We start from the raw sequence: 57,657 nt of genomic DNA, 5'->3' as shown, positions 1-57,657 counted from the left end.
CGCTTGTTGCTGTGTTTTAAGAATTGCAAATAGGTTGCTTCGAATTTCTGAAAAAAGTCATCGATCATGCAGAAGAAATATGTAAAATCGAACATGGTGGCTGAAGGTGTAGGAGGTGTGGTAACTCCCTAATGGTTTTCAGCCACCTTTTTTTCAAGTTAATTTCTTATCCGCGATTCAGGTTATTTAATTATTCAATTAAAGAAAATTTGACATATTTTGAATCATTGTTATTGAAATAATTATTTCAAAATATGAGTCTGAAACATTAAATAATATTGAATAGGAGTCATTTTACTTAATCATCCTTATTGCTGTATCTGAGATAGAAAAATATATAGAAATATTCTACCTTTATACATTAGATCTCTTTCATAAATCAAAAAACGACCAGCTTTTTGATTTATGAAAGAGATCTATTATTTCAGAAATTATGCTAGTTTAAAGTGAGAACTAAAACGTATCTAGCTTTTAGAAATAAAGGTGCTTTCATAATGAATAAAAAAGTCATTATTCTGTTTGCACCGGCACTGATGCAAGCACTGATTTTTGGTTATGCGGCGAGTTATGATGTCAATCAGGTCAATTATGCGGTACTGGATCAAAGTAAAGGGCAGGCTTCTACAGCATTGCTGTCTAAGCTTGATGGTTCCGGTATTTTTATCCGTACAGCCACCTTGGAAAATAATCAGCAAATTGAGCAGGTGGTGAGTGACCGAACGGCCTTGGCTGTAATTTCCATTCCGCAAGATTTTGAAACTAAACTGAATCAGGGACAAAGCTCTGCCATTCAGCTGATTCTGGATGGGCGTAATTCTTCCACCGCTGCGGCTGCGGGGGCTTATATCAATGCGGTCGTAAATCAATTTAATCAGCAACAATTGGGTTCTATCTCACCGGTTAATATTGAAACCAGAACCTGGTATAACCCGAATCAGCAGTCACGCTGGGGACTGATGCCTTCACTGATTGCCGCTTTAAGCATGATTCAAACCTTGTTGCTTTCGGCTTTATCGGTCGCGCGTGAACGTGAACAGGGCACCTTTGACCAGCTGCTTGTCATGCCTTATACGCCGTTACATATTATGATTGGCAAGGCTTTACCGCCGATTTTTGTCGGCATGATGCAATCCACCATTATTTTGCTGATTATATTGTTCTGGTTCCCGATTCCCATGAATGGTTCATTGGGATTATTGTATTTTGGCTTGGCGGTTTTCAATATTGCCGTGGTCGGAATTGGCTTGTCCATATCGGCGCTTTCAGTGAATATGCAGCAAGCCATGCTGTTTACCTTCTTGCTGATTATGCCGCTGATATTGTTATCGGGTTTGCTTACTCCCGTACAAAACATGCCGCAATTTTTACAGATAGCGACCTATGTAAATCCTTTACGCTTCGGTATTGATCTGGTGCAACGCGTATATTTGGAAGGGGCACAATTTAGTCAGGTGAAAAGGGATTTTGTGCCCATGCTGATGATAGGCGGCGTGAGCTTACCTTTAGCGGCATGGTTGTTTAGAAACCGTCTATAAAAGACAAATAAATTATCCGTGCATCAGCATTTCTCATAAATCGGTGACAAACACAGACAAAAGTTATCAATCAGGCAAAATCACTCTATAATACCGTCCATCTTTCTAGGGTCAGTCGTTTGCTAAGCTTTACGCATGACACTAGTCACACTATTTCTTAAGTCAATTTCTTATCCCTGATTCGGCTTATATTTTATTTTTTTGATTGTTATGTGTTGCACTGACACATAAGAATATTTAGGTGCCAGCATGGAAATTAAGGTCAATTATCTTGACAACCTTCGACAAGAAGCCAAGTTCGATGATTTCACGGTAATCGCCGATCAACCCATTCGCTATAAAGGCGACGGTTCAGCGCCGGGTCCATTCGACTATTTTCTCGCGTCCTCTGCATTATGTGCTGCTTACTTTGTAAAGGTGTACTGTGCGGCACGTGATATCCCGACCGATAATATCCGTTTGTCACAAAACAATATTGTAGACCCAGAAAACCGTTACAAGCAGATTTTTAAAATTCAGGTTGAGCTGCCGGCTGATATTTCCGAAAAAGACCGCCAAGGCATTTTGCGTTCAATTGATCGCTGCACGGTCAAGAAAGTGATCCAGACCGGTCCGGAATTTGTGATCGAAGAAGTGGAAAGCATTGATGCCGATGCACAAGCCTTGCTGATGCCCAGTTTGGCGACAAAAAGCAGTACCTATATTCCGGGTAAAGACCTGCCATTAGAAGAAACCATTGCCAATATGTCCGGCATTATGGCGAACTTGGGCATGAAGATTGAAATCGCTTCATGGCGCAACATCGTACCGAATGTATGGTCTTTGCATATTCGTGATGCGCAATCTCCAATGTGTTTTACCAATGGTAAAGGTGCGACCAAAGAAAGTGCTTTGGCTTCGGCCTTGGGTGAATTCATTGAGCGCTTAAACTGTAACTTCTTTTATAACGACCAGTTCTGGGGTGAAGACATTGCCAATGCAGAATTTGTGCATTTCCCGGATGAAAAATGGTTCAAGCCAGGTCCGAACGGGGAACTGCCAAAAGAAATCCTGGATGAATACACCTTAGATATTTATAACCCTGAAGATGAACTGCTCGGCACACATTTGTATGATACCAACTCAGGCAATACTGAGCGCGGAATCTGTTCACTGCCATTTGTGCGTCAGTCTGATGGTGAAACGGTTTATTTCCCATCCAACCTGATTGAAAACCTGTATCTTTCCAATGGTATGAGTGCAGGTAACACCTTGGCTGAAGCGCAAGTCCAGTGTTTGTCTGAAATTTTTGAACGCGCGGTGAAACGTGAAATTCTGGAAGGTGAAATTGCCCTGCCGGATGTACCTGAACATGTACTGGCAAAATATCCGGGCATTGTGGCAGGCATTCAAGGTCTGGAGGAACAAGGCTTCCCGGTACTGGTTAAAGATGCCTCTTTAGGTGGCAAGTATCCGGTGATGTGTGTGACCTTAATGAACCCGCGTACCGGTGGTGTATTTGCCTCTTTCGGTGCGCATCCTAAACTGGAAGTAGCTTTAGAGCGCAGCCTGACTGAATTGCTGCAAGGCCGCAGTTTTGAAGGCCTGAATGATTTGCCCAAACCAACCTTCAGCAGTAACGCGGTAACCGAGCCGAATAACTTTGTCGAGCACTTTATCGATTCTAGCGGTGTCGTGTCATGGCGTTTCTTTAGTGCCAAGTCTGATTACGAGTTTGTGGAGTGGGACTTCACGAATGAAGGCAAAAACAGTAATGCCGAAGAAGCGGCAATGTTGTTCGGCATTCTCGAAGAGATGGGCAAAGAAGTGTATATGGCGGTGTATGAGCATTTAGGTGCGACAGCCTGCCGTATTTTGGTACCTGATTATTCGGAAATTTATCTGGTTGAAGATTTAATCTGGGATAATACCAACAAAGCCTTATTGTTCCGCGAAGATATTCTGAACTTGCACCGTTTAGATGAAGACCAGCTGGCGGCTTTGGTTGAACGCCTGGAAGAAGTTGAAGTGGATGATTACACCGACATCACCACTTTGATCGGGATCGAGTTTGACGACAACACTGTTTGGGGTCAGCTCACCATACTAGAGTTAAAACTGCTGATTTATATTGCCTTACAAGAGTTTGAAGAAGCCAAAGAGCTGGTGGAAACCTTCCTTCAGTACAACACCAATACCGTTGAGCGTGGCTTGTTCTATCAGTGCATGAATGTGGTTCTAGAAGTAGAACTAGATGATGACATGGACTTGAACGATTATGAAGCCAATTTCCGCCGTATGTTTGGTGATGAACGTATGGATGCGGTGATCGGTTCTCTGGAAGGCAGTATCCGTTTCTATGGTTTAACTGAAACCAGCATGCAACTTGAAGGTTTAGACCGTCATTTACGTCTGATTGACAGCTACAAAAAACTGCATAGCGCACGTGGTAAAACGCTATCGAAGTAAACTTATTAAGGAAGACTCAGGTTTTCCTCTAATGTAGATCCAAGAACGGCTTATTCATGATGATTAAGCCGTTTTTTTTTAAATTCGTGGTTTAAAATGAGAGGATTGAATAACGTTTATTCTTGAATTTTAAAATCTTATAAAGCTCGTAAAGATGTCATTTCATCTTCAATTAAAGCAATCACACTGTCCAGCGTTTGTGGTGTCGCGCCTGGATATATGGCAATGATACTGATCTGAGGCGGTGCGACAGAGGGATAATATGCAATTGGTAATTGAGGAATGTTCATTTGCCTGAAAGGTGGCTGAATTAATTTTAAATAAAGCTTGGCCTGCTTTAACTTCAGAGCTTTGAGTAAATAATACTTTTTTTCAATAATCCCGCCCACTTAAGGACGAATTTCTGCAATTTTATAGGCTTGAACACGCGCCGGCAGGCTTTCACTGAAATTCACGCTTTGCGGCTGTACTTTGAAAATACTCACTTGCGCCGCAGTACTTTCCGCTGTTTGCTGCTGTGTTTTTTAGACTTATGACAAGCCGCTAAACCCATACAGATATACAGTAACAAGAGCAAAGGGGAAAACACTCGTTTATCCATGGGAAAAGCACCTACAATTATTATTCTGTTTGTTTAAATGTGGCTTTTAAATTATGCAGATTGTCTGGAGACAGCAAGAAGCATAGTAATTTTAATAGTATGCTTTGGTTTGGGAGGGAAAAATATTATGTATCCGTTTTTTCTCTCAACTAAAATAAAACCATCCTTGTGACTGAAGATGACTATGAGAATATTGGTGACATCTTTGAACAATCATTAAAACGAGACTTTAATAATATAAAAACCTACTATTGGTTAAATTCTAATAATCATAAATTTATGATAAAAAAGAATATTTCAAAATTGCTATTTTTTTAATAAAATTACATATTACTAAAACACTAAATACTTCTACATCTTTTTAATTGAATATGCAGTTAAAAATCCTATTGGAGATGTCCATTTGCGTGCTGCCCGCTATAAAATTTTGATTGTTTTTCTGCTGATACTGGCAGCGGGTTTTGCACTTTTCCGCTGGTGGAGAGGTCCAGAACTACCGAGCTATACCTTAAACGCTATGCCGTTGGTACAAAATGTGGTGGCGACAGGACGTGTTGCTACCGTTTCGCGTGCCGATGTCGGCAGTGAAATTACTGGTGTGGTGTTAGAGCGACGCGTTCAGGAAGGGGATCAAGTTAAGCCGGGTGACCTGTTGTTAGTACTGAAATCAGATGAATTGGCTGCCCAGGTCCGTCAGGCAGAAGTTGCGTTGACCGAATTAGCCACAAGCCGACGTCCGCAGGCAGCAGCAGAATTAGCCTCCGCCAAAGCCCAGCTTGAACAGGCCAGCCGTGAAGCCAGCCGTAGACGTAATGCCGAGGCAGGCATCCTTTCGGCTGAAGAAATTGAAAAGGCGGTAGAAGCTGAAAGGGTTGCACGTAATAACTTTGAAACAGCACGTTTAAAAGCAGCCGCACTGGCATCGGGTCAGGTTGAAGAGGCTTCATTACGCGAGAAGCTCGCCGTGGCACGTGCCCAACTGGACAAGACAAAAATCCGTGCAACGGCGGCAGGCACTGTGCTGACCCGGAATGTTGAACCGGGCGATCTGGTGCAGCCCGGCCAAGGCTTATTTACCATTGCACTCGATGGTAATACCGAAATTCGTGTCCCCCTGGATGAACGCAATTTATCACGGCTGGCTTTACAGCAAAAAGCCACGGTGATTGCCGATGCCTATCCTGACCAAACTTTCCCAGCATGGATTAATTTTATTGCTCCAAGTGTCGATCCTCAACGCGGTACAGTAGAACTTAAGCTCACAGTAAATCCAGTACCTGATTTTCTACGTCAGGATATGACCGTATCGGTGAATATAGAAACGGGTAGACGCGATCAGGCTTTAGTCATTCCAAATGATGCCTTAACTGGACTAAAAGGAGATAAAGCCACGGTACTACTGGTACGCAATGGCAAAGTCCAACGCCAGCAGGTGACTTTGGGGATGCGCGGACTGGATCGCACAGAAGTCACTTCTGGCTTAAAGGAAGGGGATCAGGTGCTGGCTAATCCAGACGCTTCTTTGGAAGATGGCACGCGGGTGCGTTTAAAGCCACAAAATAGCTTAACTAAAAATCCTGCGAACCAAAGCAGTACCAAAAACGAAATACCGGTGAAATTCGATTGAAAAACTTTTTCGGACGGCTATGGACCGAATGGACAATTGCGGTCAGCTTCTTACGTGAAGGCTGGGCACAATCCATCATGATTACTGTTGGTGTTGCAGTAGGCGTGGCTGTAATTGTGTTTGTTACTGCCTTGATTCAAGGCCTGCAATCCAATCTGGTCGACCGGACTTTAGGTACGCAGGCGCATATTCGCTTATTGTCCCCGGATGAAGTCAATCAGGTGGCACCGACGAAAGAAGGGGTGACCCAGCTTCTATTGGAAGATAAACGTGCCCAGCGACTCCGTTCGATTAATAACTGGCAGCAAATCATGACCACACTGGATCAGTTGCCCATATTGACAGCAGTTTCTCCGACGGTTTCCGGACCGGCATTGGTACAGCGTGGTGAAGCCATAGAATCTGTCGCGCTGGTCGGTATTGATCTAGAACGTTATCAGCAGATTATTCCTTTAAAGGAATACTTGCAAAGTGGTCAGCTGCGAGTAGGTGCGGATGATGTGATGATTGGCAGTGAACTGGCCAAGGACCTCGGTGTTCAGGTCGGTAGCAAGTTGCGGCTGGATACCGGACAGGAAAAGAGTAGCTTGGTGAATATTGCCGGGATATTTGAACTTGGGGTGCGTGAGCTGGATGCACGCTACGTGTATCTGGATCTAAAACAGGCACAATCCTTGCTGAATTTGCCGGGTGGGGTGACCGTGATTGATCTGAGAGTGAATGACCTTTTTCAGGCCGATCAGATTGCGGATCAGGTAGGACGTTTAACCTCCTTACAGGCTGAAAGCTGGATTAAAAGCAATGCCCAGTTAATGAATGCGATTTCTTCCCAAAGTCTTTCCACCAATATGATTATTATCTTCGTCGCCGTTTCCGTGGCTTTTGGTATTGCCAGCGTCATGTCGGTGAGCGTGGTGCAGCGAACCCGGGAAATTGGGATTTTGCGTGCCACTGGTGCGACTCAATCGCAAATTTTAAGAGTGTTTCTATTTCAGGGCGCGATTTTTGGCCTTATTGGCTCCGCAATTGGTAGTTCTGCCAGCTATGGACTAGTGTGGATATTTAATAATTTTGGTCCCGGCCTGTTTTATATTCCTGTCCCGATTGAGCTGGTGTTTTGGGCGCTATTATTGGCAACATTGACGGGCGTATTAGCAGCAGCAGTTCCTGCACGTCGGGCGGCAGCGCTGGATCCAGTGGAGGCAATTCGTCATGTCTGAGAAGTTTTACGAGGTCTTGCGTTTAGAGGCGCTGCGAAAATCCTATAACATCGGTCAGCCCAATGAGGTGGAAGTCTTGCACGGCATTGATCTATGTATAGAACGGCAAGATTTTGCTGCGCTGATTGGTCCTTCAGGTTCGGGAAAAAGTACCTTATTAAATATTTTGGGGCTGCTGGATCAGCCAAGTAGTGGGGAATTGTATCTACTGGGGCAACCGACCAGTAAAATGGATGATACTGAACGGACTGCACTACGAGGCAACAGTATTGGTTTTGTCTTCCAATTCCATCACCTGATTCAGGCTTTTACAGCACTGCAAAATATCTTGATGCCGCTGATGCTGGCACATGGTAAACCCGATAAACAGGCAACTGAAAGTGCATGTGAATTACTGGCTGCAGTGGGACTGGAAAAGTTTGCTGACCATAAACCCAATGAACTGTCTGGTGGGCAGCAACAGCGTGTGGCCATTGCCCGGGCCTTAATTACTAATCCGGCTTTATTGCTGGCTGATGAACCGACAGGGAATCTGGATACGCAAACGGCAGAAAGTATGTTTGCCCTGTTTAGAAAAGTGCATGAGGAACGTGATTGTGCCGTGCTTTTGGTCACCCATGATCCACGACTATCAGCCACCTGCGATCGAACCATTAATCTGGTTGATGGTCTGATACAGAGTGATACCAGAGCGCAGGTGATAGGGGAAGTATCAAAGGAATAAAGCGCTCACCCATTTTAAAAAATGTATGATGCTTCTGGCTTGATGATGTAAATTTTTATGTGACATCATGATGAAATAGAAAAATTTAAAAGCATAAAAGTTTAAAAAATATAAGGAAAGAGCATGTATTTTGGTCACTTTGCGGTGGGGATGGCAATTAAAGCCAAATATCAGGATGTCCCTTTGCTCCCGATTATTTTGGGTGCAGGTTTCCTTGATGTCATTAATGGAATCTTGGTGGCGATTGGCATTGAGAAAGTAACACCCAATTTACTCGCGTTACCTTATTTATATTTTGATTTGACCTTTATTGATTGGGATCATTCCTTGTTGATGGCAATCGTTTGGTCATTCGTTTGGGGTGCATTTTTTCTAAAAGATAAGCGGATTGCAGCAGTAGCGGCATTGTCCTGTTTCTTGCATTTTGTCGCGGATATTCCAATGCATAATGCCGATCTGGCCTTATATCCCTATGCCGAGCAATATTTAGGATTTGGCTTATGGGGAAAATGGGGCATCTGGTCCTGGATTTTTGAAATTATTTTTTCGGCGATATTACTGGCCTATGCCTATAGACAGCATCTACAAGCCCATGAAAATATTAAATGGCAGCTAGGCTTTATCGGCTTGCTTGCTTTGCAGATGTCACCGTGGACCTCGCCAATGAAACAGGTAGCGATGTTGTCTGAACCCTATGCTTCAATTTTTCATGGCATATTAGTGACAGTCGGTTTTATTGTTCCGACGATCATTTTGGCGTGGCTATATAAAAGAAGTGCTCGGTTGAGAAAATGCAATTAAGTCTTTATTGGATTAAAGGACATCATCTATAGATTCTGATCCTCTTCATCCTCATGTCTCTGACGGATCTGGTCTCGTTTTATCTGTGGGTCTTTGTCTACGCCTAACTGACCACGCTGAAGCTCCCGATCCTGCTTTTCTTGCGGGTCTAATTCCTCTTCTGGAAATTCTTCATTCACTTCTTCATCGATTTCTTTATCTGGATTAATCATAATAATTTACCTTCTAAAATATGGATACCGGGTACGCTTAGCTGCATCTCTATCTGAATATTCTTGTTATTGTATTGGAGAGCTGTGATTACACTGTTGTGTTTATAAGCTGCTTGATTTTATAAATTGTGGCTTGTGTTAATGTTGGTGTTCGTGGATGACTGGTCTACGCAGCTCAGCATAATTTAATTTTCATTTGATAGTTTTTTAGATGAATGTTTTACCCAATGCAAGAAAATCAAGCTGATGAATGAGGTAGCAAAAGAGATTTGGGAATAACTACCATTTAATAGGTATAACTTCTGCCACCGCTATTTATTGGTAGTGGCAAGTGGTATTTCAATCTTTCTGGCCTATAATTCAGCTCAATCTTTTTCTGATCCTTTAGATCTACTTTGTATATGCCCCAATTATCCTCCTTTTTTCAAAAAAACCAGTTTTGTATTCTGGTGGAATATCTCACTTCATTAAATGAGATTTTTCCCGTGAAAACGGCATTTGCTGGCTATCCTGCTGTAATGACTTTGGCAGACCGTGTTCATTCAGATCATGATATGGCGCCGCTTGAAGCGAGTAAGCGATATCCAGACTCAGTGGAAAAGGTTCTGCATTTTGCTGGCAAAGGACGGGATATTCAGGATTTTGAGTTATTCCTACAGCAAGCTAAGGCGGCTAATATCAACAATCTTTTATTGCTGACAGGCGACAAGCTAAAAGAACATCATGATGGAAAAGACGGAGCAGAGCGTAGCCGATACCTGGAGTCGGTGAATGCCGTGATGGCAGCGAAGCAACATGGCGGTTTTCTGGTTGGTGTGGCCTTTAACCCGTTTAAATATGTTGAAGCAGAACGCGATGCCCTGTACTTAAAACTGCATAAGAAGATTAAAGCGGGTGCTGATTTTATTATCACGCAATTGGGTTATGACATTGATGCGCTCAAGCAGGTTAAGGCATTTTTAAAACGCCACCATTACGCACAGAAAATCCTCGCATGTGTGATGCCGCTCAGTTTGGCTCGTGCCAACTTTATGGTAAAAAATAAAGTTGCAGGGATTGTCATTACGCCGCATATGCTCAAAGTATTGGCAGATGAGAAACAGGCCGGACTGAGCGAGCGGGTTTATTTGCGCTGTGCTTTACAAATTTTGATGTGTAAACAGTTTGGATTTGCCGGTGTTGATTTATCTGCGTGTCATAAACCTGAAGAACAGATGTTGCTGGAAAGTTATATTGAGCAATATCGGCATCTGGGTTTAGATGCGCTTGAATCGCTGTGGATGTCCTTATGGCAAATTAAAACGGGGAAGGAGTTCATACCAGAACTATCTTCTTTTTCCCGCCAACCATCATCTAGTCAGATAATTAAATATTATCAATTACATTTAATGCATGATGCTTTATTTGATTCAAAAATTGCTAAGGGTGTCGGCCGCTTTATTTTTAAAGCGCCATTTTGGGAACGCAAGGCTGCTGCAAAAACCTTGCTGAAAACTGAATTCATCAGCAAGCATAGTATTGTCGGCTGTGAAAGCTGCGGGCAGTGTCGTTTGGGCGATACCTTATATATCTGCCCGGAAACCTGTCCGAAGGGTTTAGCCAATGGACCGTGTGGCGGGACAAGCTTAGACCGCTGTGAATTTGGTGATCGAGAATGTATTCATTCAGTTAAAGCAAGACTCGCCAAGGCGGTAGAACAAACCCAAGTGTTAAAAGAAAAACTGATTCTAACTGTACCGATTGAAGTGCGCGGAACCAGTTCTTGGAAGAATTGGTATTTAGCGACAGAGGTTTAAAGGACTATGACTTAAGGGATCATTGTTAATCTTCATCATCCATGGCATTAGAATAGAATTTCACCCCAAGTTTGATTCGATCTCGGCCTTTGGTACAGCGGATGCCTTTTTCAGGTTCATTCTCCATACCTTTCTAGTGATTTTCTTGGTCTAAAAAGAATGAATAGGTTGATCTTTTCTCATCTTAAAATGAGCTGGATTCACTTTGAGTGAAATTCAAACTTTCCTTATTAGCGCTTAAATCTGAATAAACATGTATTGAATTCAGTTTGTAGGCTTTAGATGCTGCTATTAAGTTTTATTGATAAAAGCATAGTAAGCCATTGTTATTTAATTAATTATATTTTGTTTTAGTAGTGATTATTACTCGGACAAGCCTCCCTTAATTTCAGCTGTTTGAATGAGTTTCATTGAATTATACTGCTAAACATGAATTTTTCTCACTTTGTGTTGAGGTTAAATCATTTTTATTCATCTTTGAATTCACGTATAAATTGCTCCATACAGAAATTTTGATTTTGTTTTTTAGAAATTAGGGCAGTGAATACCATGAGCAATAAATTTGCATGTTCAATTAAAAAAATCCGTTTTGATGAGAACTACGAGCCAGCAAACAATACACGTTTGACGACTAACTTTGCCAATTTGGCACGTGGTGAAAGCCGCCAAGAAAACCTGCATCGTACACTTGCAATGATCAACAACCGTTTCAATAGCTTGGCAACGGTCGATAATCCAAAGGGTGATCGTTATTCACTTGAAATCGATATCATCTCTGCTGAAATTGATATCGAAGGCAATGGTCAAACTTTCCCGTTTATTGAAACCTTAAAAAGTACCATTATCGATCATCATACTAATGAACGTATTGAAGGCATGATTGGCAACAGCTTTTCATCTTATGTGCGTGATTATGACTTTAGTGTGGTATTGCCATCACTTGGTTGCAAGTTCAATGAAAAGCCTGAAGATTTTGGTGACCTACACGGCAAGCTGTATCAACATCTCGTGAATTCAGAGGTCTTTAAAGCTGAGTTCAAGAAACAGCCTGTGATTTGTCTCAGTGTTTCAACGACTAAAACCTATTACCGCACTGCCAATGTTCACCCAATTTTAGGTGTGGAATATACCAACGATGATTACTCACGTACCGATGAATACTTCGCAAAAATGGGCTTAAGCGTGCGTTATTTCAAACCTGAAAATGGTAATGCGCCGTTGGCATTCTATTTTGCAGGCGACTTGTTGCGTGATTACACTGATTTCGAATTGATCAGCGCGATCAGCACCATGGAAAGCTTCCAAAAAATCTATCGTCCTGAAATTTATAATACCAATTCACCTGCAGGTGTGGTGTATCAGCCAAGCTTGAGCTATGGGGATTATTCATTGACCCGTATTGTCTATGACCGTGTTGAACGTGGTCAATTGGCGGTAAAACAAGGCAAATGGACGGAAGAAAACTTCATCAAGCCTTATAAAGATATCCTGGATGAATGGGCTGCCAATTTCAAAGTGGAAACTGCTCAGCAAGACACCGCAGCCTAATACATCACATATAAATAAATTTCGAGAAAGCAGATTAAACATGGCACTTGTACAACCAAAAATGTTACTCCCAACCTCAACTGCTGGCAGCTTACCAAAACCATCTTGGCTTGCAGAACCTGAAAAGCTTTGGTCAGTTTGGAAACTTGAAGGTGAAGAGTTATTAGAAGCAAAACGTGATGCCTTAAAACTGTCTTTGCATGAACAAGTCCATGCTGGCATTGATATTGTCAGCGACGGTGAGCAGACCCGTCAGCACTTTGTGACCACGTTCATCGAGCATCTGGAAGGTGTGGATTTTGAAAAGCGTGAAACCATGCGTATCCGAAACCGTTATGATGCCAGCGTGCCATCAGTGGTGGGTGAAGTTTCTCGTAAACAATCTGTATTCGTTGAGGATGCGAAATTCTTGCGTAGCCAAACCAATCAACCGATCAAATGGGCGTTACCTGGTCCGATGACTATGATTGACACGCTTTATGATGGTCATTATAAGAGCCGTGAAAAATTGGCGTGGGAATTTGCCAAAATTCTGAACCAAGAAGCGCTTGAGTTAGAGGCAGCAGGAGTGGATATCATTCAGTTTGATGAACCTGCCTTTAACGTGTTCTTTGATGAAGTGAATGATTGGGGCGTGGCAACTTTAGAACGTGCGCTTGAAGGTTTGAAATGCGAAACTGCGGTACACATTTGCTACGGTTATGGCATTAAAGCCAATACCGATTGGAAAAAGACTTTAGGTAATGAATGGCGTCAATATGAGCAAGCATTCCCTAAGCTGCAACAATCTAAGTTAGATATCATCTCTCTTGAATGCCAAAATTCACGTGTACCGATGGATTTGATTGAACTGATTCGTGGCAAAAAAGTCATGGTTGGGGCGATTGATGTGGCGACCAACCAAATCGAAACCCCTGAAGAAGTAGCAAATACTTTACGTAAGGCGCTTCAGTTCGTCGATGCAGACAAACTTTATCCTTCAACCAACTGTGGTATGACACCTTTATCTCGTCAAGTCGCTCGCGGCAAACTCGAAGCATTAAGCGCAGGTGCTGCCATTGTTCGTCAAGAACTGACTGCTTAATTCTAAGCTGTCTCAATAAGTGCAGGGTGGATGATATATCAAATCATCCATTTCCCTGACTTGAGTAAGAGACAAGCCATATATACATTTGAGATAGAAGAGATGATTGAAGCAACCGACTTTAGAAATGCAATGTCCTTGTTAACGACTGCTGTGAATGTAATCACAACCCAAGGTACAGCAGGAATGCATGGTTTCACCGCATCCGCCGTATGTAGTGTGACCGATACACCGCCGACATTACTGGTTTGTATGAATCAATCATCTCGTTCACATGCACATTTTATTGAAAATAAAGTGCTTTCAGTAAATGTACTCAGCACACAGCATGAACAGATCTCAAATGCATTTGCATCAAGCAAATTCAGTTCTGAACAGCGATTTCAATTGGGTGCTTGGACAACACTAAAAACAGGTGCTCCGATTCTCGAAGATGCTCTGGTGAGTTTTGATTGCCAAATTGAAGAGATTCAAAACGTCGGCACACACAGCATTTTCTTATGTCGTGTCGTAGCGATTAAACAAAGTCAGCAAGAAGAAAGCCTAGTCTATTTTAACCGTGCTTATCATCAAGTCGGTCAACTCGAACTCGCTTAATTACTCATTGCTTCAATACTCCATTCTTTAAAAGTCAGTATATCGTGGAACTTATTATTTTTTTAGCCATCGGGGCACTTGCTGGATTTGCAGCAGGTCTCTTCGGTGTCGGTGGTGGAACCATTATCGTCCCACTCTTGTTTATCGTCTTTACCCAAATGGATTACAGTCCTGATGTCATTATGCATCTGGCGTTAGGGACTTCACTCGCGACGATTGTGGTGACATCGATTAGCTCATTAATGGCACACCATAAAAATGGTGCGGTGATGTGGCCGGTATTTAAAAACCTGGCGCCACCGATGGCGATCGGCTGTTTTGCCGGAGCAGCCATTGCAGGATGGCTTTCAGGAATACATCTTCAACTCATTGTTGGTTTATTCTTGATTTGGGTGGCATATACCATGTTTACTGGTGCTAAAAAGGCAGTTGATCCAATAAAGTCTTTGCCTTCAACAGGTAAACAAATTGCTGCAGGTTCTGTGATTGGTGTGGCTTCAGCCATTTTTGGGATTGGCGGTGGTAGTGTCACTGTGCCATATCTCACCCGTTATGGTGTGGTGATGCAAAAGGCGGTCGGAACATCTGCTGCTTGTGGTTTACCAATTGCGATTGCTGGTGCTTTGGGCTTTATGATTTTTGGTATGAAAGCGCATGCAGCTGTTCCCAATAGTATAGGCTATGTACATACTTATGCATTCTTAGGCATAAGCCTTATGAGCTTCTTTACCGCAAAGTTGGGTGCAAAAGCAGCGCATGCATTATCACCACAAGTGCTTAAAAAATGTTTTGCCGTATTGTTGGTGATTGTAGGATGTTTTTTCCTGTTTAAGGGCTTCAATTGAATCATTAATTAAATCATTATCAGCAAATAAAGCTCACTATATGTGGGCTTTATTATTTTATAGGAATTAAATTTATATTCGGCTTTTTACATAAGTCGAGTTTTGAAAAATATTTGATTCACAAAGAGAATACCTTCTCCTTTGAAAAGGATGAGCGTTAATACGCGCAAGAAGGAAAGGATTTATATGAGAAATTCCCCTCATCCTATTGCACAGCGTTGCTGCTCATCCCAGTGGGAGATGGGACTTTTCAATATTAATTTAAAGTCAGTTGATGAGCATTTTTGACTTTAGAAAAAATTCTAATAAATCATTAACAAATCAACAGCAGCCGATATTCATTATTTTCCACAGGCGCTCTATGTACGCAAGGCAAAACTTGCTGGGTTGGATGATCAACAGCCAAGCGCCAAAGATGACCTAGGCCTAAATTCACAGGTTTTGCATCAGCTTTAGGTTGGTAATGCAGATCAAAATAATATTCTTCAAGGAAGCGTTCAAACTCAGCTTCCGTACCATCATGTAATTCTTGAAGTTTTTCTCTAATTTCAGGAATCAAAATCTTTTGCTCAACTTGATCATTCGGCAAGATATCGCTTGCAGCGCCGTAATAGGTACATAAAAAAGTATCTGTACCAATCGGTGAGCGATCGACATGAAAGGAATAGACATCTGTCGAAATAAAATCCAGTTCATCATCCCGTTCATAACTTTTAAGCAAGTTCAGAGAAGGGGATGCTCCAAAATCGGTTAAAAGCTGCATATCCTTTAAAATAATTTCTCTAGCCAGATGACCATTTTCTGAAAGCTGAAGCGCCAAAAGATCTTCAATAGAAATTTCCGTAATGTTTTCTTTTAAATGAAGTTTAGTGACAATTTCTTTAAAATCACCCACCACATTTCTAGACCAGCAAATAGCATTCATATCGTCTTGAAAATTTGAATGAACAAGTTCAGAAAAAGTTGAAACCACACTAATTTGATTGTTGCCAGAAAATGTATTCGTCATACCCGAATGAAATTACTCATTAATCATGTCTAATTATATACTCTCAGCGCTATAGAGATGGAGAATGATTAAGGATATAAGACAATTTTATAGACGACAGCTTCAAGATCATGAGTGAAATCTTTTAGTATGACTCTTTTGAGTTTTAATGACAGAAAGTGCAATAATAACTCCTTAAATATGAGAATGAAAAATTTCATAAATAAAATCATAATTAACTTTATTGCACATGAGTCAGGCAGGACATTATAAGAGCTAAGCGTTTTACATATATCTTAATTAACTTATGCTCGCCTAGAATCTAGTTTACAATTAAATTTATGTTTAATAAATAACCCAAATCCTGTTTAAGCCAATCATTCCATTACTCGAATAGCTGGCTTGTTTTGATGGCATAACTGGTAAGCACATAAAGATGCATAAATTCCAGCTAAGTACCCTTCAATGCTTCTCGCTTTACTCGTCACCAAATGATATTTCCCTTTTAACAGGCTGAATAAAGTCTCTATTTTATTACGCTGCTTTAAGTGATATTCATCTGATATTGAGAGTTGCACAGATTTCATATTCTTTCGGTGATAGGTAATTAAATCAGTACCTTGTGCTTTTAATCTGCTCTTTAATTCTTGACTGATGTAGCCACGATCAGCATAGAGCTTTGCTTTTAATCCTTCTACCAACTGTTCAACCATTTTAATATCTGCTGTATGCCCATTCGATAAAGCTGTACTGACCATGTCTCCTGACTGATTCATGATTAAATGCAGCTTACAGCCAAAGAACCATCCCATTGAGCTTTTACCACGTGTTGCAATCGCTGCTAGAGATTTATGCCGTTGAATCCGCTGATTTTTACATACAGGTAGTGTCGTCGAATCGATCCATAAATAATGACTCTGACCATCTTTCATCAAGGCAAAATGTAAAGCATGGAGTGCCAATTGATGTGCTCTGATGAGATGAACCATTCGTTGGTAACACGGTAAATATCGAAAGAGTTGACTGTGATTGTGCTTTAATGAAAAGAAGAATGCTTTGAAGTTATTGAAATGAGAACATTTATACCAAATGGCGATGAATACAATTTCCGAAATTTTCAATTGAGAAGGTCGTATTCTCAAACGCTTGTTGCTGTGTTTTAAGAATTGCAAATAGGTTGCTTCGAATTTTTGAAAAAAGTCATCGATCATGCAGAAGAAATATGTAAAATCGAACATGGTGGCTGAAGGTGTAGGAGGTGTGGTAACTCCCTAATGGTTTTCAGCCACCTTTTTTTCAAGTTAATTTCTTATCCGCGATTCAGGTTAATAATCATGTTTTTTATTATTTTAATAATGTTGAAATAATTTAATCTTATATTCAGTGAAAACAAAAAATAACTCCAAAAATTCTAAGGTATTAGCGCAATTAGGCCTGTTTAATTTGGGAGAGTTAAACAGGTTTTTTATTGAAAGATTTTTATATTTTGTCGAAAGTATTACGACATAAACTCCGTCATTAATTTGTCGGGGTTTTCTTTTTTAAATTGATCATATTTTGTTACGGTTTAAATAATGTATGTAATTCACTAGTTTAGTGTTTTTGATTAATAAAATTATATTAAACTATTGTTTTAATAGAATAATTATATTTGTCTTTGGGTTTTTTGTAGGTGGCGTTGCTTCATCACCTTATGAAAATAATGGAGCTTTAAGATGAAAATAGCAAAATTTACAACCACATTCGATGATCTATTTGGCTGCTATTTCCATCGATGGAATCCTCCTGAAGATGGAATTATTGAAACAGAAGTATTGTGTATCTTGATTGGTTGGAGATGCTTTAAATAGATTTCTAAATTATTGTAACGAGCATGGATATGTACACAGTGTTGAGGAGGTCAAAGATAATTTGATTTTACTTACTGTTCACTTGAAATGATGGGATTGAAGCAGAAACCCCTCTTACTTTGCTGATGAGGGGTTTTTCTTTTCTTATTGGGGATTCCATGACAGACAAAGTGCAAGCGAAACAAGACTTGGAATTTTGCAGTGCTGAGCTGTCTAAGTATTAGGGTTTAAGCCGGGCCGGGTTGACTCGAAATGAGTTGCTGGCGATTGATGGCATCATGATTAAGCTGAAAGAGCGTATTAAGAATTTAAGATAGGCTTTGTATGCGTGACCATAAAAGACTGGTTGCGGTTCGGTTATTGCCTTGCATACGGTGTGGGAATCCAAATAGCCAAGCGGCTCATTCGAATAGTGCTAAGCATGGTAAAGGGCGCGGAATTAAAAGTTGAGATTTATTCACGGTACCGATTTGTGTAGTTTACCATCAAAAATTTACCGTTTTGAATTGGGCACCCAGGCCAAAATTGAAGCTATGTTTGATCGGTGGTTGGTGAAAACCAATCGGATATTGCAGATGGAAGATAGGGAAGTTTTTTAGTGTATGATTATTGTGCGACTAGGGTAGCTCCCGAAAAGCATTTAACCTGAATGCCTGTCGCACCAATCAATTAGGTTTTTTGATAGAGGTATCAAAATGAATTTACGTATCGAATTTGAAAATGATATGCAGGATTGGGTTAACGCTTTAGGTCATCCGAAATGGAATGATGAAGCTGGACTTTATGAAGAACAAGAATGGCAACTTGCATGGGTAGCTTACAAAAGATCAAAAAAATCAAACTCTAGTATTTTAAAAATAGTTAGGGCTAACGCACCAGAGGAAGCAACGCATTTTACATATGAACCAGACCTTAGTGGTGTTAGCTACTGGCGCATAGTAGATGGTTGTGTTGAGTCATGGTCAGATGATGATCATTGCTGGATAACCTACCAAAATTCCGTCAAAAGCTATAATGATTTTATATTATCTGAACTAAAGCCATTATGAATTTTAAGTGGATGAACCAAGCTACCATTATGGTGGTTTTTTTATGGGTTAAATTTATGACCTGTCCAGCCTGTGAACAAAGCCGTGAATAGCCACGGTCTTTTTTATTTAGATGGGGTAAATTGGGGTAACTCAATTTTTAAAAATAACTATAGTTTAGATATTTAAATGCCTAGTTAAACTACCGCCATCATTCAAAAAAGCCCTAAATCTTTAGATTTAAGGCTTTTTTATTGGCTGATTCTGTCAGTTACAAGCAACAGTTTGTTATAAGCAACAAGGTCACCATTTTGAAGTTTAACCGTACTTGCTTCAGTGTTGATTTTTTATGAAGGCATGGATGGTTTCGATGTTGCTTATGTCATTAGGCTGTTAACTCTGCAGACACGATGCCGAAGCCTGCAATCCACTCACTGATATCTTCATAGCAGTGCGTTGTCATTTCGTATTCGCCAAGTTCACTAAATGCCGCAAATGCCGCCATCCATGCACGAACTTCCTGACCACCACGACCACCATCACGACGGATTTCAGCTTCAGTCATTGCCTCTAATGCAGCGAATTCAGCATTCTTGAATTTTTCAAGCAATGCCAGATCCCACTCAGGGCTTAGAGGCACAGAAACACTCTTATCACCGGCCTGACCAACAGAAATCACATTTGCCTGACGTGCGTTACGTGCTTCCGCTGTCGGGTTACGACCCGCAATCAGGAATTCTTCAACTTCTGGTGGTACAGAACCCATTTGTGGAGTTGGAGGATCATGTGAAAGACCGCCTGTACCGAGGATAAGAACACGCTCATTTTCAAGGTTTAAAGATTTGATAAACTGACCTACAGCACGACCTAGAGCAATAGTACGCTTGGTGGTGGGCATGGGTGCTGCAGCGCCATTAATAAAAACAGGAATCGTTGGATAACGATCAATTTGGCCTTCGCACAGAAAATGCAATGGCTGGGTCACGCCATGGTCGGCTTGCATGCGATAAGAATATGCAACATCCACACCTTCATCCAGTACACGGTGAACCAAAGCCAGTGCCTTGTCTTCAGGTACATCAATACGATCATTGTCCTTACCATAGTCCCAGTCACCTGCAGCCTTGGCACGAACACCGACACAGAAGCTTGGCATCAGGTCATAGAAGAAACCATTAAAATGGTCTGGACCGAAAGTAATGATGAGGGTAGGGTCATAAGCTTTGACTTCAGCTGCCAGTTTGGCAAAGGCATCACGAACCACCTGTTCTTTGCGTTTTTCCTGAGGTGAAGCAAATTCCATTAACGGGCTATGAGATGCACAAATAAGTTTAATAGCCATAAGAGACTCCTTAAAAGGAAGGCAGCCTAAGAACAGGCTGCCGATAAGTCCGTTTTGATCAGACTTGATTTTTATTCATCAAAGCATCTGGCATGCAGCTGGCGGAAACCACGAGTGTCCAGATTACAAATTGATAAATAAAAATCTTATTCATTAGAAGAACACACTCAGGTTATGTGAGTTATAAGTCACCTGATCAAGGGTGATTTTACGGTTGAAGATCTCAAAGCCTTGAGCAGTATCGACTTTACGGATCTTGTCGTGACGCTTACCACAGTAAATCGTAATATCTTTCTCTTTTTGAGAACGGTATAACAGGTAAGTCACGTACACATCGTATTCGCCTTCTACTTTAGTCGGCTCTACGATTACATTGCTCACCATGTGAGTGGTCCGTGATGGAGGCTCTTCAGCCCATGCCATACCAGTTTCCAGACGAGCTACACGACGCTCTAACAGGAATTTATTATCGTTGAACACCCAAGTTGTAGGTGGTTCAACTGAACGGCGACGGTCACGTGTCTGTGCATTAGGGGTAGTACGCAGGACGTAAGAAACGTCGTCTGCCATAACATCCAGCCACTCACGGAATTTCCAGTCGTCCAGCAATTTTGCTTCACGATAAAGAAACTGACTAATTTCGTGTTGAAGTTCTATACTGATCTGACTCATTTCATAAGCTCCTTCTCATATTCGTCAGCTGCTTTTTCCACGTCTTCCCATTTTTCATGGATTAACAAATCTGCCCAACGACGGTATAAGCCACGTGCTGCAGTTTCAGAGAAAATATAGCTGGTAATACCAGGGACACCATCTTCACGTACTTTTTCGCTGCCTTTACCCATCTCAACGATCAGTTTGTTTTGACGAGCTTTGTAACCGCGAAGTACTTTCTGGATTTCTACCCAGTTCTCAGAGTCATCTTGTTCTAGGAAACCGGCAGGACCGAAGGCACGCGTTGCAGAACGTTCAAATGCGTCTTTTACTTCTTGTGGTGCATCAGCATCACAGATACAGAATGCCCAAACTTCAGTTTTGTTTGGACCACGTGGGTGCCATACGCGAAGTGTTGCAGTACCGTTCAACCAAGACAATGTTGGGAACATGGTATTGTGACCTGCAAGACGCAGCGCACGGATTTCACCTAGACGTTCTTTCACTTCTTCGTAAGTTTCACGGAAGTAATTCGCCACTTCACCATCCACCCATACGTTTGCATCTGGTTTTTCAGTAAAAAAGAAGCCTGAACCGTGACCGCGTGAACCATACTGGATCGCGTCTTTGGCAGTTTCCCAGACTGGACGAGGTGTTTGTGCAGCACCTAAGGTCTTGGTTGAGTCATCATCTGGTTTTGCACCCAGTACCTGTACTGCAGAGGCGTGAGAGAACAATGCGTGATATTGGTCAGATGCGAACTGTTCAGCTGCAAATTTCCAGTTACACTCGATTTCCCATTTGTGCACACCACCTACGATGCAAGTACCACCTTCACGACGATCAAGCACACCGTCTAAGTACCACGCCATGTCGCCCATGTAGTCGATGAGGTCAGGTGTTGTTTCATCCCAGCAGCCAAATACCAGGCCTTTGTAAGATTTAACACGAGTTACTTCAAGTAATCCCCATTCTTTTTTACAGGCACCCTGTGGGTAAGCACGCTCTTCAAGCGGAATGTCTTTTAAAGAACCATCAATACCGTAAGACCAGCCATGGTATGGGCAAGTGAACGCACGCGTATTACCACAGTCAGCGAAGCTTACACGCATAGAACGGTGACGGCACTGGTTTAAGAATGCTTTGATTGAGCCATCTTTTTGACGAGCCACAATAATTGGGTCTTCACCCATGTAGGTGTTGAAGAAGTCACCGGCTTTAGGAATCTGGCTTTCATGGCAAAGGAATAACCATGTACGACCGAAGACACGTTCAAGTTCTAATTCGTAAATGTCAGGATCTGTATAGATCGATGGCGTGATACGTCCATTTTGTGCATCGACTAAAGCATCGATTTCGCGCACATCAATTTTTCCACTCATGAAAAGCTCTCCTGTGACCAGTAATGGCACAAAGTAATAGACTCAACTTTTCAACGATGATGAAATATTTGGGTGAATTTAAGGAAATATTTTTTTTATTTTAATTGATATATTTCACGGATTATTATTGTGGTATTAATTCCTATTAAATTACTCGTGATTATAATTTACTTTTTTAATTTAACGAGTATGTTTTTTTGATTTTTATGATAATAATTCCTACTAAATTACTTGTATTTAAAATGGGTTTTTTAAAAAATATATTTAATTAAAATATAGTATTTTTTTGTTAAAATACAGTAATTTATAATAAATTATTTTATTTAATTGATATGTTTTTCAATTGTTGTGGTAGTGATAATTCCTACTGAATTACTTGTGTTTAGGATACGTGATTTTATTTTAAAGGAGATGTTTATAAATTACTATTGAGTTAATTATTCCTACTAAATTACTTGTATTTAAAATAGGTTTATTTATTTTTAAAGTATAAATTTTTTGATTAATCGACGAGCCAGTTTTATAGAATTACGACACCTGCGTTAATTTATTATCTTTTGCTAAAGAATTGAACATCAGTAAAGGGGTTCTCAAAATTTATATGACTCAGCTTTCTCTCAGTCAACAAAGCAAGGATCATGAATAAGACGTTGATTTTAAATGCCATACCGTACCAAACATAAAGAGGAGTTTACCAAGGAAGGTGTATTTTCCTTAAGCAGGCTCGCTTGACCCTGCACAACGCGATTCTGGACTTTACCAAAGCTCAGGGCATTGAACTCAAGATTGTACAAAAGGCTATAATATCCTGTCTAACATCCATCAACTCGATCGGGATAGGCTTAGATTGTGCTACTTTGCTGGACTATATCGTACCATTAAGCATGAATGAACGCATGATTCACCATGGATATAAAGCTGCTTTATCCTTTAGGTAGATACAAATGTACTTACGGAGAAGCTCAGAGGTACATTTTTATTTCTTTTGAGAAATTATTTATTTTTTAATCGAAAGAGTGCCCAGATTTTGCAATTTTAGCTATTTTTCTAATTGGAGAGGCATCTAAAAAAACTATTCAAAAGCCCATTTTAATTAATTCCTAGGCAAATACCCTCTACCTTTTACTACTTAAGTCTAATGCGGTTTTCATGAATGAAAATAGGGATTTAGACGCCAAAAATATTGCGTAAATTATGTTTAACTCTAAATCAGCACTTAAGGAAAGTAGTAATCATTTAATTATCCCAAGTCAAGGCTCAAGTTTCTTTGGTAAAAAATGAATTAAATCGTTTGTATTATCATGATAATGAAAAATTATTAGGTGGTGCTTGTTAATTATTAATATTTCAGAATATATATAAGCTGTAGGATTACCTTACAGCTTATTGTTCTAATTAATAATGTCGTACAAGCTGATCTTTTATTTTAAAGACCTAAAACCACTTGATATGGTTTAAATCCTTCTAGAACAGCATTGGAAACCAATTGGATAAATGTTTCAGTTTTTCCATAGGCCATCCACTGATCCAAAGCTTCATAATAAGCCAGTCGATTCTCAACAGTGATTACACAAGGTGGATAACCAACTTTAAGCAATTCTAGGTTCATTAGTAGAGGTGTTGTGCGACCATTACCATCAATAAATGGATGGATAAAGGGGGCATTACCCAGCCCCCGTTCTGTTCAGGGCCGTGCTGTGATTGTTCAGGCAGGCTCATCCGATCAGGGGCGGGAATTTGCGGCGCAGTATGCAGACATTGTTTTCACAATGCAGTCATCCGCAGAAAAAGCGAAAGCGTTTTATCGGGATGTAAAAGAACGGGCGGCCAAATATGGGCATAAGCCGGATGAGTTAAAAGTATTCCAAGGTATTACACCTTTTGCAGCAGATACAGCAGTTAAATCTGACGAAATTAAAAATAATTTGGATGCACTGACTGATTATGGTTATGCATTGCAAAGATTTAAGCAAATATTCACAAAAAACTGGATATTGAGTTAGATCTGCTGGATCAGCAATTGAACTTAGATCAGCTAAAAATTATGTCTGAAGCAGAGTAAAGTACCACAGTGAATAAGCTCTATCAGCAGGCCTCTTCAGGGGATAGCTACGGGCTTTATTAAATTCTCTTGTTACAAGCGCGGGGTCATTGGACACCTTTAGGGACTGTAGCAGAAATTGCAACGCAGATGCAGTAACGGGTAAATGAATTCTGTGCAGATGGATTCATTGTACTGCCTTCTGATCTTGAGCATGGGCTCGATGGATTCCTCAACAGCAATGTGTCGCATTTAAAACCTCAAGGTGCATTTAGAACAGATTATGAAGGTAGGACATTAAGAGCTCACCTTGGATTGAAAAATTAAAGAAATATTGGAAGAAATCATGTCACAAAGTAAGAGCCATATTGGCTAAAATGAGCCGTTTTTTAATGCTTTTGAGCAAAATTGTATCTCGTTGGCTTATCATGGTGTTTGGGCCCATCCAGAGTCTCAGCGTTTTGATTACACCCAGCCGGAATTCTGGATTGACTTAGCCAAAACTTTAGAAAGAGGCGGTTTTGACAGCATATTTTTAGCAGATGTCGTTGGTGTACATGATTTATATATATAAAGGCGGTTATCAGACTTTGTTGGAACAAGCCATGCAAACGCCTGGTGGTGATCCCAGCGTTTTGATTCCTTTAATGAGCGCTGTAACGGAACATTCAGGCTTCGTTTTTACACAGTCCATTTTGAATGTTACACATGTCATTTCTCCAGGCAGTTACGAAGATTTTGCAGATGGACTTGCACCAGAACTTAGGAAGCGCGGTTTATTAAAAACAGAGTATCGGCCCGGTACATTGCGCGAAAAACTATATGGGCAAGGTGACCGTTTAAAGGCTGATCACCCGATTTTTAAACGTGAGCTCAGCTATTAAGAGAATGAACAATGGAAAATAATATTAATCTATTTAAACGAAATATTTTGGCGGCTATGGTAGCTTCTACGGGAGCAGGCGCGGTATGTGCTGCTGAAGTGCAGGATACGGATCAAAAAGATGAAGTGACCCAACTTGAAACTGTGGTGGTTAAAGCGGAAAAAAAATCAAGTTTGCAGGCAGCCAAGAAAGCTTTAGCAAAAGTGCCTGGTGGTACTAATTTGGTTAGCGCAGCGCAGCTGGAGAAAGGCAAATCTGGCACCAATGAAGACGTATTAGCATTACAGCCCGGGGTTTATGCAAAATCGCCAGGCAATGAAGGTACGAAAGTATCCATCAGGGGGTCTGGTATTAATCGTGGGCCAGGTGCACACGCTTCAGGCGTTCATACCCTTCTGGATGATATTCCTTTTACAGGACCAGGTGGAACGCCTTATGAATTGCTTGAGCCATTGTGGCTGAACAGAGCTGAAGTATTTAGGGGGGCTAATGGTTTTGATAAAGGTTCTTTGGCTCTAGGTGGGGCAGTCAATTATGTGACTAAAACTGGAAAAGATGCTGAACGTCTGCAGCTTCGCTATGAAGCCGGTAGCCGAGGTTTCCAAAAGTATGCGCTGAGTTCCGGCCAAAAAATTGATGATCTTGATTATTATGTATCGATTAATGGCTCTACCTATGAGGGTTACCAAAAGCATAGTGAAGGCGATAGCAAAGGTATTGCAGCGAATGTTGGATACCAGATTAATCCAAATCTAGAAACTCGTTTTTATTTACGTTACCGTGAAACAGAGCATCAGACGCCAGGCCGTTTAACTAAACAGCAAATTAAGAATGATCCTAAGGCAGCAAATGCCTACAATCTGCAATATGATGCAAAACGCATTCAGCCAGGCAGTACTTGGCTGGCCAATAAAACAACCTTAAATTTGGATAATGGCGGCACATTACAAGCCGCATTGGCTTACCATAACTATCCTATGGATTTGCAGGAGAGCCCGTACCGTACAGAGGTGAAATATAGCGATATCTCTGCAAGCCTGTCGTATTTGCAACCTTATGATTTGTTCGGATTAAATAGTGTAGCAAAGGCATCAATTCGCAGCACTACACATCGCCCGGATTCAGGTGTCACAGAATCTCTTCGTTTCGATAGGAACGGTTATGACGCAGGAACGATTACCCGCAAATACACATATCGTGGTTCTGACAATGTGATTCAATTGAGCAATGAATCTGAGATACAGCCAAATCTATGGTTAAGCACAGGTTTAGCAGGCATTTATACCAAACGTGGCAGTGAAGTTTATTATCCAGTTACTAATGAAGAATTAAGCGAAAGCGATTGGGACTTTGCGCCAAGGCTGGGCTTGCGATATGAAATTAATCCGGACCTTCAAGTATACGGTAATATCAGCAAGAGTGTAGAACCGCCACATCCATGGTCATTAATTTGGGGATCAAATAAATACTTTCCGCAAGGTAGCGGTCCTACTTCTGGCCGTATGCGTGCGCCGATTCATTTGGATAATCAGGAAGCACAAACTTTTGAAATCGGCGGCCGCGGTGAAAGTGGAATTGGTGCATGGGATTTAAATTATTACTACTCTAAAGTCAAAAATGAGTTGTTGAGTGTGGAGATTTCTCCAATGCCGAATCCTGTTGTTGCCGAATCAAATGCAAGCCGTACCATTCATCAGGGGATAGAGGCAGGCCTGAACAGCTTATTGTTGAGTCAGGATGGCTTGGGCGATTTATCACTTCGCCAGTCTTATACTTACAGTGATTTTAAATACAAAAATGACCCTGTATTTGGAAAAAACCAGCTGCCCGGGTTGCCTAAGCACTTTTATCAGGCGCAGCTGAGAATGGATTTCTATAATGGCATATTTGCCAGCGTAAATACTGAATATGCCTCTAAAGTACCGGTTGATTATGCAAATTCATTTTACGCAGATGCCTACAATACTTGGGGCATCAGTCTAGGTTATCAGCTTGAAAGCAAGAAATGGAATACATGGATTGATTTCAAAAACATTGGCGACAAGCATTATGCTGCAACTGTGACACCAGGTTATAACGATAATGGTTTAGATGTAGCACGTTCTACACCAGGTGAAGGTTTCTCAACATATGCTGGTGTTTCCATTAATTTTTAATTAAGGGCTGCTTCTCTATTTAAGAGAAGCAGCCTATTTAAATAAGCAGTAAAAATTCAGACCTTGCTAATGCATATTCATAAATTGCTGACTTAGAAAAGTATAAATCAATAGACTTAGCTTAGTGCTCAAATGTTTCATGATAGTAAATATCTGTGTTTGGCAATTTACGGATAACAAAATTTGAAGTAAATAATCATCAGTGATTTGAGAAAACCTATATAAACAGGCGGTGTGGCACATGCTCATCAAAATGTTGCAAGTGTAAAGCCGACTCTTGAAACGTTTGATGCTGTGAAATTTATATCACCTGCTTTGAATCGTAAAAAACGGTATTGGTTGTTGGTTTACTTGCCGTGGGTCTTTTGCATATTGGGTTATATGCAATTACTCAACTGAATCAAGCTGTTGAAGCGCCGAAAAAGAAAATCACACCTGTTGCGGTGGAAATTATTAAATTTAGGCCTGATTCGAATCATAAAATTTCTTCCCGGTTCTGCCAATAGTGGATCGTTCTAACTGTGTTGAGAGATTCTTACTAGACAGTAGGAATACAGCATGATTCATGTCTACTTCACAGGCAATAAAAAGCCCAATACTGAATTGGGCCTATGCTTTACTCTTCGATTTCGATGGGATCTCCGTCCTCTGGGCGAATATGACGCACGCCATCATCTGCGGGATCAACACTTGAACCATCTTTAGTAATAGCGTTGTACATCTCATCCTCTTTTTTATCATCGATAAATTCTTCATCTTCAAGATCTAGAGGTTCGTTATCATCATCGAAATCTAAAGGCTTTTCTTCATCTTTCATGGCGATCCATCACTTATTTGACAAGACATTATCATGCTCAAACATTTGATAGAGTTATTCAATAGTCAGCAATCATCATTTGTGTAACTAGTACTTTAGACTACAGCTGATGCCTATATGGGAACGAATAGCCAACACGGCTTTTTGCATTTTCCAGCTATTTAAAATTATAGAAGGGTCTGTTGACAATTCTTCTAGGTTTGCGACTAAGAGTATTTTTTAGATGATACTAGGTGTGAACTGCAAAGTTTAGTCATTCTAAATGCGTAGTTCACAACGACGTAACGTCAAAAAATACTCTAGTTCCCAGCTGCGCCTTGCGCTGCAAACAAAGCAGTGCTTTGTTTTTGTTCAGGTTGTGGCTAAAATTATCTCAGACTTCGTCATGAAATTTAAAAATGGAACCACCATTCTTTGCATTTCATTCTTGCGACGTATACGTCTCATGCTCAATTTTAGCCTACAACGCAAGCCATTTATGAAATGTCAACAGACCCTAAAAAAAAGCCCGATTAAGTGCCTTTTTAGATTCAAAAAATCGTATGGCAGTTAAAGCCGGTATCCTTTTTTTGTAGATGAAATGCCTGCAAAGCAAAATTTAGCTTTGGGTACAAAATTCGTTGCGGTTGGTGTAGATAGTCGTTTACCAATTAAATCGGTGACACACTTGCTGTCTAAATTTAAAGATGGCATAGACCTGCTCTAAGCGCCGTGCAAAGCGTCTATTAAGGAGAATATAGATGCAACTAAATAATCCAGACTTGCTGAAACAACAAGTATTTATCGATGGTCTTTGGCTTGATGCAGCCGATGGTAAAAACTTTGCTGTGACTAATCCTGCGACAGGTGAAAGCATTGCACACGTGCCAAGTGTCTCAACCGCACAAGTGGAGCAGGCGGTACTGGCTGCCGAGACCGCACTTCATTCCTGGAAAAATACCACGGCTAAAGAGCGCTCAGTATTACTGCGTAAATGGTTTGACCTGATTGTGGCCAATCAGGAAGATTTGGCAGTCATTTTAAGCACTGAACAAGGTAAGCCATTAACAGAAAGCCGTGGTGAAATTCTGTATGGTGCGAGCTTTATTGAGTGGTTTGCAGAAGAAGCAAAACGTACTTATGGTGATGTAATTCCACATGACAAACAAGGTCGCCGTTTAGTCGTGATCAAACAGCCGGTGGGGGTGGTCGCAGCGATTACGCCGTGGAATTTCCCGAATGCCATGATCACGCGTAAGGCGGGGCCAGCACTTGCTGCAGGCTGTACCATTATTATCAAGCCAGCTTCAGAAACACCATTGTCTGCATTGGCTTTGGTGGCGCTTGCAGAACAAGCGGGTATTCCGAAAGGGGTCATAAATGTAGTAACGGGTAGCTCACGTGAAATTGGTAGGGTACTGACCACGCATCCGGTCGTGAAAAAATTATCTTTCACAGGCTCAACTCAAGTGGGCAAGTTGCTGATGGAACAGTGTTCTTCCACCATGAAAAAAGTCAGCATGGAATTGGGCGGTAATGCACCCTTGATTGTGTTTGAAGATGCTGATTTAGAGCGGGAGGTAAAAGGTGCAATGGCATCTAAATTCCGTAATAGCGGTCAAACCTGTGTATGTAGTAACCGTATTTTGGTACATGCCAATATTCATGATCAGTTCCTGGAAAAATTGGCTGCTGCCGTGCAAAAGTTAAAAGTTGCACCGGCCTTTGAAGCAGGTGTGGAACAAGGTCCTTTGATTAATGAAAAAGTCGTTGAGAAGATCGAAGAACATATTGCCGATGCAGTTGCTAAAGGCGCAAAAGTCATAGTGGGTAGCAAACATCATAAATTAAGTTCAAACCTTCTTTGAGCCGACTGTATTGTCAGATGTGACACCAGACATGCTGGTGGCTAAAAATGAAACCTTCGCACCGCTTGCACCAGTATTCAAATTCAGTACAGATTGAAGAAGCGATCCAAATGGCAAAAGATACCGAGTTTGGTTTGGCCTCTTATATCTATACCGAAAGCTTAAGCCGTGCCTGGAAAGTTGGGGAGGCGCTTGAATACGGTATGGTCGGTATTAATGAAGGTCTGATTTCAACTGAAGTTGCACCGTTTTGTGGGATTAAGGAATCTGGCACAGGACGTGAAGGTTCAAAATACGGTATTGAAGACTATCTGCAAATTAAATATATGTGTATGGGTATTTAAGCTTGAACCATGAAAAATAAGAATCAACTGATCCTTATTTTTTAGCCCAAATTTTGAGGATGAAAATATGAAACAGCTTCTCCCTTTAAGTTGAAATAAAAAACTAAAAATGGATGAAATGATCAATGATTTTCGCTGAGATAAAGGCTTACAAAGCTCAACAGAGTGATGTTGTAAATTAAAGAAATTATATGCTATTGATTTGATTTATTTTAAATAAAAAATATAGATCATCATTATTATGAAAATGGCAGATATAAAGCCATAAGTATTAGACTCATTTCAAGGTTTTATATAAATCTAAGCAGCTGATATTAAAACAGCATCTATTTTGCACGAATTTATAAAATATACAATTATAGTTTGATTGAATTTCTGTGTATAAATGTTGAGTAGGGTTGCCTATTTCTTTCTCGAGTTTTATATTAAAAATACAGTAGGTCGAGAGACGCTACAAAGTGGTTGGACGGATCAATGACAGCTTGTTGAGTTTACAACCTTCGGGTTGAAACAAAAAATCAGCACTAGCCTTCCAACATAAAAGCCCGCAGAAATGCGGGCTTTCTTATTTTAATGAGCAAAAACGCTTTGCGAATGGTCCGGTTATAGCAGCACTCACTTTAGATCATTAAGGCTGATTAATATGATTTATTCTAAAAGTTAAGTATTTTCTGAACAGTATATTTAAAATAGATATCATCTATTTGTTTATAAAAAATTACATTGCCAAGAAATCTAACATCTCTAAATTATGGATAAATAAAACGTATGTTATGAAAGAAGTCTAATAGTGAAAATATTTAAAAAAGCTCAGCAGACATCATTGAGGAAAGATAAAACTCACTTATTTCTTATTTAAGGAGTAATAAGTAAAGGTGAGTTTTTATAATGGAATAAGACTAAGCTTAATAAATATTTTCAAGAAATCAATACGATTAAAAAAGCTCACTGCCGTGAGCTAAAGACCCATGCTTAAATTAAATTTAGCTCTACATCATATTTATTAAATTCCTGCATAACGGTTTCAATCACTTTGATTCCAATTGCATCATCACAACTAAAAATTTCATCATGGCCTTGTGTACTGTCATAACAGATGATTTGCTGGATTAACCAACGATTTTCAACTTCTGTTTGTTCAATAATGACCCGAAGCGGTTGCAAATTTTCGCTGACTTGGCGGGGCAATACACTGGTAATAGCAAGTTGAATATGGGTCAGGTCTTGTTGAGGACTTAAAAATGTAAGCACCCAGTTACCTATTTTTTTTAAGTACATAGGATTGTCTGCTGGATGAAATTCTAAATAATGTAAGGATGTCATCATGAATTCCCCTGAAATATTTACTATATGGGGCTTTTAGCGAATATTTGCCATTCAGCTAAGGTCTTATTTAGAATAAAGCAATTGATTGTAGTTTAATTTAGCGATAGTGAAATAAATCCAATCTTATTGTTTTATAAGTATAAAAATGAATATTCCCTAAATGGCTAAGACCTTAAATAAATAATAAGACATAAAAAAGCTCTTAAGCTTGTTCAGCTCATCAGTTTCTGTAAAGAAAAATTGATCTGGCTGAGGCATCGGTTTAATTCCTGTGGTGCAATGCGACTTTCCTGTAATATGGTAATCCATTGTATTTGACACTGTTTTAAACTGCGTAAATCGGTAGTTTGAAGAATGCGCGTGATCAGCTGTTTGGCCATTAAACCGCAGTGCTGTTGTAACAGTTGCACCATTAGCTGTTTAACTTGTTCAAAGTCCAGTATTTCTGCACTAAGTTGCATTTCATTTTCATGAGATGGTTGCTGTGCACTTGAATCCGTTATTGAAGATTGGGAAATGCTGATCGGTTCGGCAAAGTGATCTTTAAGTTGAGTACTTTGGAGGGGAAGGCCGGTTTCAATTTCTGTATTCAGGTTATTGGGTGCGAGTGTTTCCTGAATCTGCTGCTGAGCAGGGTGGCTAATTAAACCCATCTCGAGCAATTGTTCGAGTAATTCTGGCGGGGCAATACGACGTTTAAATTGTTCAGAGAGCAGATCAAAATCATCGGTGCCAATCAATAGTAATAGTCTGCGCTGACGAGCATTCAGATTCATTGAACGCTGTTTTAAACTTTCAATGCCTAAATCAGTTTTATGAAATTGAGTCATGCTTTAATTTACGTTGCAATAAATTAAGGCTGATTGTAGGGTTTAATCATGACAGGAATGTTAAAAAATATTACAAATCATAAGATTATGGCGTAACAATATTGGCATTCTCGAGTGCCTTACGCAAATAAGGGTCCAGATCTTCCTGACGAAGTAACCATTGCTTATAATCTGCCGGTAAATCCGCGATGGCAGTTCCGCGGTGTTTGCCGAAATTAATGCTACGGGGAATACGTGCTTCTTCCGATTTATTATAAAGTTCTTCAATGCTTTGAATATTTAGATGATGGATTTCATGCATTAAAATATTGGCAGTTAAAATAATATCCATATCGGCACGGTGCGCTTTTTTAATCATCTCGCGGGCTTTTTCACTGCCTTTGCTAATCATGTAAATAAGTGCAGAAATATTGTGTGCTTCGGCATCTGGCCAGACTAAACGTGCCAGTGCAAGGGTACAAATGGCTTTAATATTGCTGGTATCTACGCCGCATTTTTCAATGGCACGAATATCATAATCAATATTGTGGCCAATAATATAAGTGGTTTCCTGTGGCAGGCTGAAAGTGCTGTAGTGAGGTTGGCCGACCAGCTCGGATTCTAGAATATGATGTACTGCCATGGCGGCAAAAGAGATCGGTTCATCGACACTATACAACTGGTCGAAAATTTTAGTCTTATCCAGTGTGAGTTTGCTGTCATGGATTTCAATCGGGGCATACGCAATTTCAATCGGCTGTCCATTTAAAGTATGGGTTTCGGTATCGAGAATAATTGCTTGCATGACTGGTCCATAACCGTAGCGATTGTTTGAGTCAATTTAACATTTTCAAATATGCGGAGACAAACTGAAAACAGCGACTTTTAGCTGTTATTTATTATTTGAGTTCCGAGATGATGTTTAAATAGTCTGGTTTTAATTCATCACCCGAAATTAGACCTGTATATAGATACAAAGGTAGCCCATCTTCATGATCCATTAATTTAATTAGCTTGAATACCATCACGATATTTAAATATCGCATATGGTATAGAGTCGCGATCTAAAAGAATAAAATGTTGTTGCTTGATGGCGATGTCAGGATTGATAAAGGTTTGTTTGAGCAACCGTAAAAAGTCACTTTGATTTCGGCTTAATTTATTGAGTTTACGAATGCGCTTACTATCAGTTTGATCAAGAGTATTTATATATAAATCATAAATTTTTTTGTTAGCAATGAATCATATAAAATAATGAGGCAAGCTTACTTGATGAATTTTTTAACACTTGTTCAAGTTAACTTTATAAAAGCCTATTGCTAAAATAAATATTTATATATTTTAACAACTTAAATTGTTATATTTTTGTAAATATGTTTTTAAATATTATTTTTAAAATCAATAGGTTAGTGTGTAAAAAAAGTAATAAATTTTTGTTGTGCTGGTTTAATGGAAAATATCCTTGTTTAAAATCAAGAATAAGGGTAATAGTTTTGAATTGTGATTATTTAAATCATTAAAATAAAAATATATAAGGAAATGCAAACATGAATAAAACATTAGTGACGATGTTTATCAGTAGTTCGGTCATCCTTTTAACAGCATGTGGAAGTGGAAATGGTGATTCGGTCTTCAATAGTTCAAATAATGGAATTCCGGTCAATGATATCCAAAACCCCGTAGTTTCTACTCCTACGCCTTATACCGAAACAAATATGACCAGCGTGGCGGGTGAAAGCGTGGTGATGACTTATAAAATGTTGGGGGTTAATGGTAAGGAAGTTCAAGCAACGTCATTGGTTATTACACCGAAAACAGCGGCACCTGCAAAAGGTTGGCCAATTGTGGTCTGGGCGCATGGTACCACTGGCGTGGCAGACCAATGTGCACCGAGTCGAAATGCATTGAATAACTATATTCAAGCAATGATTGCTCAACTTTTAACTGCAGGTTATGTGGTGGTGGCCCCTGATTATGAAGGCTTGGGCGAGCCAAGTGGTAAAGAGCTTCATCCTTTCCTAATTTTAAAAAGCGAGGCTTATTCTATTACTGATGCAGTTGTTGCTGCACGTAATTATTTGGGGGTAAAAGTATCTAATCAATGGATGGCAGTAGGACACTCACAAGGCGGACATGCAGCGTTAGGGGCAGCTCAATATGCTTCACGTGCCTCTAATTTGGTATATAAAGGAACTGTGGCTATCGCTCCAGCTTCCAATCTTCCTCTTGTTTTGGCAGGTGGGGAAAGTGCAGCGGAAAAAGAAACTGACCTGAATAAAAAAATTACAGCTTTGGCGTCTTTAGATACATTTACCGCATTAATTACAGCAGGGCTGCGCAATCCAAATCCTACTTTACAATACAGTCAGATTTTTAAATTTCCGACGGATAATATTGCGAAAAATGCAGAAGTTGATTGCTATGACGTGTTGGGACAACAATTTGGTAACGAAATGAAGGATTACGCGACTATAAATGGTTCAGTAAATAATTACCCACGTACTCAAATGAATTTTATGAGTATTCCTGTAGTTAAAACCTTTTTGGAAAAAGATTCGCAGCCCCTTCAAGTTAAAGTTTCAACGCCAGTTATTATTTATCAGGGATCACTAGATACTACTGTTCCTAAACAAGTGACCGATATCCTTTATTCCTCAGCCATAAAACAAAACACCAGTATTCGTTATTTGACGGATGAATCAGGTGCAACGAAGTGGGATCATGGATCAGTCTATGTTTTAAACATTCCTAATATTATTGCAGATGTAAAATCTCTAATGCCAATTCAATAACTTGATGTGACTATCAATGCTCATGCTTTTTCAAGGCATGAGCATTTTTTATTTAAAACTGAGTAAAGTTCATTCTCAATATTTATAAACTTCATGCTACAATACGCGCCAATCTTAGCACGGCTTAAAAGCCCTAATTTAATAGGACCTCGCTAATGTTTGCCAATATCTCTATTGCTGAATTTGATCCAGAAATTGCTCAGGCAATCGCTAACGAAGATGCTCGCCAAGAAGCGCACATCGAGTTAATTGCTTCTGAAAACTATTGCTCACCAGCAGTAATGGAAGCACAAGGATCAAAACTCACTAACAAATATGCAGAAGGCTACCCAGGCAAACGCTATTACGGCGGTTGCGAATACGTAGACGTAATCGAACAATTGGCAATTGACCGTGCTAAAGAACTCTTTGGTGCTGACTACGCTAACGTTCAGCCACATGCTGGTTCACAAGCTAACTCAGCTGTTTATTTGGCGCTGCTTAACCCAGGCGACACAGTTTTGGGTATGAGCTTGGCTCACGGTGGTCACTTGACTCACGGTGCAAAAGTAAGCTTCTCGGGTAAAACTTATAATGCTATTCAATACGGTTTAAACCCGGAAACTGGTGAAATCGATTACGAAGAAGTTGAACGTTTAGCTGTAGAACACAAACCACGCATGATCGTTGCTGGTTTCTCTGCATACAGCCAAATTGTAGACTGGCAACGTTTCCGCGAAATCGCGGACAAAGTTGGCGCTTACCTATTTGTAGATATGGCTCACGTAGCAGGTTTGGTTGCTGCTGGCGTTTACCCAAGCCCAGTTCAAATTGCTGACGTAACTACAACCACTACCCATAAAACACTGCGTGGTCCACGTTCTGGTTTAATCCTTGCGAAAGCAAACGAAGAAATCGAGAAAAAATTACAATCAGCTGTATTCCCGGGTAACCAAGGTGGTCCATTGGTTCATGCTGTAGCTGCTAAAGCAATCTGCTTTAAAGAAGCAATGGCTCCTGAATACAAAGAATACCAAAAACAAGTCGTGGTTAATGCGAAAGCAATGGCTGAAGTATTAATCGCGCGTGGTTATGACGTTGTTTCTGGTGGTACTGAAAACCACTTGTTCTTATTGTCTTTAATCAAACAAGGCGACATCACAGGTAAAGAAGCTGATGCCTGGTTGGGTGCTGCTCACATCACTGTGAACAAAAACTCTGTACCTAACGATCCACGTTCTCCGTTCGTGACTTCTGGTATCCGTATCGGTACTCCAGCTGTTACAACGCGTGGTTTCGGTGAAGCTGAAGTACGTGACCTTGCTGGCTGGATCGCTGACATCCTGGATGCCAAAGGTGACGAAGCTGTAATTAACGCTGTTAAAGCGAAAGTTGAAACTGTATGCGCTAAATTCCCTGTTTACGCAAAATAAGTTTCTTACTTAAAAAAGCCTCCTGTATGGAGGCTTTTTTTTGCATTTTTTTATGACACCAGTTGTGGAATGTTCTGTTGCATGGCTTTTGGATAAGGGAATTTACCCGGTTTGTAATATTGTGCCCAAATTTGGGAAGTGGCTGGGCGTTTTTGTTCGCTATCTTGAATACCTTTATAAAATGCGCCCATTGCATGATAAATCTCAGGTAAATTTTTGCTGGTGATTGCATCGCTACTCAGAAAATAAGGCTGCAAAATACAAAAACCACGATAGTCAAATACCTGAAAAAAGGGTATGACCAAATGAATATTCATATGCTGTTCGCCATAATTACGTACATGCAGGGAAATGGCATCGGTTCGTACATGCGGGAGGCAAGCATACATTTCATAACCCAGCACATTATAGGGATATTTTTCAGGGTTGCTATCCAGCTGCCTTAATGGTCCATCCGGCCCTTCCATATAGCTAAAAAAGGTATGACCCGGTGGAAAACTGGTGGGTGTCAGGCTTTGCTCGGGAGAGGTACGAGGAACCATTCCGTGAATATGCAGCAACAAAAAATGGCATAACTGACCTGCACGATATAAAGCATCATAAAATGGTGATTGATGTAAATTGCTATTGGTTTTTTGCATATCTTCCGCCAAATAAATAGGATTTCTGGTAGCTTTGATGGTTTGCAGGGCATTTAAAACATATTGTTTACTTGATTCAGAGATGACCGGTTCAAATAAAAACTGGCAAATATGCTGGGTCACAAAAAAAATCGAGGCATTAATCTGGGCAATCCGACAGGTAGTTAAAGCATCCGAGATTTGCTGCCCCAGCATCTGGCTGACTTGCTCAGGACGGAACCAGCGTAGCGAAGTTTCAGCCTGCTCAGCAATGACTTGTCCAACATAAGCAGATAGAAACAAAATAAAGAAAAAATTGGCATCGTCTTCCAGGAATTTATCAACTGAAACCATATAATTCTGGCGAATTTCGCGCATCAGATCATCTAAACGATCCAGACTGGAAATGCTATGGTCAAGATTGGAGATTTGAATCAGATTTTGAAAAGCAGAGCCGCAAAAGAGTGGATAAGCTTTGAAATACATGCTTTGTAAATCGTGCATTTGTTCAGTAAATTTATGGCGTTCATCTGCAAATATAATTTGATAATTCAAAATAATTGCTTCAATTTCCTGGCTGATGCTGAGCGGTAAATCATCTTCACAAAAATGCTTTGCCACATAGTGCAGCGGTAAAATAATTTGATTATTGCAATTCAGCGCATAGCTATGTACCAAGTTATTGGGACGATCGCGGAATTTTATAAAATTGCTTTGTAACTCTTCAAAATTTTGCCATTTTTCATCAAAGCCCAATTTCTGGCTGATAAATTGTCCTATATAACTGGCGATCAAGTAGACTGTATTCAGTTTTAGCGGATCTTCAACAAAATCTGAAGTTTGTGTACCTATTTGCTTTTTAAATGCTGTAAATAGCTGATCCAGTCGCTCAAAACTGGCAAATGTACCATCAAAATTAACGGTTTTAAGTGCAGAAGCAATATAAAATTCATGTTGGTGTTCTGGAATTTGAAAATGACTGCGAATATTCTGCATAAAATCGTGAGAGCTAGGCTCCACTGCTGAATGAAGTTCAGTAAGCGACATCGTATTATTCTTGTTGAGTAATTATTTATATACATATGTATACTTGAAATAAATTATAAATCAACTAAATAGTTAGCCTTATTATTACTGAATGAAAAAAAGTGGAAAAAGAGGAATTTTAATATGCAAAGACCCACAATTGTTATTTCACAACAAGATCTTGAACGTTTAGAAACCATGCTTGAGCATCAATCTAAACTGACACCCACGATGCAGCATCTGGAAGATGAGCTTGCACGTGCTGAAGTGGTTGCTCCGAAAGATATGCCGGCAAACGTGGTGACGATGAATGCACGGGTATCCATTATCATTGCGCCTGCAAGTGAACCCACAACAATTACCCTGGTTTATCCGCATGATTTTCTCGGTGAGAAAGGGCAGGTCAATGTACTTGCACCAGTCGGTGCTGCCATTTTAGGCTTGGCTGAAGGTCAGGAAATAGAATGGCCGCAGCCAGATGGTCACATTATGAAAGTTAAAATAGAACGCGTGTTGTATCAACCCGAGCGTGAAGGTGATTATCTATAATCAAGTTTTATCGTCTTGGTGAGAAAAAGCCCCAACTCAGGGGCTTTGAATATTTGAATGGGACAATTAGTGTTTACTGATCTTATCTAGATATCCCATCATAAATGCAGAGAACACAAAGGTCAGATGCATAATGATGTACCACATGATTTTGTCATTCGGAATATTTTTAGCGTCCATAAAAATGCGCAGTAAATGAATGGATGAAATGGCGACAAAAGATGCTGCAACTTTTAGTTTAAGCGAGTTGGCATCCATTTTTCCAAGCCAATTCAGGCGGGTATCTTCATTTTGAATTTTCAGTTGTGAAACAAAGTTTTCATAGCCGGAAAACATCACCATCACAATCAGGCCACCGACCATAGTCATATCGACCAAAGATAAAATCACCAGAATTAAGTCGGCTTCAGAATATTGCAAAATATGCGGCAAAACATGCCAGACTTCCTGAAAGAATTTAATCGCCAACAGCAGCAGTGCAAATGAAAGCCCAAAATAGACCGGGGCTAAAATCCAGCGTGCTGCATACATGGTATTGTGAAAGAAACGTTCCATTCATTCATCAAGTGACATTCTTTATGTTTTGACTCGATCATAAATAATTCAATTTTAAAATTCGAGAATTATTTATGTTTTTTAATGGCTTGTGATTGTTTAAGTATTCATTTGGTTCCACAGTTGATAGATCTAAGCTTTAAACCCTAAATCAGAAATCTTCAAAACTTCAGAACGTATTGTGCTGTTCACTGTCAAACGTTTGACAGTGTTTATCACGATTTAAGGGCAGACTGTATTTCAACAACACAACCTTGCAATAACAATTGAAATATAAGGAATAGCCATGAGCCAAACTCAGACAAAATCATACGATCCGAATTACCAGTATCAGCATATTCAGGTCAAACCGATTACCGGCCGTATTGGTGCGGAAATTGAAGGGATCAAACTCTCTTCAAATTTAGATCAGGACACGGTCTATGAAATTAATCACGCTTTGGTCAAGTACAAGGCAATCTTCTTTAAAAACCAGCAACATTTAACCGATGATGAGCAAGAGGGTTTTGCTGCATTATTAGGTAAGCCTTTAAACCACCCAACCGTACCGGTAAAAAGTGGAACAGCACATGTACTTGAGCTGGATTCACGTGGCGGACGTGCCGATACCTGGCATACCGACATCAGCTTTATTGAAGACTATCCAAAGGCTTCCATTTTACGTAGCATCGTTGCACCGGCGGCAGGTGGTGATACCGTTTGGGCAAATACCACATCTGCTTATAATGATTTGCCAGCAGAACTGAAAATTTTGGCAGACAGCTTGCGTGCTGTGCATAGCAATGATTATGACTATGCCTCTAAAGTGACGACCAATTCACGCATTGATGCTGAAAAATATCGTGCACTATTCAATTCAACCGAATATGAAACAGAGCATCCATTGGTGCGGGTACATCCTGAAAGCGGAGAGAAAACCTTGTTGTTGGGGCACTTCTTCAAACGCTTTGTCGGTTATAACAGCCAAGATTCACGTCGCTTATTTGAACTTTTCCAAGACTATGCAGTAAATTTGGAGAACATCGTGCGTTGGCGCTGGAGCGTAGGAGATGTTGCAATCTGGGATAACCGTGCCACACAACACCGTGCAATCAACGATTATGGCGATGACCTGCGTGTGGTACGCCGTGTCACCATTGAAGGCGATATCCCGGTTGGGGTGGATGATCGTCCAAGCGTGAACTTAAAGAAAGTGGTAAAACAGGACATTTCTAATTTTACTTTTGAAAATGGTCAAATTCTGGAAAAAGCATCTTAATCAAAACTATATAATTACGTTGTGTTGAATCAGATTGATCTAAATTCGAGATATACATAGCGCTAAAAATTGGTTGGTCTAAAGATATCAAGAACCTAGTATCTGCTGTACTAGGTTTTTTATTTGTATGAGATCGATAAATTCCCATGCTCAGTCGCGCAGACAAATTACAGCAGATCTTTGAAGAGGATGCGGTCTTTTCTGGATTCACAGCACAATCCCATCAAACTTTATTGCAGCAGGTGAAATATCTGCGTTTTTTACCGCAACAGCAGATTTTGCGTTATCAGCAAAAACTGGATGATATTTATGTGTTGCTGTCTGGACGGATGCAGATTGGCTGGTTGCTCAGTGATGGCGAGTTTAAAGTCAGTGACTATGTGAAAATGTATTCAGTGTTTAATTTAGTGCCATTTTTACAGCAAAAACCGCTAAATTTCGATTTTTATGCCGTAGAGCAAGTTGAAGTCGCGGTGATTTCAGGTCAGGTTTTTCTGGCACAATTACAACAGCAGCCACCAGCCATGTGGCAGATTATTCAATTACTGAGTGAACGGATGTATGGCCTAATGGAGAAAAACCGTTATCTGCAAACCGCGAGTATCAATCAAAAAATTGCGCGACATTTAATCATCTTGGGACAGCAGGCAACGCCCCTAAGTCAGACCCATTCAACTATTCAATTTAAAATGAGCCAGCAGGATTTTGCCGAATTACTGAATGTGTCGCGTCAAACTTTAAATAAGCAACTGCAATATTTTATCCAACAACACATTGTCGAGTGGAATTATAGCCAGATTCGAATTCTCGATATGCAGCGCTTAAAACACATCAGCCAGTTATAAATCTGTTCTTATAATATGTCATACACGGAATTTTTTTTGCCTAATCCATTTGCACTCAAAAATTCAAGGCAATAAAAAAGGCAAAGTAAAAACTTTGCCTTTTCTGACCGGTGCCGATCTTAGTGGTGATGACCACCTGCACCGTGTACGTGACCGTGTTCTAATTCTTCAGCAGAAGCTTCACGAATTTCAACGATTTCAACTTCAAAAGTTAAATCTTGACCAGCAAGTGGGAAGTTTGCATCTACAACAATATTCTCGCCTTCAACCGCTTTAACAGTAACGATTTGAACGCCATCGTCAGTTTGAGCTTGGAATTGCATACCAGGTTGGATGTTGTCTACACCTTGGAACATTTTAGCTGGAACTTCTTGTACTAGGTCAGGATTGTATTCGCCATAACCTTCAGCAGCAGGAACGTTAACAGTGAATTTTTCACCAACAGTTTTGCCTACTAAAGCGTTTTCTAAACCAGGGATGATGTTGCCTGCACCGTGCAAATATGCAAGTGGCTCACCTTGTGATTGGTCGAGAGTTTCTCCCTCTGCGTTAGTCAACGTGTAGTGGAAAGAAACTACGAGGTCATTTGCAATAGCAGTCATGTTATTGATCCATTCAATTTTTTAAGGGTACATAATAAAGTGAAAAGCGAATTTTGTAGACTAAATTTAGCAAAAATCTGCATTTTCCATACTTTTATGGCGTTTTTTTAATAGTGGGGATGGTTTTTCTAATTTCAATACAATTTTTTCATTGAAACTGTATTTCTGGTCATAAAACAACGCATCTTGATTCACCCCCCGTCATACTCCAGCAATTTGATGATGGTTGAATGACACAGTGAAGCTTTGGGGCAATTTGAGCATGTTTTGAGGGGTATTGAATTTGTGCTTCTATGATATCCAGCATGAATTTTCGGCTCAAAAAAAGAAGATGGCATATACATGCCATCTTCAATTCATTGCTTTTATCTAAATGATTATTTTATGAATTTGATAGTTAGATTACCTGGCTTAAGTCTATTCATTAACCTAGAGGATACATTTTGATTTCAGTTTTTTCACTGGAAAATAAACTAAACAGTTGCTTGAACCAGATGGCAATTTTCTGCAAGAAATTGGCTTCTTCAATTTGCACATCATCTTCAATGGCAATGGTTCGGATCAGCTGATTATTTTGATAGACCTGTACAGTGGCCAGTTGCATGACTTTGGCAAGCGGAGCAGAAAGCAATTGCTCATTGATTTTCACATTTAAGTGCGTTTTGGTTTCTTGTAAGGGTTCGATTGCCTGAATGGTGCCATTGCCTGTATTCAGCATAATACGTTGATTGGCTGTGTCATAGGCTTGCAAGTCAATGGCATAGGGCTGATCGTATAAAGACGTGGTCACAATCTGCGGTTTTTTGGTTTCCAGCTTAAACATTTTTAAAGTAGATTTAATCACCGGCAATTCAGCAATTAACTGTTTATCTTTAATTGCTACTTCATTGCGGGTATAGGTATAGGCCATGTCTAGCAGGGTGTGGGCAACTTCAGCACGTTTTAAGGCATTTTTTGTCCCCATCACTACAACAATCAGGCGACGTTCAGGCATTGTGGGATTAGCGGTCGGACGGTGTGCAGTGAGTGCCAGGTTATAACCCGCCGCTTTGGTAAAACCAGTTTTTAAACCATCCACACTCGGGTCAAATTTGAGCGCCAGGTTGGTTGCACGGTGAAAACGCTTGTTATAACTGAAACTTGGCATCACTGAATAATGCAAATATTCAGGTGTGTGAATGGTCAGTGCTTGACCCAGCAGCGCCATGTCATGAGCAGATGAAAAATGGTCCGGCATGGTCACGCCGGGCGCATTGGCAAAATGCGTATCGTTCATTCCCAAGGCTTTGGCTTCCTTATTCATGCGTTCGATGAAAGCTGGAACATTGCCTGAAATGCGTTCTGCCAAAGTCACAGCCGCATCATTGGCTGACATCACCACCAGACCTGCCAGAAGCTGATCTACAGTAATCTGATCACCTTGTTTAAGATACATCTGCGACTCATCCCACTGCACCATTTTTACCACTGGTGTCGCCGTGATGATCTCATCTTTCTTTAAATGACCTGCTTCAATTTCTTTCAATGCAATATACGCAACCATCATTTTGGTCATGGATGCCGGTGCACGTTGCTCATGGCTATTGTGCTCTGCAATCACTTGTCCAGATTGGGTATCAAGAATAGTCCAAGCTGGAGCTTCAACACTTTCAGGAACAAGGTTCAGTAATGCCGCATTGACTATCGTGGAGCACAATAAACTTAAAGATGCGATGAGGTAGATCAGGTGTTTCAATGAAGTTCCTTATTGACTAATCCCTTAGCCATACATACAAAAAAATCTTAGGCATGCTATGCCTTTTTTGGGGTGCTGACTAGTCCAAACTGTAGACAATTGCGACAGTTCAGCATTGTAATGTAAAAAAATGCTAAGCTAACCTTAAGTTAGGTTTTTAAAATTTTATATTGCCCATTATGTTGCATTATCAAATCGAATTCGACGATTATCGTCAACATCTGCTCCATGTCACTTTACGTTTTGTCGCTGATCCAACTCAAGTATTGTCATTGCCGACTTGGATTCCGGGAAGCTATCTGATTCGTGAATTTTCCAAGCATATTGAATCCGTCCGTGCTTATGATGAAGATGGTCGCATTTTACAAATCCAGAAATTCGAAAAGAATAAATGGCGCTTGTTTAATACCGATCATGAACTGATTACGGTGGAATATGATGTTTATGCCTATGATTTATCGGTACGTGGCGCCTATGTCGATCAAACCCGACTGTATGTGAATCCGGCCTGTGCCTGCCTGGGACTAGAAGGACAGGAAGATAAAGCGGTTGAAGTGGAAGTATTCTTGCCAGATGAGCTGAAACATTTCCAACTGGCTACAGGCTTAGCTTCTAAAAGCTTAGTGAAAGGTCGGTTTACGCTTAAAGCAGAAAACTATGCCCAGTTGATTGATTCGCCATTCGAGCTGGCAGAGCAAACGCGCTTTAGCTTTGAAGCCAATGGTATTCCGCATGAATTTGTAGTGTCTGGCAAACATGCCATGAATGCGGTGCGCATGCAGCAAGACATTGAAAAAATCTGTGCCACTGAAATTTCAATGTTTGGTTCTGCGCCATTTAGCGACTATACCTTTATGACCATGGCAACTGGTAATAGTTATGGCGGTCTAGAGCATCCCAACAGTACCAGTCTTATTACTCCACGGGATGACTTGCCTAAAGCCGATGAACCTGATGAACCGTCTGCAGATTATCAGCGTTTCTTGGGGCTATGCAGTCATGAATATTTCCATTCATGGTTGGTGAAATTTATTCGTCCTGAAAATTTCGTCAATTATGATTTAAACAAAGAAGGCTACACTTCGCTGCTTTGGATTTTTGAAGGTTTCACTTCTTATTATGACGACCTGATTTTGCTGCGTAGTGGTGTGATTTCTCAAGAATCCTATCTGAAATTATTAAAAGCACAGATAGACCGCTACTTACAAAACCCGGGACGTGCGATTCAAAGCGTTGCCGATTCAAGTTTTGATGCCTGGGTGAAATTTTACCGTCAGGATGAAAACTCGAATAACGCCGGGACCAGCTACTACAACAAGGGTTGTTTAGTGGCGCTGTGTCTGGACTTGGGTTTGCGTTTACGCGGTTCAAGCCTGGATGCCTTAATGCGTAAATTGTATAAAAATGCGCAAAATGGTGTTCAAGTACATGAACGTACCATCTTTGAATTGTGTAATGAATTGACCGGTGATAACTGGCTTGAACAGATCAATCATTTGATCAATACTACAGATGAATTGCCGCTTGATCAATTACTGCCTGAGTTTGGTCTAAGTTTTAATGTTAAAAATGACAAGTCATTGCCATTTGGCTTAAAGCTTGCCGATAAACCCGAAGGCATTGTTGTTCAATCTGCACGCCGTGATGGTGAAGCTGCTCAAGCAGGATTGTCTGCCAATGATGTCATTATCGCGATTGATGGCTTGAAAGCGACAGCTAAACTTGTTGAGAAGTATGCAAAACAAGAGGGTACTTATACGCTGCTTGCTTTCCGCCGTGATGAGTTGATGACTTTTGAAGTTCAGGCTGGTGGTTCTGAATTGACTGAAGTTGAGCTCAAAATTGAAGATCAGGCCAAAGCAGAGAAGTGGTTGAAAGCTTAATTTGCATACTCTTTAAACTTCATGTAAAACCGGTGCTTAGGCATCGGTTTTTTATATTTAGTTCTATTCAATTTTTTTAGATTTAAGCTAAACCTTCGGTTCGAGTTACTTTTGTTTCGTCAAAAGTAACCAAAACCATTGTCATCTGCTGAACTCGTCAAAGTACATGACTAATTTAAGGGGTCGCAGAAACTTTAATGATAAAAGTCGTCCTGCCTCGAACAGCAGCAGATGACGTTTACGTGTATCAAAATTTTGTGAGAGTTTTTAGTAGAAAATGAATAAGAAAAGTTTGTATTGGGGAATTGGAATTACAGTAGTTTGGTTGGCTGTAATTATTTCTTTTTGGATTTTTGGCGGTTTAAAATCTCCTCAATCCCTAAATGAATTTGGTGATTTTCTTGCAGGAATTTTTGCCCCAGTCGCATTCTTTTGGCTGATATTAGGTTATGTACAGCAAGGCAAACAGTTAGATCAAAACACCAAGGCTTTAGAACAGCAGGAAAGAGCTCTTCAGCTGCAAATTGATGAGATGAAAGAAAGTGTAAAGCAGCAAAAAGAAATAGCAATTATTAATGAGAAAAGTTTACATGCTTCTTTTGAAAAAGAGCGACCAGAAATTTCATATTGGTTTCCAAGTGGTTATAAGCATGGAGAGTCTTATACCTTATTATTAAAAATACATAATATTGGTAAAGGTGATTGCTATAATATTAAAGCATTCGTAAAAAATAAGAAGTCTACTAGAGATCTAAAAAATTTTTTAAAAGTGCAAGATTCAATATCGATTTCATTAAATTTATTTGATGAATCTGCTATAGAAGTTTTTGATGAAAAATTATTAAATCTAAATGAATATCCATTTATGACTGAGAATGCCTATATAGGTAAAGGACTAGATGTTGAAATAATATTTGAATTCGAAAATATATATGGGCATAGGTTTGAAGAAGTTTTTGAAATTAACTTCCCACTTATGGAAAATTTCGACACAACGCTAAGACAATATAATTTTGACAGTAATTAAACGAAAGCCTACTTATGTAGGCTTTAATTTGAATACTTAAAATTAACCGCGACCACGCCCACGACCACGTGGTGCTTTGGCATTCGGACGAGTCGTACCATTGGTCTTACGACGCGGTTTCTCGCTTTCATCCATTTGCCAGATACGTTTAGTCCCCGATTTCTTCACAGAACCATCTTTGTTCTTGCGAACCATTGGCTTGCCACCTGTACCACCCGGTTTTTTCACATAAGAACGTGAACGGTATGGCTCTTCGGCAGGTACATCTTTAAAGTCTGGGTATAACAAAGGTTCAATTTCTTTGGTTTCACCAGGCTGAAGACCCAGTTGAACTAAATCAATAGCGCCAATCTTGGTACGGATTAAACGTAAAGTTGGAAAGCCTACAGCAGCAGTCATACGGCGAACCTGGCGGTTACGACCCTCACAGATTGAAATTTCAACCCAAGAGGTAGGTACAGATGCCCGGAAACGAACCGGTGGATCACGATCCCATAACCATTCTGGTTGTTGCACTTTAATGGCTTTGGCCGGAAGAGTTATACCATCTTTCAGTTCAACACCTTTACGGAGTTGTTCTAATGCTTCTTCAGTGACATCACCTTCGACTTGAACAACATAAGTTTTAAACTTCTTGTTGGCCGGATTGGTGATGTATTGGTTTAAACCGCCGTGGTCGGTTAAAAATACTAAACCTTCTGAGTCCATATCAAGACGGCCCGCCAAACGCAAAGTCGGGTCATCTACGAAGTCCGCCATGGTCATGTGCGCTTCGTCTTTACGGAATTGGGAGAGGACGTCATAAGGTTTGTTGAGAATGACGATTTTCATAGGAAATAACTTCTTTAATTACATAATACTAAAAAAGGTTAAGTTTTATTCAATGGGGAAATGTTGTTATTTCCCGTATAAATCTTAAACACAGTGGAATTCAATTAAACTATTATGCGTTAAGAAAGGATGAAAGTATTGCCTAATCGGCAAATATTTTTTATATGCGCGAGCTACAAAGGGAGAACCTATACAATGGGTTATAAGAAGATCGTTGTTCCTGTAGATGGTAGCAAAATTACCGTAAATGCAGATTTGTCACTCAATGTTCCAAACAATCCTATTATTCCTTTTATTGAAGGCGATGGTATTGGGGTGGATATTACCCCAGCAATGAAAGCAGTTGTAGATGCTGCGGTGCAAAAAGCTTACGGTGGCAAACGTTCGATCGAGTGGATGGAAGTATATTGCGGCGAAAAGGCAGATAAAATCTACGGTACTTATATGCCGGAAGAAACTTTTGAAGCACTTCGTGAGTTCGTTGTTTCTATTAAAGGTCCATTAACTACTCCCGTTGGCGGTGGTATCCGTTCTCTCAATGTAGCATTGCGTCAGGAACTGGATCTTTACGTATGTGTACGTCCAGTGCGCTGGTTTGAAGGTGTGCCTTCTCCAGTTCAACACCCAGAATTGACTGACATGACCATCTTCCGTGAAAACTCTGAAGATATCTATGCGGGTATTGAATGGAAAGCAGATTCACCAGAAGCTAAAAAAATTATCAAATTCCTGAAAGAAGAAATGGGTGTAACCAAAATCCGTTTTGAAGAGAACTGTGGGATCGGTATTAAACCGGTCTCTAAAGAAGGTACGCAACGTCTGGTTCGTAAAGCCATTCAATTCGCGATCGACAATGACAAGCCAAGCGTGACTTTGGTTCACAAAGGCAACATCATGAAGTACACCGAAGGTGCGTTCAAAGAATGGGGCTATGAAATCGCGATGGAGCGTTTTGGTGGTGAACTTCTGGACGGTGGTCCATGGGTTAAAATCAAAAATCCTAAAAATGGTAAAGATATTATTATTAAAGATGTAATTGCTGATGCGTTCTTGCAACAAATCCTGATGCGTCCTGCTGATTATTCAGTCATCGCAACGCTGAACCTGAATGGCGACTATATTTCTGACGCGCTTGCAGCAGAAGTGGGCGGTATTGGTATTGCTCCTGGTGCAAACATCGGTGGTGCAATCCAGATGTACGAAGCGACTCACGGAACTGCACCGAAATATGCTGGGCAAGACAAAGTAAACCCGGGTTCAATCATCCTTTCTGCTGAGATGATGCTTCGTGACATGGGCTGGGCTGAAGCGGCTGACTTGATCATCAAGGGTATTTCCGGTGCGATTGCCAATAAAACCGTGACTTATGATTTTGAACGCTTAATGCCGGACGCGACTTTGTTACGTTGTTCGGAATTTGGTCAAGCAGTCATTAACAATATGGAATAAGTCATATGACTTAAGAATGTGCTAGAAAAAACCTGCGCATGTCGCGGGTTTTTTTATGCTTACAGAAAACTTATTTCATTAACCAAGAGTGAAACCCTATGATGAAATCTGAAAAATAGGATGAATGCTTAGACTTTATGTTCCAGCATCAAAACATGGTTAGCAAGATAGTCTGCATAAGCCTGATTGTGACCTTTATGCTTATTTCCGGCTGTCAGCCCTCAGCATCCGGTGATGCAGCAGGCATGCATTATCCCATTTTATATATGCAATTACAAAAAACAGATTTGCCTGCACAGCTGCCAATTCCAGTGGAAAATATTAAACTCCGACAAATACAGGACACCTGGGGTACAGCGCGTAGCGAAGGGCGCAAGCATGAGGGTGTCGATATTTTTGCCAAACGAGGAACAGCTGTACATAGCACCACTCAAGGCATTGTATTGCAGGTAGGAAGCAATCATTTGGGCGGAAAAGTGGTGTGGATTATGGGGCCGGATTTAAGCAGGCATTATTATGCCCATTTAGATGATTATGCAGACCAGATCCAGGCAGGAGATTGGGTGGAAGCCGGTCAAGTGATTAGTTATGTAGGCAATAGCGGTAATGCCAAAAATACGCCATCACATTTGCATTATGGAATCTATATGCAAGGACAAGGTGCCATTAATCCTTATCCATATTTAGTGCCATCTTCCTGAATAAAAACAGGTTATGTTTGCTCACTGATCTTGAATTTAGCCGGGCGAGTATTCCAGGCCAATTGCAAGGTTCCTAATAATAGAACCACTGCAGCCAAGATAAATTGTTGATGATAAGTCACACCGAAATGTTGCAGGACACTAAAACTTAATCCGCCAATCAGCTGCACTGATGCAAAACTGAGTGTAGCAATGCTCCAGAGCTTTTTATATGCCAGACCATACAGTTGCAGGATGGTATAAGAAGTTAGAAAGACCACTGCCGGATTCAGCATGCCGGTAAAAAAGGAAGAGGCAAAAGTGAGTAGCGGACTGGTGTTTAAAGTGGCAATAAAAATTGCCAGGATGTACAGGCTATACAAAATTTTCAGGGCAGTAAAATTGCCAAATTTTCTTGCCAGTGAGTAAGCAGCAAAAGCGCCTAAAGCACTGCCTAAGCCATAAAGAATCCAGTTAAAGTTGATCCAGAACAGATTCAGCCCCAGTTCATGGCTGAGATAATCAATCCAGAACAATGAATGTGGAATATAGGCAAATGCACTACAGGCATACACAATCAGCAAGCTATAAAAGAGCGTATTCAGTGGGGTTTTAGATTGAGTCTGAACTGTTTGTGCAGACAGATGATGTTTAAATTGTTGGAGTAAAAGACTTAAGCCAACACAAATAATCAGCGCGAAGCCACATAAAATAAGCCAGGCTGTCTGTATGGAAATCTGATCCAGATAAGGCAGGAACAGTGTAGCTAATAATACTCCAATACCAATCCCGCTAAAGCCGATAAAATTGATTTTAAAACGGTCCTGAATCTCACAGCACTGCGCCACTACACTCGGGGATAGAATCATCAATAGGCCGCCGCTGATCCCCGAAATCACACGCCACACGATATACCAGACCTGCGGAAAACTTGCGAAAGCACAGCACATTAAACTGAACATGCCGGCAATTGCTGCTATTTGAATGTATAGGGTCATACTTTTATTTGGGGGCAATCGCATGGCTGCAAAAGCACCGATTAAATAGCCCAATAAATTGGCACTGCCTAAAATACTGGCAAAACCCACTGACCAGCCGAAAGCTTCACGTGTGCCGGGTAACAGCGCGGTATAGGAGAAACGTAAAATACCAATCCCCAAGCACATACTGAGGCATAAAAAAAGACTGAGCTTGATATTGTTTGAGGACATCCATGTGCTCGCAGCTATTTCGTGTTAATTCATCACAATAAATAACATGAGTATCCAATAATGAATAGGATCAAAACGAATCAACACTATAAAAACATGATTACACGCGTTATTAAGTAATATTTAAGACTACTTTTATAGCATTATGGGACATATAATCCTTTATTTTGAAAATTGAATTTTTTCAATAAAGGCATACAATGCCGCTACTTTATTGTACTTGTTTGAATTATGAATTTTTCATATCGCGCTGATATTGATGGCTTAAGGGCTATCGCCGTTTTATTGGTGATTTTTAACCATATCGGATTGTCTTTCTTTTCTGGAGGATATATTGGTGTCGATGTCTTTTTCGTGATTTCAGGTTATTTAATTACCATCATTTTAACGCACGAGATTCAATCCAAACGGTTTTCTATCGCACGATTTTACAAGAAGCGTGTGGTACGTTTAGCACCGGCTTATTTTACCGTACTCAGCGTTGTGAGCATCATTGCCTGGCAGGTCATGCTGCCTGGAGATCTAACCCAATATTTTGATAGTGTCATGTATGCCACCTTGCTGATGGCAAATATCTATATGCGCAATGAAGTGGGCGATTACTTTAGCCAGACTGCCGAAGGGATTCCTTTATTGCATTTATGGTCGCTTGGGGTAGAAGAGCAATTCTATATTTTCTGGCCCTTGTTGTTATTGCTGTTTGTAGGAAAAGTATCGCGTAAATATACCTGGGCGATCGTCACGACATTAATCATAACCTTATTGCTTTATGCCCAGCACAAATTAACTCAAAATGCAGAGAAGGCCTATTACAGTATGCCGGTTCGTGCCTTCGAGTTGCTCATTGGTGCATTGATTGGTTTCTTGCCACAGCTCAAACTGCCAAAAAAAATACTGCAAAGTCTGGTTTGGCTAGCTTTAATCACATTGTTTACGGCAGCAGTGTATTTTAACAAACAGACGCCATTCCCTGGAGCAATGGCCCTCATTCCGTGTTTGGCGACAGCATTGATCATTTATTTAGGCCAATGTTCACCTTCAAGTAATGTATTACTGAGTAATCGTTTCAGTACCTGGATTGGAAGAATTTCTTATCCTTTGTATCTATGGCACTGGCCCATTATTGTGTTATTCGGCATTTATATGCGGCCATTAAACGCAGAAAATCAGGCCGTGATTGTAGTATTGTCCATCATATTGGCATTTTTAACTTATCAGCTTATTGAAAAACCCAGCAAACATTTTGTCATGGCAGCGAATTATAAAGTGATTATCATCGGTTTTCTGGTGCCAGCCCTGAGTTTTATTGCCATTGCCAAGACTATCAATATTAATAAAGGTTTTCCAGACAGGTTTCCGCAGTCTATTTATATCAAGCAACAGGCACTGAATTCATTTGCGCATGTAATTCGAAATAAATGTATGGATATTGAAGATCCGGAAGCTTTACCGGATCAGGATGATTGTGTATTGGGCAAAGCCAAAGCCAACATAGATTTTTTATTGCTCGGTGATTCTCATGCCAATGCTTATACCGCGATGCTAGATGTATGGGCTAAAGATGCCAATTTGCGCGGCTATGATGTCACTCAAAGTTCGACTTTTTATTTACCCGGGGTACAGCGTCTGGATGCCAATTTCAACGCTTGGGAAGAGCTGAGCGAGTTTAAATTAAGAAATGAGGCCATTACCGCACATCTTGCAAAAACGCATTATCCAACCATTATTTTAGCGGGTTCATATGTACCGTATTTTGGTCATGAAGTGAAACTTGAAGATGGCATTCATCATTCAAATGAGGAGATATTCAAAGCTGGTTTTATGAAGACTTTGAAAATCGCTTATCAGTCCAGTGATCAAGTCATTTTGCTGAATGATGTACCTCGCTTAGATCAAGATGGGGTACCTGCCGATTGTAATCTTCGCAACGAAATTTTAAATACCGATGCCCAATGTACTGTGTCTAGAAAAAATTATGAGGCACAACTGATGAAATTTAATCGAATTGTTGCCGAAGCGAAACTGAAATACCCTCACTTGAAAATCATTGACCCAACCAAGGCGATGTGTAATCAGCAAGAGTGTAAAATTATGATCAATAATGTGCCTTTATATCGAAATAAAGACACGAACCATATTAATAATCAGGGCTCGCGGCAATTGGGCATTGCATATTTAAAACAGTTTGGTAATCCGCTGAAGGATTAAAAAACAGCCATAAAAAACCGCGTTTTATAACGCGGTTTTTTTATCTACTTGGGAAACTAGGAAATTAACGCATTTTGGAAAGGAAACGACCTAAGCGGCCAATCGCTTCACGAAGTTCATTTTCGGCAGGCAAGAACACCACACGGAAATGATCTGGAGTAGGCCAGTTGAAACCGGTTCCTTGCACCAGTAACACTTTTTCAGCACGCAATAAATCGAGCATGAATTTTTCATCATCTTGAATTGGATAAATTTCAGGATCAAGACGAGGGAAGCAATACATGGCACCTTCAGGTTTTACGCAACTTACCCCTGGAATGTCATTTAACATTTCCCATGCAATATTGCGTTGCTCGTATAAACGGCCGCCCGGACGGATCAGGTCATTAATCGACTGATAGCCGCCTAATGCAGTTTGAATGGCATATTGTGCCTGATGGTTGGCGCATAGGCGCATAGATGCCAACATGTCCAGACCTTCAATGTAGTCTGCTGCACGTGATTTATCACCGGTAATGGCCATCCAGCCTGAACGGAAGCCGGCAATACGGTAGGCTTTAGACAAGCCATTAAATGAAATACAAAGCTGGTCACCTGCAAGTGCGGCGACCGCGACATGTTCAATGCCATCGTAAATGATTTTGTCGTAAATTTCGTCAGCAAATAAAATCAGGTCATATTTTTTTGCAAGATCAACGATTTGTTGCAATATATGGCGTGGGTAGACCGCACCGGTCGGGTTATTGGGATTAATAATCACAATACCGCGGGTATTTGGTGTGATTTTACTTTCCATATCCGCAATATCCGGATACCAGAAGTTTTCTTCATCACATTTATAGTGAATTGCAGTACCGCCAGACAGGTTTACCGCAGCTGTCCAGAGAGGATAGTCTGGCATTGGCACCAGCATTTCATCGCCATCATCCAGCAAGCCTTGCATCGCCATCACGATCAGTTCAGATACACCATTACCTACATACACATCGTTGACATGCATGTTGAGAATGCCTTTTTGCTGGTAATACTGGCAAATGGCTTTACGCGCAGGGAAAATCCCTTTTGAGTCGGTATAACCAACAGCATTAGGCAGGTTTAAAGCGACATCATTAATAATTTCTTGCGGCGCTTCGAAACCAAATGGGGCTGGGTTTCCGATATTCAGTTTAATAATTTTGTGCCCGGCCTCTTCCATTTCGTTGGCCGCTCGTAACACAGGTCCGCGAATGTCGTAGCATACATGCTCGAGCTTAGACGATTTTTTAATTTCGCGAGGGGTTTGGAAAGTGTTCGGCATTTTGATGTTCTCGGAAAGAGTGGAGGTCACTTTTGCATAACGATATAAATAACTTTTAAATGTCTCAGTTGTGACTAGATCGAGATTATGTTCATCTCTTAGTAAAGCAACAATTTTTTCATGCGTAAATCCTAGCTGTTGATACTGTTTAATTACAGGTAGTAGATTTTTAAAAATTACGCTCTTTTTTTGCGACATTTTTTAATCCTGAGCAAGAATGGTACTAAGCCTACCACTAAATTTGCTCACAAAAAAGCATTTAATAAATAAAATGCTTACTTTGTTTTTTATTTTTGCTTACTTTTTGCTTTTTTAGATATTATATGTCTTTTGTAAAATGTTAAATAAAGACTAGAATTTTTAAAATGAATCACGTAAATATAGGATTATCCTATTTTAAATAGCAAGATAGAAAGGTGCGTAATCATGGGAAAACTCAGTAAATCAGACAGAGAATGGCAAAGAGAGTTATCACCTGAAGAATTCCGTATTACACGTCAAAAGGGGACGGAGCCAGCATTTACCGGTAAGTACTGGAATACTAAGCAAACAGGAACCTATCTTTGCCGTTGTTGTGGCGAAGAATTATTCTCTTCCGAAACCAAATATGACAGCGGCAGTGGCTGGCCAAGTTTTTATCGTCCTGTAAATAGTTCAGCTGTTGAAGAACATCAGGATTCGACCCATGGTATGGTCAGAACGGAAATTGTTTGCCATCATTGTGGCGCGCATTTAGGGCATGTTTTTGAAGATGGCCCACAACCTACAGGATTGCGCTATTGCGTTAATTCAGCTTCTTTAGAATTAAAAACACAAGAAAAAAATGATGAGGAAACATATCCATGACCAACATTTATCAGTTTGAGGCTGAGTTGTTAGATGGAAAAAATAAATCATTTGCCGATTATCAGGGCAAAGTTTTATTGATCGTAAATACTGCAAGTAAATGCGGTTTTACTCCCCAGTTCGCAGGTCTTGAAAAGTTGTATGAAAAATACAAAGATCAGGGATTAGAAGTTTTGGGTTTTCCTTGTAATCAGTTTGGTGGGCAAGATCCGGGTTCCAATGAACAGATTGGTGCATTCTGTCAAAAAAATTATGGCGTGAATTTCCCGATGTTTGCCAAAGTGGATGTCAAAGGACCTGAAGCACACATCATCTTTCGCTATTTAACCAATAATAGTAAAGGGGTATTGGGCAATGGTATTAAATGGAATTTCACTAAGTTTTTAATTAATAAAAAAGGTCAAGTGATTAATCGCTATGCTCCCACCACTAAACCAGAAGATCTGGAAAGGGATATTGAAGCGGCTTTAGCCCAGTAATTTTGATAATAAAAAACATATAGGGCGATTCATGGATCGCCCTTTCTCATTTTATCTGCTGGGTTTAAGTGGATGTTCAAAAAATTATCCACTGCTGTAGCAGTGGATAATAGTTGATCTTATTGCTTATCTAACCCATTAAAGAATGGCTTTCAAACGCTGAATCGCTTGTTCACATTGTGCGATATCGGCAACCAATGCCATACGGACATGATTTTCACCCGGATTGCCTTGTTCAGTATCTCGAGACAGATAACGGCCCGGCAGAACTTTAATATGGGCTTTTTCCATCAGCATTTTGGCAAATGCTTCATCATTGTCCACTTTTAGCCAGTAATAGAAGCCTGCATCCGGTTTTTTTAGTGGCAATAATTGCCCCAGCTCATTCTGGAATAATTCAAATTTGGCACGGTACAGCTTACGGTTTTCTTCCACATGTGCTTCATCATCCCAAGCGGCAATAGATGCCAGTTGGTGCTGAACTGGCATGGCAGCACCATGATAGGTACGATATTGCAAATAAGGTTTCAGTAAGGCTGCATCACCTGCGACAAAGCCTGAACGCATGCCCGGCAAGTTTGAACGCTTGGAAAGGGAGTGGAATACGACACAGTTTTTGTAATCATCACGACCAATTTCAGCACAAACTTCAAGCAAGCCTACGGGTGCTTGGTCAAACCAGAGTTCCGAATAACATTCATCTGAAGCAATCACAAAGTTATATTGGTCTGAAAGTGCAATCAGTTTTTTAAATTGCTCTTTTGACAATACCGCACCGGTAGGATTGCCCGGTGTGCAGACAAACAATAATGCGGTTTTTTCCCACACTTCTGCAGGGACGGCATCAAAATCACCCAGATAATTGTTTTCTTCAGTGCAGTTGATGAAGTACGGTTTTGCGCCGGCAAGCAAGGTTGCCCCTTCATAAATTTGATAGAAAGGATTCGGCATCACCACATAAGGTGCATCTTCGCGGTTGACTAAAGCCTGAACAAAAGAAAAGATGGCTTCACGCGTTCCGGATACAGGCAGAACATGATTTTCAGCGCTAATGCTGTTGAGCTTGAAGCGACGGGTTAACCAGTTGGCAATGCTTTGACGTAGTTCAGGCAAACCTTTACTGTTCGGATAAGTCGATAAATGCTTGAAGTTGTCAATAATGGCCTGTTTCACAAACTCTGGTGCAGGATGCTTTGGCTCACCAATCGATAATGGAATGAGTGGTAAATCTGCAGGTTGAATACCCTGAAAAAGTTTATTTAACTTTTCAAAAGGATAAGGATGCAATAATGACAAACTTGAGTTCATGAAATCGGTACCGCGTAAATTTTAAGTTAATGTTGGCCAGAGACAAGATTTGAGGCTTCATCCAGTGCTAACTTCAATTGAGCAGCAAAAGTTTTAGCTTCTGAATCGGACATTGGGATGCCATCTTTTTTAGTGACAAAGAAAATATCTTCTGCACGCTCACCCAAGGTCGCAATTTTAGCAGAATGGATATCTAAACCTTGCATCATAAATAAACCACCTACTTTGGCAAGTAAACCCGGATGGTCGAGCGTTGAAATTTCAACCATGTTTTGTTGAAGTGCAGCATTCAGGGTGATATCCACGGTATTTTCAATATCAAAATGGCGTAATTGGCGTGGAATACGACGTTGCATCAGACCAGGATATTTGTCCGATTGGCTTAAAGCTTTAACCAAAGCCTCAATCACGGTTTCTTCACGTTCCGGGTCGGTGAGCAAGGTGCCAAAACGGTCAAGCACTACATAGGTATCCAGACTAAAGGCGGTTGATGCAGTAATAATCCGTGCATCTTGCACATCCAGATTCATCCGATCAA

Annotated in this window: 47 protein-coding genes and 5 pseudogenes (1 of these 52 cut by a window edge); 30 read left to right on the top strand and 22 right to left on the bottom strand. The window is 40.4% G+C overall.

Going from position 1 to position 57,657, the window contains the following annotated elements; all coding sequences use genetic code 11:
* Nucleotides 1-509: 509 nt before the first annotated feature.
* Nucleotides 510-1,535, top strand: a pseudogene (locus B9T29_RS10960) (ABC transporter permease); the annotation flags it as partial.
* 249 nt (nt 1,536-1,784) lie between these two features.
* On the top strand, nt 1,785-3,983 hold the full coding sequence (locus B9T29_RS10955; RefSeq protein WP_086175962.1) for an OsmC domain/YcaO domain-containing protein: 2,199 nt from the start codon (nt 1,785-1,787) through the stop codon (nt 3,981-3,983).
* Nucleotides 3,984-4,120: 137 nt separating this feature from the next.
* Here the strand turns inward: B9T29_RS10955 and B9T29_RS16170 are convergent, their stop codons facing one another.
* A complete protein-coding gene (locus tag B9T29_RS16170) occupies nt 4,121-4,273 on the bottom strand; it encodes an efflux RND transporter permease subunit (RefSeq protein ID WP_143223885.1) in 153 nt (50 codons plus the stop codon).
* Nucleotides 4,260-4,536: pseudogene (locus B9T29_RS16385) on the bottom strand (biotin/lipoyl-binding protein); the annotation flags it as partial. The gene B9T29_RS16170 and the pseudogene B9T29_RS16385, both read right to left, overlap by 14 nt.
* A gap of 451 nt (nt 4,537-4,987) precedes the next feature.
* Here B9T29_RS16385 and B9T29_RS10945 point away from each other — a divergent pair.
* The 4 genes from B9T29_RS10945 to B9T29_RS10930 all read left to right on the top strand — a co-directional run bounded on the left by B9T29_RS10945 (nt 4,988) and on the right by B9T29_RS10930 (nt 8,956).
* A complete protein-coding gene (locus B9T29_RS10945) occupies nt 4,988-6,211 on the top strand; it encodes an efflux RND transporter periplasmic adaptor subunit (protein WP_086175961.1) in 1,224 nt (407 codons plus the stop codon).
* The gene (locus B9T29_RS10940) at nt 6,208-7,431 is read left to right on the top strand and encodes an ABC transporter permease (protein WP_086175960.1); all 1,224 of its coding nucleotides are present in this window, start codon (nt 6,208-6,210) and stop codon (nt 7,429-7,431) included. Before B9T29_RS10945 ends, B9T29_RS10940 begins: the two co-directional genes overlap by 4 nt.
* Nucleotides 7,424-8,155: an ABC transporter ATP-binding protein gene (locus B9T29_RS10935; protein WP_086175959.1), complete on the top strand. Its 732-nt coding sequence runs from the start codon at nt 7,424-7,426 to the stop codon at nt 8,153-8,155. The genes B9T29_RS10940 and B9T29_RS10935 overlap by 8 nt, the downstream gene beginning before the upstream one ends.
* Nucleotides 8,156-8,278: 123 nt before the next feature.
* Nucleotides 8,279-8,956, top strand: coding sequence for a hypothetical protein (locus B9T29_RS10930; protein ID WP_086175958.1), 678 nt, complete (start codon nt 8,279-8,281; stop codon nt 8,954-8,956).
* 26 nt (nt 8,957-8,982) lie between these two features.
* Here B9T29_RS10930 and B9T29_RS10925 read toward each other — a convergent pair whose 3' ends face one another.
* A complete protein-coding gene (locus B9T29_RS10925) occupies nt 8,983-9,168 on the bottom strand; it encodes a hypothetical protein (RefSeq protein ID WP_086175957.1) in 186 nt (61 codons plus the stop codon).
* A 401-nt stretch (nt 9,169-9,569) separates the two neighbouring features.
* Between B9T29_RS10925 and B9T29_RS10920 the strand changes: the two genes are divergently transcribed.
* From B9T29_RS10920 to B9T29_RS10900, 5 genes are all read left to right on the top strand, one after another.
* Nucleotides 9,570-10,964 carry a methylenetetrahydrofolate reductase C-terminal domain-containing protein gene (locus B9T29_RS10920; protein WP_086175956.1) on the top strand — a complete coding sequence of 465 codons (1,395 nt, stop codon included), beginning with the start codon at nt 9,570-9,572 and terminating at the stop codon, nt 10,962-10,964.
* Between the two features lie 549 nt (nt 10,965-11,513).
* On the top strand, nt 11,514-12,512 hold the full coding sequence (locus tag B9T29_RS10915; protein ID WP_086175955.1) for a putative oxygenase MesX: 999 nt from the start codon (nt 11,514-11,516) through the stop codon (nt 12,510-12,512).
* A 40-nt stretch (nt 12,513-12,552) separates the two neighbouring features.
* Entirely contained in the window at nt 12,553-13,596 is a 1,044-nt protein-coding gene (locus B9T29_RS10910) for a methionine synthase (RefSeq protein ID WP_086175954.1), read from the top strand.
* Between the two features lie 102 nt (nt 13,597-13,698).
* Nucleotides 13,699-14,193 (top strand): flavin reductase, encoded by a 495-nt coding sequence (locus B9T29_RS10905; RefSeq protein WP_086175953.1) that lies wholly within the window; start codon nt 13,699-13,701, stop codon nt 14,191-14,193.
* A 44-nt stretch (nt 14,194-14,237) separates the two neighbouring features.
* Nucleotides 14,238-15,038, top strand: coding sequence for a sulfite exporter TauE/SafE family protein (locus B9T29_RS10900; protein ID WP_086175952.1), 801 nt, complete (start codon nt 14,238-14,240; stop codon nt 15,036-15,038).
* A 313-nt stretch (nt 15,039-15,351) separates the two neighbouring features.
* On the opposite strand, the gene B9T29_RS10895 is transcribed toward B9T29_RS10900, so the two are convergent.
* A complete protein-coding gene (locus B9T29_RS10895) occupies nt 15,352-16,047 on the bottom strand; it encodes a DUF1826 domain-containing protein (RefSeq protein ID WP_086175951.1) in 696 nt (231 codons plus the stop codon).
* Between the two features lie 356 nt (nt 16,048-16,403).
* Nucleotides 16,404-17,264 (bottom strand): IS982 family transposase, encoded by an 861-nt coding sequence (locus tag B9T29_RS10890; RefSeq protein ID WP_086175950.1) that lies wholly within the window; start codon nt 17,262-17,264, stop codon nt 16,404-16,406.
* Nucleotides 17,265-18,200: 936 nt separating this feature from the next.
* Between B9T29_RS10890 and B9T29_RS16575 the strand changes: the two are divergent.
* Both B9T29_RS16575 and B9T29_RS10875 read left to right on the top strand, forming a co-directional pair.
* Nucleotides 18,201-18,475, top strand: a pseudogene (locus B9T29_RS16575) (hypothetical protein).
* A gap of 96 nt (nt 18,476-18,571) precedes the next feature.
* Nucleotides 18,572-18,925, top strand: coding sequence for a hypothetical protein (locus tag B9T29_RS10875; RefSeq protein WP_086175949.1), 354 nt, complete (start codon nt 18,572-18,574; stop codon nt 18,923-18,925).
* A 364-nt stretch (nt 18,926-19,289) separates the two neighbouring features.
* On the opposite strand, the gene B9T29_RS10870 is transcribed toward B9T29_RS10875, so the two are convergent.
* The 4 genes and pseudogenes from B9T29_RS10870 to B9T29_RS10855 form a co-directional block, all read right to left on the bottom strand.
* Nucleotides 19,290-20,246 carry a 3-carboxyethylcatechol 2,3-dioxygenase gene (locus B9T29_RS10870; RefSeq protein WP_086175948.1) on the bottom strand — a complete coding sequence of 319 codons (957 nt, stop codon included), beginning with the start codon at nt 20,244-20,246 and terminating at the stop codon, nt 19,290-19,292.
* Between the two features lie 153 nt (nt 20,247-20,399).
* The gene (hcaF, locus tag B9T29_RS10865; protein ID WP_086175947.1) at nt 20,400-20,918 is read right to left on the bottom strand and encodes a 3-phenylpropionate/cinnamic acid dioxygenase subunit beta; all 519 of its coding nucleotides are present in this window, start codon (nt 20,916-20,918) and stop codon (nt 20,400-20,402) included.
* Nucleotides 20,915-22,282: a 3-phenylpropionate/cinnamic acid dioxygenase subunit alpha gene (gene hcaE / locus B9T29_RS10860; protein ID WP_086175946.1), complete on the bottom strand. Its 1,368-nt coding sequence runs from the start codon at nt 22,280-22,282 to the stop codon at nt 20,915-20,917. Before hcaE ends, hcaF begins: the two co-directional genes overlap by 4 nt.
* Nucleotides 22,283-23,708: 1,426 nt before the next feature.
* Nucleotides 23,709-23,936 (bottom strand): annotated as a pseudogene (locus B9T29_RS10855) (Fic family protein); the annotation flags it as partial.
* On the opposite strand from B9T29_RS10855, the gene B9T29_RS10850 reads away from it, so the two are divergent.
* From B9T29_RS10850 to B9T29_RS10840, 3 genes are all read left to right on the top strand, one after another.
* Entirely contained in the window at nt 23,905-24,285 is a 381-nt protein-coding gene (locus B9T29_RS10850) for an LLM class flavin-dependent oxidoreductase (protein WP_171264034.1), read from the top strand. The pseudogene B9T29_RS10855 and the gene B9T29_RS10850 overlap by 32 nt on opposite strands.
* Nucleotides 24,286-24,880: 595 nt before the next feature.
* A complete protein-coding gene (locus B9T29_RS10845; RefSeq protein WP_086175943.1) occupies nt 24,881-25,207 on the top strand; it encodes a hypothetical protein in 327 nt (108 codons plus the stop codon).
* Nucleotides 25,208-25,218: 11 nt separating this feature from the next.
* Nucleotides 25,219-27,363: a TonB-dependent receptor family protein gene (locus B9T29_RS10840; RefSeq protein WP_086175942.1), complete on the top strand. Its 2,145-nt coding sequence runs from the start codon at nt 25,219-25,221 to the stop codon at nt 27,361-27,363.
* Between the two features lie 616 nt (nt 27,364-27,979).
* On the opposite strand, the gene B9T29_RS10835 is transcribed toward B9T29_RS10840, so the two are convergent.
* Entirely contained in the window at nt 27,980-28,180 is a 201-nt protein-coding gene (locus B9T29_RS10835; protein WP_086175941.1) for a hypothetical protein, read from the bottom strand.
* A gap of 580 nt (nt 28,181-28,760) precedes the next feature.
* Between B9T29_RS10835 and B9T29_RS16755 the strand changes: the two genes are divergently transcribed.
* Both B9T29_RS16755 and B9T29_RS10830 read left to right on the top strand, forming a co-directional pair.
* On the top strand, nt 28,761-28,886 hold the full coding sequence (locus B9T29_RS16755) for a hypothetical protein (RefSeq protein WP_265733367.1): 126 nt from the start codon (nt 28,761-28,763) through the stop codon (nt 28,884-28,886).
* A 34-nt stretch (nt 28,887-28,920) separates the two neighbouring features.
* Nucleotides 28,921-30,371: pseudogene (locus B9T29_RS10830) on the top strand (NAD-dependent succinate-semialdehyde dehydrogenase).
* Nucleotides 30,372-31,343: 972 nt separating this feature from the next.
* On the opposite strand, the gene B9T29_RS10825 reads toward B9T29_RS10830, so the two are convergent.
* From B9T29_RS10825 to B9T29_RS10815, 3 genes are all read right to left on the bottom strand, one after another.
* Nucleotides 31,344-31,694: a hypothetical protein gene (locus B9T29_RS10825; protein WP_086175968.1), complete on the bottom strand. Its 351-nt coding sequence runs from the start codon at nt 31,692-31,694 to the stop codon at nt 31,344-31,346.
* A gap of 215 nt (nt 31,695-31,909) precedes the next feature.
* The gene (locus B9T29_RS10820; protein ID WP_086175940.1) at nt 31,910-32,527 is read right to left on the bottom strand and encodes a hypothetical protein; all 618 of its coding nucleotides are present in this window, start codon (nt 32,525-32,527) and stop codon (nt 31,910-31,912) included.
* Between the two features lie 85 nt (nt 32,528-32,612).
* Nucleotides 32,613-33,311 carry a DNA polymerase III subunit epsilon gene (locus tag B9T29_RS10815; RefSeq protein ID WP_086175939.1) on the bottom strand — a complete coding sequence of 233 codons (699 nt, stop codon included), beginning with the start codon at nt 33,309-33,311 and terminating at the stop codon, nt 32,613-32,615.
* Nucleotides 33,312-34,053: 742 nt separating this feature from the next.
* Between B9T29_RS10815 and B9T29_RS10810 the strand changes: the two genes are divergently transcribed.
* Both B9T29_RS10810 and glyA read left to right on the top strand, forming a co-directional pair.
* Entirely contained in the window at nt 34,054-35,298 is a 1,245-nt protein-coding gene (locus B9T29_RS10810) for an alpha/beta hydrolase (protein WP_086175938.1), read from the top strand.
* A 155-nt stretch (nt 35,299-35,453) separates the two neighbouring features.
* The gene (gene glyA / locus B9T29_RS10805; protein WP_086175937.1) at nt 35,454-36,710 is read left to right on the top strand and encodes a serine hydroxymethyltransferase; all 1,257 of its coding nucleotides are present in this window, start codon (nt 35,454-35,456) and stop codon (nt 36,708-36,710) included.
* Nucleotides 36,711-36,760: 50 nt separating this feature from the next.
* Here the strand turns inward: glyA and B9T29_RS10800 are convergent, their stop codons facing one another.
* Nucleotides 36,761-38,377, bottom strand: a complete 1,617-nt coding sequence (locus B9T29_RS10800; protein WP_086175936.1) for a hypothetical protein — start codon at nt 38,375-38,377, stop codon at nt 36,761-36,763.
* Nucleotides 38,378-38,500: 123 nt separating this feature from the next.
* On the opposite strand from B9T29_RS10800, the gene rnk reads away from it, so the two are divergent.
* Complete coding sequence (rnk, locus tag B9T29_RS10795) at nt 38,501-38,905, top strand: nucleoside diphosphate kinase regulator (RefSeq protein WP_086175935.1); 405 nt, start codon at nt 38,501-38,503, stop codon at nt 38,903-38,905.
* A 66-nt stretch (nt 38,906-38,971) separates the two neighbouring features.
* Here the strand turns inward: rnk and B9T29_RS10790 are convergent, their stop codons facing one another.
* The gene (locus tag B9T29_RS10790) at nt 38,972-39,460 is read right to left on the bottom strand and encodes a TIGR00645 family protein (protein WP_086175934.1); all 489 of its coding nucleotides are present in this window, start codon (nt 39,458-39,460) and stop codon (nt 38,972-38,974) included.
* A 286-nt stretch (nt 39,461-39,746) separates the two neighbouring features.
* Here B9T29_RS10790 and B9T29_RS10785 point away from each other — a divergent pair, with 286 nt between their 5' ends.
* Nucleotides 39,747-40,718: a TauD/TfdA dioxygenase family protein gene (locus B9T29_RS10785; protein ID WP_086175933.1), complete on the top strand. Its 972-nt coding sequence runs from the start codon at nt 39,747-39,749 to the stop codon at nt 40,716-40,718.
* Nucleotides 40,719-40,864: 146 nt separating this feature from the next.
* A complete protein-coding gene (locus B9T29_RS10780) occupies nt 40,865-41,563 on the top strand; it encodes a Crp/Fnr family transcriptional regulator (protein WP_086175932.1) in 699 nt (232 codons plus the stop codon).
* A 119-nt stretch (nt 41,564-41,682) separates the two neighbouring features.
* Here the strand turns inward: B9T29_RS10780 and slyD are convergent, their stop codons facing one another.
* The gene (slyD, locus tag B9T29_RS10775) at nt 41,683-42,165 is read right to left on the bottom strand and encodes a peptidylprolyl isomerase (protein ID WP_086175931.1); all 483 of its coding nucleotides are present in this window, start codon (nt 42,163-42,165) and stop codon (nt 41,683-41,685) included.
* Nucleotides 42,166-42,589: 424 nt separating this feature from the next.
* The gene (locus tag B9T29_RS10770; protein ID WP_086175930.1) at nt 42,590-43,900 is read right to left on the bottom strand and encodes a D-alanyl-D-alanine carboxypeptidase PBP6B; all 1,311 of its coding nucleotides are present in this window, start codon (nt 43,898-43,900) and stop codon (nt 42,590-42,592) included.
* A 179-nt stretch (nt 43,901-44,079) separates the two neighbouring features.
* On the opposite strand from B9T29_RS10770, the gene B9T29_RS10765 reads away from it, so the two are divergent.
* Entirely contained in the window at nt 44,080-45,783 is a 1,704-nt protein-coding gene (locus B9T29_RS10765; protein WP_086175929.1) for a M61 family metallopeptidase, read from the top strand.
* 277 nt (nt 45,784-46,060) lie between these two features.
* A complete protein-coding gene (locus tag B9T29_RS10760) occupies nt 46,061-46,810 on the top strand; it encodes a hypothetical protein (protein ID WP_086175928.1) in 750 nt (249 codons plus the stop codon).
* A gap of 42 nt (nt 46,811-46,852) precedes the next feature.
* On the opposite strand, the gene B9T29_RS10755 is transcribed toward B9T29_RS10760, so the two are convergent.
* On the bottom strand, nt 46,853-47,641 hold the full coding sequence (locus tag B9T29_RS10755) for an rRNA large subunit pseudouridine synthase E (RefSeq protein WP_086175927.1): 789 nt from the start codon (nt 47,639-47,641) through the stop codon (nt 46,853-46,855).
* Nucleotides 47,642-47,836: 195 nt separating this feature from the next.
* On the opposite strand from B9T29_RS10755, the gene icd reads away from it, so the two are divergent.
* Nucleotides 47,837-49,090, top strand: coding sequence for an NADP-dependent isocitrate dehydrogenase (gene icd, locus B9T29_RS10750; protein ID WP_086175926.1), 1,254 nt, complete (start codon nt 47,837-47,839; stop codon nt 49,088-49,090).
* A 155-nt stretch (nt 49,091-49,245) separates the two neighbouring features.
* The gene (locus B9T29_RS10745) at nt 49,246-49,791 is read left to right on the top strand and encodes a M23 family metallopeptidase (RefSeq protein ID WP_086175967.1); all 546 of its coding nucleotides are present in this window, start codon (nt 49,246-49,248) and stop codon (nt 49,789-49,791) included.
* A gap of 11 nt (nt 49,792-49,802) precedes the next feature.
* Here B9T29_RS10745 and B9T29_RS10740 read toward each other — a convergent pair whose 3' ends face one another.
* Entirely contained in the window at nt 49,803-50,981 is a 1,179-nt protein-coding gene (locus tag B9T29_RS10740) for a YbfB/YjiJ family MFS transporter (RefSeq protein ID WP_086175925.1), read from the bottom strand.
* A 231-nt stretch (nt 50,982-51,212) separates the two neighbouring features.
* Here B9T29_RS10740 and B9T29_RS10735 point away from each other — a divergent pair, with 231 nt between their 5' ends.
* Nucleotides 51,213-53,189, top strand: coding sequence for an acyltransferase family protein (locus B9T29_RS10735; protein WP_086175924.1), 1,977 nt, complete (start codon nt 51,213-51,215; stop codon nt 53,187-53,189).
* Between the two features lie 64 nt (nt 53,190-53,253).
* Here the strand turns inward: B9T29_RS10735 and B9T29_RS10730 are convergent, their stop codons facing one another.
* The gene (locus tag B9T29_RS10730) at nt 53,254-54,684 is read right to left on the bottom strand and encodes a pyridoxal phosphate-dependent aminotransferase (RefSeq protein ID WP_086175923.1); all 1,431 of its coding nucleotides are present in this window, start codon (nt 54,682-54,684) and stop codon (nt 53,254-53,256) included.
* Between the two features lie 228 nt (nt 54,685-54,912).
* Here B9T29_RS10730 and msrB point away from each other — a divergent pair, with 228 nt between their 5' ends.
* A complete protein-coding gene (gene msrB, locus B9T29_RS10725) occupies nt 54,913-55,332 on the top strand; it encodes a peptide-methionine (R)-S-oxide reductase MsrB (protein WP_086175922.1) in 420 nt (139 codons plus the stop codon).
* The gene (locus tag B9T29_RS10720; protein WP_086175921.1) at nt 55,329-55,811 is read left to right on the top strand and encodes a glutathione peroxidase; all 483 of its coding nucleotides are present in this window, start codon (nt 55,329-55,331) and stop codon (nt 55,809-55,811) included. The genes msrB and B9T29_RS10720 overlap by 4 nt, the downstream gene beginning before the upstream one ends.
* Before the next feature lie 138 nt (nt 55,812-55,949).
* Here B9T29_RS10720 and dapC read toward each other — a convergent pair whose 3' ends face one another.
* Together dapC and glnD are read right to left on the bottom strand one after the other, a co-directional pair.
* Nucleotides 55,950-57,119, bottom strand: coding sequence for a succinyldiaminopimelate transaminase (gene dapC, locus B9T29_RS10715; RefSeq protein WP_086175920.1), 1,170 nt, complete (start codon nt 57,117-57,119; stop codon nt 55,950-55,952).
* A 26-nt stretch (nt 57,120-57,145) separates the two neighbouring features.
* Nucleotides 57,146-57,657, bottom strand: the end of a protein-coding gene (gene glnD / locus B9T29_RS10710) for a [protein-PII] uridylyltransferase (protein ID WP_086175919.1). 2,155 nt of this gene lie beyond the right edge of the window; the window shows 512 of its 2,667 coding nt (coding positions 2,156-2,667); its start codon lies off the right edge, out of view; its stop codon occupies nt 57,146-57,148.

Source organism: Acinetobacter sp. ANC 3903, assembly GCF_002135315.1.
In the GTDB taxonomy this organism is placed as follows: Bacteria; Pseudomonadota; Gammaproteobacteria; order Pseudomonadales; family Moraxellaceae; genus Acinetobacter.
Note: the sequence above shows the minus strand (reverse complement) of the source record. Positions and strands in the feature narration are given on the sequence as shown.

Excerpts from the sequence above, each read along its gene's own strand:
- B9T29_RS10955 (WP_086175962.1), top strand. The coding sequence starts at position 1,785 with ATGGAAATTAAGGTCAATTATCTTGACAACCTTCGACAAGAAGCCAAG.
- B9T29_RS16170 (WP_143223885.1), bottom strand. The coding sequence starts at position 4,273 with ATGAACATTCCTCAATTACCAATTGCATATTATCCCTCTGTCGCACCG.
- B9T29_RS10935 (WP_086175959.1), top strand. The coding sequence starts at position 7,424 with ATGTCTGAGAAGTTTTACGAGGTCTTGCGTTTAGAGGCGCTGCGAAAA.
- B9T29_RS10930 (WP_086175958.1), top strand. The coding sequence starts at position 8,279 with ATGTATTTTGGTCACTTTGCGGTGGGGATGGCAATTAAAGCCAAATAT.
- B9T29_RS10925 (WP_086175957.1), bottom strand. The coding sequence starts at position 9,168 with ATGATTAATCCAGATAAAGAAATCGATGAAGAAGTGAATGAAGAATTT.
- B9T29_RS10920 (WP_086175956.1), top strand. The coding sequence starts at position 9,570 with ATGCCCCAATTATCCTCCTTTTTTCAAAAAAACCAGTTTTGTATTCTG.
- B9T29_RS10915 (WP_086175955.1), top strand. The coding sequence starts at position 11,514 with ATGAGCAATAAATTTGCATGTTCAATTAAAAAAATCCGTTTTGATGAG.
- B9T29_RS10910 (WP_086175954.1), top strand. The coding sequence starts at position 12,553 with ATGGCACTTGTACAACCAAAAATGTTACTCCCAACCTCAACTGCTGGC.
- B9T29_RS10905 (WP_086175953.1), top strand. The coding sequence starts at position 13,699 with ATGATTGAAGCAACCGACTTTAGAAATGCAATGTCCTTGTTAACGACT.
- B9T29_RS10895 (WP_086175951.1), bottom strand. The coding sequence starts at position 16,047 with ATGACGAATACATTTTCTGGCAACAATCAAATTAGTGTGGTTTCAACT.
- B9T29_RS10890 (WP_086175950.1), bottom strand. The coding sequence starts at position 17,264 with ATGTTCGATTTTACATATTTCTTCTGCATGATCGATGACTTTTTTCAA.
- B9T29_RS10875 (WP_086175949.1), top strand. The coding sequence starts at position 18,572 with ATGAATTTACGTATCGAATTTGAAAATGATATGCAGGATTGGGTTAAC.
- B9T29_RS10870 (WP_086175948.1), bottom strand. The coding sequence starts at position 20,246 with ATGGCTATTAAACTTATTTGTGCATCTCATAGCCCGTTAATGGAATTT.
- hcaF (WP_086175947.1), bottom strand. The coding sequence starts at position 20,918 with ATGAGTCAGATCAGTATAGAACTTCAACACGAAATTAGTCAGTTTCTT.
- hcaE (WP_086175946.1), bottom strand. The coding sequence starts at position 22,282 with ATGAGTGGAAAAATTGATGTGCGCGAAATCGATGCTTTAGTCGATGCA.
- B9T29_RS10845 (WP_086175943.1), top strand. The coding sequence starts at position 24,881 with ATGATTTATATATATAAAGGCGGTTATCAGACTTTGTTGGAACAAGCC.
- B9T29_RS10840 (WP_086175942.1), top strand. The coding sequence starts at position 25,219 with ATGGAAAATAATATTAATCTATTTAAACGAAATATTTTGGCGGCTATG.
- B9T29_RS10835 (WP_086175941.1), bottom strand. The coding sequence starts at position 28,180 with ATGAAAGATGAAGAAAAGCCTTTAGATTTCGATGATGATAACGAACCT.
- B9T29_RS16755 (WP_265733367.1), top strand. The coding sequence starts at position 28,761 with ATGCCTGCAAAGCAAAATTTAGCTTTGGGTACAAAATTCGTTGCGGTT.
- B9T29_RS10825 (WP_086175968.1), bottom strand. The coding sequence starts at position 31,694 with ATGACATCCTTACATTATTTAGAATTTCATCCAGCAGACAATCCTATG.
- B9T29_RS10820 (WP_086175940.1), bottom strand. The coding sequence starts at position 32,527 with ATGACTCAATTTCATAAAACTGATTTAGGCATTGAAAGTTTAAAACAG.
- B9T29_RS10815 (WP_086175939.1), bottom strand. The coding sequence starts at position 33,311 with ATGCAAGCAATTATTCTCGATACCGAAACCCATACTTTAAATGGACAG.
- B9T29_RS10810 (WP_086175938.1), top strand. The coding sequence starts at position 34,054 with ATGAATAAAACATTAGTGACGATGTTTATCAGTAGTTCGGTCATCCTT.
- glyA (WP_086175937.1), top strand. The coding sequence starts at position 35,454 with ATGTTTGCCAATATCTCTATTGCTGAATTTGATCCAGAAATTGCTCAG.
- B9T29_RS10800 (WP_086175936.1), bottom strand. The coding sequence starts at position 38,377 with ATGTCGCTTACTGAACTTCATTCAGCAGTGGAGCCTAGCTCTCACGAT.
- rnk (WP_086175935.1), top strand. The coding sequence starts at position 38,501 with ATGCAAAGACCCACAATTGTTATTTCACAACAAGATCTTGAACGTTTA.
- B9T29_RS10790 (WP_086175934.1), bottom strand. The coding sequence starts at position 39,460 with ATGGAACGTTTCTTTCACAATACCATGTATGCAGCACGCTGGATTTTA.
- B9T29_RS10785 (WP_086175933.1), top strand. The coding sequence starts at position 39,747 with ATGAGCCAAACTCAGACAAAATCATACGATCCGAATTACCAGTATCAG.
- B9T29_RS10780 (WP_086175932.1), top strand. The coding sequence starts at position 40,865 with ATGCTCAGTCGCGCAGACAAATTACAGCAGATCTTTGAAGAGGATGCG.
- slyD (WP_086175931.1), bottom strand. The coding sequence starts at position 42,165 with ATGACTGCTATTGCAAATGACCTCGTAGTTTCTTTCCACTACACGTTG.
- B9T29_RS10765 (WP_086175929.1), top strand. The coding sequence starts at position 44,080 with ATGTTGCATTATCAAATCGAATTCGACGATTATCGTCAACATCTGCTC.
- B9T29_RS10760 (WP_086175928.1), top strand. The coding sequence starts at position 46,061 with ATGAATAAGAAAAGTTTGTATTGGGGAATTGGAATTACAGTAGTTTGG.
- B9T29_RS10755 (WP_086175927.1), bottom strand. The coding sequence starts at position 47,641 with ATGAAAATCGTCATTCTCAACAAACCTTATGACGTCCTCTCCCAATTC.
- icd (WP_086175926.1), top strand. The coding sequence starts at position 47,837 with ATGGGTTATAAGAAGATCGTTGTTCCTGTAGATGGTAGCAAAATTACC.
- B9T29_RS10745 (WP_086175967.1), top strand. The coding sequence starts at position 49,246 with ATGGTTAGCAAGATAGTCTGCATAAGCCTGATTGTGACCTTTATGCTT.
- B9T29_RS10740 (WP_086175925.1), bottom strand. The coding sequence starts at position 50,981 with ATGTCCTCAAACAATATCAAGCTCAGTCTTTTTTTATGCCTCAGTATG.
- B9T29_RS10735 (WP_086175924.1), top strand. The coding sequence starts at position 51,213 with ATGAATTTTTCATATCGCGCTGATATTGATGGCTTAAGGGCTATCGCC.
- B9T29_RS10730 (WP_086175923.1), bottom strand. The coding sequence starts at position 54,684 with ATGTCGCAAAAAAAGAGCGTAATTTTTAAAAATCTACTACCTGTAATT.
- msrB (WP_086175922.1), top strand. The coding sequence starts at position 54,913 with ATGGGAAAACTCAGTAAATCAGACAGAGAATGGCAAAGAGAGTTATCA.
- B9T29_RS10720 (WP_086175921.1), top strand. The coding sequence starts at position 55,329 with ATGACCAACATTTATCAGTTTGAGGCTGAGTTGTTAGATGGAAAAAAT.
- dapC (WP_086175920.1), bottom strand. The coding sequence starts at position 57,119 with ATGAACTCAAGTTTGTCATTATTGCATCCTTATCCTTTTGAAAAGTTA.